Origin of the sequence: [Clostridium] citroniae WAL-17108 (assembly GCF_000233455.1) — a bacterium.
In the GTDB taxonomy this organism is placed as follows: Bacteria; Bacillota; Clostridia; order Lachnospirales; family Lachnospiraceae; genus Enterocloster; species Enterocloster citroniae.
In genome coordinates this window covers 651,007-694,452 of the sequence record NZ_JH376421.1, presented here as the reverse complement: position 1 = coordinate 694,452, position 43,446 = coordinate 651,007, and the positions used below count along the sequence as shown (strand labels likewise).

At 46.5% G+C, this 43,446-nt stretch carries 37 protein-coding genes, 1 tRNA gene, 1 rRNA gene and 1 pseudogene; 23 read left to right on the top strand and 17 right to left on the bottom strand.

Annotated features, from left to right (window positions below):
• From HMPREF9469_RS13120 to dnaA, 12 genes are all read right to left on the bottom strand, one after another.
• A 16S ribosomal RNA gene (locus tag HMPREF9469_RS13120) occupies positions 1-126 on the bottom strand; the annotation flags it as partial.
• A 415-nt stretch (positions 127-541) separates the two neighbouring features.
• Positions 542-629, bottom strand: a tRNA-Ser gene (locus HMPREF9469_RS13115).
• 77 nt (positions 630-706) lie between these two features.
• On the bottom strand, positions 707-1,438 hold the full coding sequence (locus tag HMPREF9469_RS13110) for a lysophospholipid acyltransferase family protein (protein ID WP_007862627.1): 732 nt from the start codon (positions 1,436-1,438) through the stop codon (positions 707-709).
• A 73-nt stretch (positions 1,439-1,511) separates the two neighbouring features.
• Positions 1,512-2,063: a Fe-S-containing hydro-lyase gene (locus HMPREF9469_RS13105; RefSeq protein ID WP_007862626.1), complete on the bottom strand. Its 552-nt coding sequence runs from the start codon at positions 2,061-2,063 to the stop codon at positions 1,512-1,514.
• 124 nt (positions 2,064-2,187) lie between these two features.
• Positions 2,188-3,030: a fumarate hydratase gene (locus HMPREF9469_RS13100; RefSeq protein ID WP_007862625.1), complete on the bottom strand. Its 843-nt coding sequence runs from the start codon at positions 3,028-3,030 to the stop codon at positions 2,188-2,190.
• Between the two features lie 20 nt (positions 3,031-3,050).
• Complete coding sequence (locus HMPREF9469_RS13095) at positions 3,051-4,979, bottom strand: EAL domain-containing protein (protein WP_007862624.1); 1,929 nt, start codon at positions 4,977-4,979, stop codon at positions 3,051-3,053.
• A 128-nt stretch (positions 4,980-5,107) separates the two neighbouring features.
• Positions 5,108-7,654 (bottom strand): DNA gyrase subunit A, encoded by a 2,547-nt coding sequence (gene gyrA / locus HMPREF9469_RS13090; protein WP_007862623.1) that lies wholly within the window; start codon positions 7,652-7,654, stop codon positions 5,108-5,110.
• A gap of 38 nt (positions 7,655-7,692) precedes the next feature.
• Entirely contained in the window at positions 7,693-9,606 is a 1,914-nt protein-coding gene (gene gyrB / locus HMPREF9469_RS13085) for a DNA topoisomerase (ATP-hydrolyzing) subunit B (RefSeq protein WP_007862622.1), read from the bottom strand.
• A 37-nt stretch (positions 9,607-9,643) separates the two neighbouring features.
• A complete protein-coding gene (gene recF / locus HMPREF9469_RS13080) occupies positions 9,644-10,729 on the bottom strand; it encodes a DNA replication/repair protein RecF (RefSeq protein WP_040416078.1) in 1,086 nt (361 codons plus the stop codon).
• 22 nt (positions 10,730-10,751) lie between these two features.
• Entirely contained in the window at positions 10,752-10,961 is a 210-nt protein-coding gene (locus HMPREF9469_RS13075) for an RNA-binding S4 domain-containing protein (RefSeq protein WP_007862618.1), read from the bottom strand.
• A gap of 29 nt (positions 10,962-10,990) precedes the next feature.
• The gene (dnaN, locus tag HMPREF9469_RS13070; protein WP_007862616.1) at positions 10,991-12,109 is read right to left on the bottom strand and encodes a DNA polymerase III subunit beta; all 1,119 of its coding nucleotides are present in this window, start codon (positions 12,107-12,109) and stop codon (positions 10,991-10,993) included.
• Positions 12,110-12,388: 279 nt separating this feature from the next.
• Positions 12,389-13,759 (bottom strand): chromosomal replication initiator protein DnaA, encoded by a 1,371-nt coding sequence (gene dnaA / locus HMPREF9469_RS13065; RefSeq protein WP_007862614.1) that lies wholly within the window; start codon positions 13,757-13,759, stop codon positions 12,389-12,391.
• A 465-nt stretch (positions 13,760-14,224) separates the two neighbouring features.
• Here dnaA and HMPREF9469_RS13060 point away from each other — a divergent pair, with 465 nt between their 5' ends.
• The 10 genes from HMPREF9469_RS13060 (at position 14,225) to rsmG (ending at position 23,656) form a co-directional block, all read left to right on the top strand.
• Positions 14,225-15,622 (top strand): hypothetical protein, encoded by a 1,398-nt coding sequence (locus tag HMPREF9469_RS13060; RefSeq protein ID WP_007862613.1) that lies wholly within the window; start codon positions 14,225-14,227, stop codon positions 15,620-15,622.
• Between the two features lie 95 nt (positions 15,623-15,717).
• On the top strand, positions 15,718-16,341 hold the full coding sequence (locus tag HMPREF9469_RS13055; RefSeq protein WP_007862612.1) for an ECF transporter S component: 624 nt from the start codon (positions 15,718-15,720) through the stop codon (positions 16,339-16,341).
• Between the two features lie 216 nt (positions 16,342-16,557).
• Positions 16,558-16,692: a 50S ribosomal protein L34 gene (gene rpmH, locus HMPREF9469_RS13050; RefSeq protein ID WP_007862611.1), complete on the top strand. Its 135-nt coding sequence runs from the start codon at positions 16,558-16,560 to the stop codon at positions 16,690-16,692.
• 89 nt (positions 16,693-16,781) lie between these two features.
• Positions 16,782-17,126, top strand: coding sequence for a ribonuclease P protein component (gene rnpA, locus HMPREF9469_RS13045; protein WP_007862610.1), 345 nt, complete (start codon positions 16,782-16,784; stop codon positions 17,124-17,126).
• A 7-nt stretch (positions 17,127-17,133) separates the two neighbouring features.
• Entirely contained in the window at positions 17,134-17,346 is a 213-nt protein-coding gene (gene yidD / locus HMPREF9469_RS31300) for a membrane protein insertion efficiency factor YidD (protein ID WP_082197749.1), read from the top strand.
• Between the two features lie 19 nt (positions 17,347-17,365).
• Complete coding sequence (locus HMPREF9469_RS13040; protein WP_007862608.1) at positions 17,366-18,688, top strand: YidC/Oxa1 family membrane protein insertase; 1,323 nt, start codon at positions 17,366-17,368, stop codon at positions 18,686-18,688.
• A gap of 12 nt (positions 18,689-18,700) precedes the next feature.
• A complete protein-coding gene (gene jag, locus HMPREF9469_RS13035) occupies positions 18,701-19,498 on the top strand; it encodes an RNA-binding cell elongation regulator Jag/EloR (protein ID WP_007862607.1) in 798 nt (265 codons plus the stop codon).
• Between the two features lie 98 nt (positions 19,499-19,596).
• On the top strand, positions 19,597-20,976 hold the full coding sequence (mnmE, locus tag HMPREF9469_RS13030) for a tRNA uridine-5-carboxymethylaminomethyl(34) synthesis GTPase MnmE (protein ID WP_007862606.1): 1,380 nt from the start codon (positions 19,597-19,599) through the stop codon (positions 20,974-20,976).
• A gap of 28 nt (positions 20,977-21,004) precedes the next feature.
• Positions 21,005-22,879, top strand: coding sequence for a tRNA uridine-5-carboxymethylaminomethyl(34) synthesis enzyme MnmG (gene mnmG / locus HMPREF9469_RS13025; protein ID WP_007862605.1), 1,875 nt, complete (start codon positions 21,005-21,007; stop codon positions 22,877-22,879).
• Between the two features lie 18 nt (positions 22,880-22,897).
• Positions 22,898-23,656 carry a 16S rRNA (guanine(527)-N(7))-methyltransferase RsmG gene (gene rsmG / locus HMPREF9469_RS13020; RefSeq protein ID WP_007862604.1) on the top strand — a complete coding sequence of 253 codons (759 nt, stop codon included), beginning with the start codon at positions 22,898-22,900 and terminating at the stop codon, positions 23,654-23,656.
• 83 nt (positions 23,657-23,739) lie between these two features.
• Here rsmG and HMPREF9469_RS13015 read toward each other — a convergent pair whose 3' ends face one another.
• Complete coding sequence (locus HMPREF9469_RS13015; protein WP_007862603.1) at positions 23,740-24,573, bottom strand: deoxyribonuclease IV; 834 nt, start codon at positions 24,571-24,573, stop codon at positions 23,740-23,742.
• Positions 24,574-24,663: 90 nt separating this feature from the next.
• Positions 24,664-25,614: an alpha/beta fold hydrolase gene (locus HMPREF9469_RS13010; protein ID WP_007862601.1), complete on the bottom strand. Its 951-nt coding sequence runs from the start codon at positions 25,612-25,614 to the stop codon at positions 24,664-24,666.
• Positions 25,615-25,865: 251 nt separating this feature from the next.
• Here HMPREF9469_RS13010 and HMPREF9469_RS13005 point away from each other — a divergent pair, with 251 nt between their 5' ends.
• The 3 genes from HMPREF9469_RS13005 to HMPREF9469_RS12995 are packed head-to-tail and all read left to right on the top strand — an operon-like array spanning position 25,866 to position 28,095.
• A complete protein-coding gene (locus HMPREF9469_RS13005; protein WP_007862599.1) occupies positions 25,866-26,636 on the top strand; it encodes a ParA family protein in 771 nt (256 codons plus the stop codon).
• Positions 26,636-27,559: a ParB/RepB/Spo0J family partition protein gene (locus HMPREF9469_RS13000; RefSeq protein WP_007862598.1), complete on the top strand. Its 924-nt coding sequence runs from the start codon at positions 26,636-26,638 to the stop codon at positions 27,557-27,559. Before HMPREF9469_RS13005 ends, HMPREF9469_RS13000 begins: the two co-directional genes overlap by 1 nt.
• 23 nt (positions 27,560-27,582) lie before the next feature.
• Positions 27,583-28,095 (top strand): DUF4446 family protein, encoded by a 513-nt coding sequence (locus tag HMPREF9469_RS12995; protein WP_007862596.1) that lies wholly within the window; start codon positions 27,583-27,585, stop codon positions 28,093-28,095.
• 896 nt (positions 28,096-28,991) lie between these two features.
• On the opposite strand, the gene HMPREF9469_RS32025 is transcribed toward HMPREF9469_RS12995, so the two are convergent.
• Entirely contained in the window at positions 28,992-29,258 is a 267-nt protein-coding gene (locus HMPREF9469_RS32025) for a hypothetical protein (RefSeq protein WP_157140291.1), read from the bottom strand.
• A 237-nt stretch (positions 29,259-29,495) separates the two neighbouring features.
• On the opposite strand from HMPREF9469_RS32025, the gene HMPREF9469_RS12985 reads away from it, so the two are divergent.
• The 7 genes from HMPREF9469_RS12985 to HMPREF9469_RS12955 all read left to right on the top strand — a co-directional run bounded on the left by HMPREF9469_RS12985 (position 29,496) and on the right by HMPREF9469_RS12955 (position 39,081).
• Positions 29,496-31,976 carry a cysteine peptidase family C39 domain-containing protein gene (locus HMPREF9469_RS12985; RefSeq protein WP_007862592.1) on the top strand — a complete coding sequence of 827 codons (2,481 nt, stop codon included), beginning with the start codon at positions 29,496-29,498 and terminating at the stop codon, positions 31,974-31,976.
• A 179-nt stretch (positions 31,977-32,155) separates the two neighbouring features.
• Positions 32,156-32,764, top strand: coding sequence for a hypothetical protein (locus HMPREF9469_RS12980; RefSeq protein WP_007862590.1), 609 nt, complete (start codon positions 32,156-32,158; stop codon positions 32,762-32,764).
• Positions 32,754-33,524: an ABC transporter permease gene (locus HMPREF9469_RS12975; RefSeq protein WP_007862589.1), complete on the top strand. Its 771-nt coding sequence runs from the start codon at positions 32,754-32,756 to the stop codon at positions 33,522-33,524. Before HMPREF9469_RS12980 ends, HMPREF9469_RS12975 begins: the two co-directional genes overlap by 11 nt.
• Positions 33,511-34,215, top strand: a complete 705-nt coding sequence (locus HMPREF9469_RS12970) for an ABC transporter ATP-binding protein (protein WP_007862588.1) — start codon at positions 33,511-33,513, stop codon at positions 34,213-34,215. The genes HMPREF9469_RS12975 and HMPREF9469_RS12970 overlap by 14 nt, the downstream gene beginning before the upstream one ends.
• A 184-nt stretch (positions 34,216-34,399) precedes the next feature.
• Positions 34,400-35,476, top strand: a complete 1,077-nt coding sequence (locus tag HMPREF9469_RS12965; RefSeq protein ID WP_007862587.1) for an ABC transporter substrate-binding protein — start codon at positions 34,400-34,402, stop codon at positions 35,474-35,476.
• Between the two features lie 325 nt (positions 35,477-35,801).
• Positions 35,802-37,094 (top strand): UDP-N-acetylglucosamine 1-carboxyvinyltransferase, encoded by a 1,293-nt coding sequence (locus tag HMPREF9469_RS12960; RefSeq protein ID WP_007862585.1) that lies wholly within the window; start codon positions 35,802-35,804, stop codon positions 37,092-37,094.
• Positions 37,095-37,251: 157 nt separating this feature from the next.
• Positions 37,252-39,081, top strand: a complete 1,830-nt coding sequence (locus HMPREF9469_RS12955) for a bifunctional metallophosphatase/5'-nucleotidase (RefSeq protein ID WP_007862583.1) — start codon at positions 37,252-37,254, stop codon at positions 39,079-39,081.
• 98 nt (positions 39,082-39,179) lie between these two features.
• Here the strand turns inward: HMPREF9469_RS12955 and HMPREF9469_RS12950 are convergent, their stop codons facing one another.
• Entirely contained in the window at positions 39,180-40,106 is a 927-nt protein-coding gene (locus HMPREF9469_RS12950) for a LysR family transcriptional regulator (RefSeq protein ID WP_007862573.1), read from the bottom strand.
• Positions 40,107-40,301: 195 nt separating this feature from the next.
• Between HMPREF9469_RS12950 and HMPREF9469_RS12945 the strand changes: the two genes are divergently transcribed.
• Genes HMPREF9469_RS12945 through HMPREF9469_RS12935 form a run of 3 tightly spaced genes read left to right on the top strand, consistent with a single transcriptional unit; the run spans position 40,302 to position 42,964 of the window.
• Positions 40,302-41,135: an ABC transporter permease gene (locus HMPREF9469_RS12945; protein WP_007862572.1), complete on the top strand. Its 834-nt coding sequence runs from the start codon at positions 40,302-40,304 to the stop codon at positions 41,133-41,135.
• Entirely contained in the window at positions 41,128-41,910 is a 783-nt protein-coding gene (locus HMPREF9469_RS12940) for an ABC transporter permease (RefSeq protein ID WP_007862571.1), read from the top strand. Before HMPREF9469_RS12945 ends, HMPREF9469_RS12940 begins: the two co-directional genes overlap by 8 nt.
• A 13-nt stretch (positions 41,911-41,923) precedes the next feature.
• Entirely contained in the window at positions 41,924-42,964 is a 1,041-nt protein-coding gene (locus tag HMPREF9469_RS12935) for an ABC transporter ATP-binding protein (protein ID WP_007862570.1), read from the top strand.
• Between the two features lie 159 nt (positions 42,965-43,123).
• Here HMPREF9469_RS12935 and HMPREF9469_RS12930 read toward each other — a convergent pair.
• Positions 43,124-43,446 (bottom strand): annotated as a pseudogene (locus tag HMPREF9469_RS12930) (IS110 family RNA-guided transposase); the annotation flags it as partial.

The following is a 43,446-nucleotide window of genomic DNA, read 5'->3' as shown; positions in this document are numbered from 1 at the left end:
ACCCGTCCGCCACTCAGTCAACCACGAAATCCATCCGAAAACTTCATTCTGATTGCTTCGTTCGACTTGCATGTGTTAGGCACGCCGCCAGCGTTCATCCTGAGCCAGGATCAAACTCTCAAATTAAAAGTTGATTCTTGGTCTTAGACTACTTAGCTTGGCTATAGTTATCTTTAACCTTCATTACTTGGTTTTGTTCCGAATTTTCTCAAATCCAAAGGTCTAAACCAGACCTTTTGTTTTTAGAATTTTCAGGGTTTTACATACTATTTAATCTTCAATTATCAAGGTTCGTTTGTTGTTGTCTTGTTCAGCAGCAACTTTTATATCTTATCACAGCTGCTTGCGTTTGTCAACAACTTTTTTTACTTTTTTTAATTTGTTGTTTCAGGCCGTTTGGCCCTCTGCAAAAATCATCCGCTGTATTTTCTCCAGCGGGTATTAATCATATCATAGCTGTCGTTTGTTGTCAACAACTTTTTTGATTAATTTTATGCCCCCAGGGCAAAACAGTAAAAAAATAATCATTTGGAAAATGGAGCGGAGAAAGAGGGATTTGAACCCTCGCGCCGGTTGCCCAGCCTACACCCTTAGCAGGGGCGCCTCTTCGGCCTCTTGAGTATTTCTCCGAATTGATATTTTCCATATGATTGCTTCTTTTGACATATTTGTCCTCAGACGCATTGACCATTATACTAGATAGAAATTAGGTTGTCAAGGTGTTTTTACCGACATTTTTATTTATTTCTTCCTGAATTCTGTCATGTACAAGATGTGCGATTTCTGAGGTCTTCATACCTATATATTGTTCCGGCAAAATAGGCTCCATGTAGTGCACCTCCACATATTCCCGGCTCAATGAGTTGATATCAAAGGGTCTGAAGGAGTTGATCAGGGCTACAGGCACAATGGGGCAGCCTGCTTTCAGCGCACTTTTAAAAGTGCCGCTTTTAAAATCCAGTATCTCATTTCCTTTGCGGCTTCGGTGCCCTTCTGCGAATATGACAAAGTTAGATCCTTCCCTAACCCGTTTTGTCACCTCCCCAATGATCCTTACCTGATCTTTAATATCACTCCGATCCATTGCAAGGCTTCCGGTGGCGCCGATCACCTGCTTGACCAGGATCCAGCCGGAGGCTTCTTTCTTAATAACAGCAGAAAGTGGTCTTGGGCAGGTAGAAAACAGGGCCAACATATCAAACAGCCCCTGATGGTTTGGAAAAAGCATAAACCCATCCTGATCCGGAATATGTTCGATCCCGGTGGCCGTTACCGTTACCCTTCCCCTTTTAATGATCCGTCTTGTCATTCTTGCAATATAATCATAGCATTCCTTAATGGTACGTCCATCCTCAGGCCGTCCCATGCGGGCAATGGTAAACAGCCATACCGGCGCATGGAACAGATTCATAAATACCATATATATGATCCGCTTCATAGTTTCCTCTTCCCCCGGAGCGTGCAAATGGCAAAAATCAAATCCGGATATGCTCCGGTAATTTGCTCCAGTACTATATTGTACAGTACTCCTTTACTGCTGTTTCGTACAGGTTATTACCCTGACTGTCAATGACAACCACCACTGGAAAGTCCCTGATCTCCAGTTTGCAGATTGCCTCTGTCCCCAGATCTCCATATGCAATCAGTTCTGAAGAAAGAATACATTTGGACAGGATGGCCCCTGCTCCTCCCACTGCTGCAAAATACACGGACTTGTTGCGCACAATGCCGTCAATTACAGCCTGGCTCCTTTTTCCTTTTCCTATCATTGCTCCCATTCCCATATCCAGAAGCCTGGGGGTATACTTATCCATGCGGCTGGCCGTGGTGGGTCCCGCTGAACCTATGGGTCTCCCCTCCCTTGCCGGGGACGGCCCCAGATAATAGATAATATTATCTTTAATATTAAAGGGCAGTTCTTCCCCCCGGTCCAGTGTCTCGTCCATTCTCTTATGAGCCGCATCCCTGGCAGTATAAATGGTTCCTGTCAGATATACATAGTCTCCTGCCTTTAAAGAGACCGCGTCCTCTTTTGTCATCGGTACTTTGATATGCCTATCCATCATCCGGACTCCCTTTCCGTTGTAAGTAATTGTTCTAAAGTAAATGATCGTTCTAACGTAAGTAATCGTTCTAACGTAAGTGATCTCAATGAGCCAGTAATCTGCCTAAGCAGATAACTTACCCTTAAAGTACCCTGTGTACATGCCTGTTTACATGGCAGCAGATATTGACTGCAACAGGAAGACCGGCTATATGGGTGGGATATGTCTCCACATTGACAGCCAAGGCAGTGATCCTTCCCCCCAGCCCCCCGGGTCCGATCCCCAGCTTGTTCACAGTCTGAAGCATCTCCTCTTCAAGTTCCCTTACCCAGACTGTTTCATGCTTTTCACTAATATTTCTGGTCAGGGCGTGCTTTGCCATCTCCGTACATTTTTCAAAAGTTCCGCCAATACCCACTCCGATCACCATGGGCGGACATGCATTGGGGCCCGCATCCCTGACAGCTGTCAGTATGGCGTTCTTAACACCTTCAAGCCCGTCTGCCGGTTTCAGCATAAACACACGGCTCATATTTTCACTTCCAAAGCCTTTAGGAGCCACGGTCAGATCAACCTGGTCCCCCTCCACGATCTCATAATGGATCACCGCCGGTGTATTATCCCTGGTATTGACCCGCTCAATGGGATCTCCCACCACGGATTTGCGCAGGTACCCTTCCTCATATCCCCTTCTGACACCTTCGTTCACCGCATTGGTCAGGCTTCCGCCTGTAAAATGGACCTCCTGACCGGCCTTCAGGAACACCACGGCCATTCCCGTATCCTGACAGATGGGTATCATATCCTCGTCCGCTATTCTCAGGTTTTCCTCCAGCTGTTTTAATACCTGACGTCCAAGAGGGGACTCCTCCTGGTCCACAGCCTGACAAAACACGCATTTCATGTCGGGGGCAAGCCTGTAGTTTGCCTCAATACACATTTCCCTGATCACCTGGGTAATCTGTTCGGTCTGCATTTCCCTCATTTCTTATTTTCCTTCACTTCTTAGTTTTCTTTTACTCTATGTGATATGACTGCCAGAAACTCATCCTCAGGCATAGGTTTTCCGTAATAATATCCCTGTATGCTGTCCGCTCCAAACATACGGAGCATTTCCGCCTGTTCCTTTTCCTCCACACCCTCGGCAATTACCTTAAGGCCCATGCGTTCAAAACTCTGTATCATACTCTTTACCAGAAGCTCTGCCCTGGAATCACCGGGCAGGCCATTGAGCAGGCTTTTATCCAGCTTGATATACTCAAAGGGCAGGGACAGGACGCAGGAAATGTTAGAATACCCTGTTCCAAAGTCATCCAGGTAAAAATGGATCCCATTTCCGGTCAACTGTTCCATCATCCGCTTCATGTGATCCATGTCCTGAAGCAGTACGCGCTCTGTTATCTCTATCTTCAGCCGGTCCGGAGTCAGATGATATTCATCCAGGTACTGTTTAATCCTCTCCGTCAGGCCACGGTCCTCAAACTGCTGCATGGAAAGGTTGATGGAAATGGACCTGATATGGCTGGGAACCCTCTGCAGAAATGAACACACTTCCTCCAGAACGATCCAACTCAACTCATCGATCATTCCCTTTTCTTCCGCAAGGGGAATAAATTCAGACGGAGGAACCGGATTTCCCTCATAATCCGTCAGGCGCAGCAATGCCTCTGCGGAAGAGAAATTCCCCTGTTCAAAACTGTAAACCGGCTGATACCATACCCTGAACCGTTTCTGCTCAATGGACTGCTGCATGATATCCAGGATCTGTTTGCGCCTGGCAAGGTGCTCCAGAAGAACACGGTCAATACACTGTATTCCCTGTATACTTTCCTTGGCGGCTTTTACCCCGTACTCCAGGAACTCAAACATCTGGGTCGGGCTCCAATCCTGGCCCTGGTATATGATATCTGTGAAAAAGGCCGGAATTTGACTGGAGATTTGTCCCAGTTTCCACGGTTTTTCAAATCGGGACCTGATCACAGCCAGATTCTTAAAGGCTGTTTTTTCTGAGGCATAGGGGAGCAGCACGGCAAACTCCACATTGGCAAACCGGAATGCCTTAGCCTGTGGTAGGATGGAATCCATCTCCTTTGCAATCTCATAGAGAAATTCGTCCCCTTTATTGTGGCTGAATTTCTGATTGATCACGGCAAACTGTTTCAGGGTCACAAGCACCACCTGGAAATTTTGCCGGCCGGCCATGCGCAGGGTCACTTCCTGGAAAAAGCTGTTTCTGTTTCCCACGGCGGTCAGGCTGTCCCTCTCATTCCAGCTGCTCTGAAAGCTGACAAACATAACCATGTCAGTGATCGCTGCAAACATGCCGTTGAGCAGAAGATCGGGATATGTATGCTGAAACAGGATCAATGCCAATGCAATGGGAGGCATGGTCCGTATAAGTCTGACCACGGACCGGCTCACGCTCTTCCTGTTTCGCACATAACAGACCAGCAGCATGACCATCTGGATACCCATGATCACGTACCCCAGCCCGTTAAGTGGCCCCCTCCGATAGATCTCCCCCTGTTCAAAATAAAAGAGGACCCCGCTTTTTACATTCCATGCCACCACGCACCAGAACATAAGGTTCAGAAGTACAACAGATGTAAGATATCTCCTCATGCATGTCTTATCATACACATGCTCCAGTATAAGGGAGGCCAGATAGGCTGCAACCACGGAACACAAAAGGACCACCTGGATAAAATAAGCGCTGTTAAATAAAAGATTGACCCAAACCGGAACCTTATCTGACAGGGAAATAACTGATACACATATAATATTCAGGATAATTGCAGCCGCTGACATCCACAGACACAGTCTGTACATGTTTCTCCTGTAATTAGCCGCCAGTCTTCTGTCATGGTAATGCAGCATTAAAAATATGATGATGATTAATGCCAGCAATTCAGCTGCCAATGACCATTTAATCATCCTTTTTCTCCTTTGTACCTTGGATCCAAGATTTCTTGAACCAGGTTAATTACATGAAAAGGCTGTCTGTCAGGACAGCCTTTTCAGCATATTCAATTTTATTTCCCTACACATTTCCTGTGCTGATTTTATACTGTCTCTTCCGGATCCGCATCTGATGGGCCTGCCTCGTCTGAGTCAGGATTTTCATCCTCGTAAAACTCCTCATCATACACATTGCTGTCCTTGGTAACGCTCTCACGCACCTTGGCAATGCTGGCTACCTTGATATCGGAATCCTGGTTAATGTTCATCAGCTTAACACCAGATGTATTCCTGCCGATCACAGAGATATCATCCACTGTCATACGGATAATAATCCCCTCCGTGGTAATGATCATGATCTCACGGCCGTCATTCACCAGCTTTGCTCCTACCAGGTTTCCTGTCTTATCCGTGCACTTATAGCAGATCACGCCTTTGCCGCCCCTGTTCTGGGCGCTGAACTCAGACGTGATGGTACGCTTGCCCATTCCGTTCTCCGAAACAACCAGCAGGCTTTCACCCTGACTTTCCATCTGCATACCGATGACCTCATCATCCTCTTCAAAACGCATGCCGATCACGCCCATGGATACACGGCCGGTGACCCTTACATCCGTTTCATTAAAGCGGATACACATCCCCTTGCGTGTTACAAGGAAGATATCCTGGGTATTGTCCGTATCCTTTACCTCTATAAGCTCATCATCCTCCCGCAGAACAATGGCCTGAAGGCCGTTCTTGCGCACATGCTCATACTCCACCATCGGTGTTTTCTTGACCATACCGTTTTTAGTTGCCATGAACAGGTATTTGTCCTCATTATATTCACGCATGGGAATGATGGCTGTTATCTTCTCATCAGGCTGCAGCTGCAGCAGGTTGATGATAGCGGTTCCCCTGGCAGTCCGTCCTGCCTCCGGAATCTCATATGCCTTTAACCTGTACACACGCCCCTTGTTGGTAAAGAACATCATAAAGTGATGGTTGGTGGTCATAAGAAGGTCCTCAATATAGTCCTCCTCAATGGTCTGCATTCCCTTGATGCCCTTGCCGCCGCGGTTCTGGCTTCTGAAATTATCCACGTCCATTCTCTTGATATAGCCCAAATGGGTCATGGCGATCACCGTGTCCTCATCCGGGATCAGGTCTTCCATGGACACGTCATCATCATATCCAATGGCAGTGCGCCTGTCATCCCCGTATTTATCGGAGATTACGGAGATCTCCTCCTTGATGACTGTGAGAAGCTTTTTCTCATCTGCCAGGATGGCCTTTAACTCCTCAATTTTTGCCTGAAGCTCCCTGTACTCGTTCTCCAGTTTCTCCCTCTCCAAACCGGTGAGTGCGCGCAGCCTCATATCCACAATGGCCTGGGACTGTGCATCGGATAAGCCGAAGCGCTCCATCAACTGGTTCTTGGCGTCAGCCACATTGGCGGAACCCCTGATGATGCGGATGACCTCGTCAATGTGATCCAGGGCGATCAGCAAGCCCTGTAAGATATGGGCCCGCTCCTCAGCCTTATTCAGATCATACTGGGTCCTTCTTCTTACAACCTCTTCCTGATGCTTCAGGTACTCATCCAACATCTGATGGATATTCAGCACCTTGGGCTCATTGTTGATCAGGGCCAGCATGATCACACCAAAGGTATCCTGAAGCTGGGTGTGTTTTAACAGCTGGTTTAAAATAACATTGGCATTCACATCCCTGCGCAGCTCGATGTTGATGCGCATACCCTCACGGTTGGACTCATCTCCGATATATGTGATTCCGTCAATTTTCTTATCTTTTACAAGGTCTGCGATCTTCTCAATGAGACGGGCCTTGTTTACCATGTAGGGAAGTTCAGTCACAATGATCCTGGACTTTCCGTTGGGCATGGTCTCTATGTTGGTAACGGCGCGCACCTTGATCTTGGCACGGCCTGTGCGGTATGCTTCCTCAATGCTTCTTCTGCCGAGGATGGTTGCACCCGTTGGGAAATCAGGTCCTTTTACAATTTCCATGATCTCTTCCAGGGTTGTCTCCCTGTCTTCCTCCACCCGGTTGTCGATCATCTTAACAACGGCGCCTATGATCTCACGAAGGTTATGGGGCGGGATATTGGTAGCCATTCCAACCGCAATGCCGGATGTACCATTGACAAGAAGGTTGGGATATCTGGAGGGGAGCACAACCGGTTCCTTCTCTGTCTCATCAAAGTTGGGCACAAAGTCAACCGTGTCTTTATTGATATCGGACAGCATTTCCATGGATATCTTGCTGAGACGGGCTTCCGTATATCGCATGGCAGCAGCGCCGTCTCCGTCCACGGAACCGAAGTTTCCATGTCCGTCCACCAGCGGATAACGTGTGGACCACTCCTGGGCCATGTTTACCAATGCCCCGTAAATGGAGCTGTCGCCATGGGGATGGTATTTACCCATGGTATCACCCACGATACGCGCGCATTTACGGTGCGGCTTATCCGGACCATTGTTAAGTTCTATCATGGAGTAGAGTACACGCCTTTGTACAGGTTTTAAACCGTCCCTTACATCAGGCAGGGCCCTGGCGCTGATAACACTCATGGCATAGTCAATATAGGACTGTTCCATGGTCTTTTTAAGGTCTACTTCATGAACCTTGTCAAATACATTTGGTTCCATATTCAATCTCCTTTATGTTTACAATCGAATTGTCAAAATCAGATATCCAGGTTCTGGACGCGCTTTGCATTGGCCTCAATAAATTCCCTTCTCGGCTCAACCTGGTCACCCATCAGGGTGGTAAAGGTCAGATCGATTTCGGAGGTGGTCTCCTCATCCATGGTCACCCGCAGAAGGATCCTCCTCTCAGGATCCATGGTGGTTTCCCAAAGCTGTTCCGCATCCATCTCTCCCAAACCTTTGTAACGCTGGATCTTGTTGTTGGTATCGCGGCCGATCTCCATCATGATGGAATTCAGCTCATCATCGCTGTATGCATACCACACCTTTTTGTTTTTCTCAATCTTATATAAGGGCGGCTGTGCCAGATACACGTAGCCCTGCTTGATCAGTTCAGGCATGAACCTGTAAAGGAAGGTCAAAAGCAGGGTGCTGATGTGGGCGCCGTCCACATCAGCATCCGTCATGATGATGATCTTGTGATAACGGAGCTTTGAGATATCAAAATCCTCATGAATGCCGGTTCCGAATGCCGTGATCATTGCCTTGATCTCTGCATTGCCGTAAATACGGTCCATTCTGGCCTTTTCCACGTTCAGTATCTTACCGCGCAGAGGAAGGATGGCCTGGGTGGCGCGGGAACGTGCGGTCTTGGCAGACCCGCCGGCGGAATCTCCCTCTACGATATAGATCTCGCAGTTTTCCGGGTTCTTATCAGAGCAGTCAGCCAGCTTACCCGGAAGGGCCATTCCGTCCAGGGCGGATTTACGGCGTGTCAGGTCTCTGGCCTTTCTGGCAGCTGCACGGGCCCTCTGGGCAAGGATGGATTTCTCACACATGGCCTTTGCGATCCCGGGATTCTGCTCCAGGAAATAGGTCAGCTGCTCGCTGACAATATTGTCCACAGCAGTACGGGCTTCGCTGTTACCCAGTTTCTGCTTGGTCTGTCCCTCGAACTGAGGTTCGGCCACCTTGATACTGATAATGGCGGTCAGCCCCTCACGGATATCCTCGCCGGATAAGCTGTCCTCATTTTCCTTTAACAGCTTATTTTTCCTGGCATAGTCGTTAAATGTCTTGGTAAGGGCATTCTTAAAACCGGTGAGATGGGTTCCGCCCTCAGGAGTATTGATATTGTTAACAAATGTATAAATATTCTCAGTGTAGGAATCATTGTGCTGCATGGATACTTCCACAAACACGCCTTCCTTGGTCCCCTCGCAGTAGATCACCTGCTCATACAGGGGAGTCTTTCCCTTGTTGAGATAGGTGACAAACTCCTTGATACCGCCCTCGTAGTGGAATGTTTTCTCTTTTTTTTCTTCCCTTTCATCCCTGAGGGTGATCCTTAAATTCTTGGTGAGGAAAGCGGTCTCCCTGAGACGTATCTTCAGGGTGTCGTAGTCATACTCGGTCTCCTCAAATATCTCAGTGTCAGGCAGGAAGGTTACTTTGGTCCCATGCTGTTCAGGACCGCATTTTCCCACGATCTTTAAGGGGTAGGTTACCTTCCCCCTCTGGTATCTTTGCTGGTAAATATTTCCATCTTTAAAAACCTGTACTTCCAGCCATTCAGACAGCGCATTTACAACTGATGCACCAACCCCGTGAAGGCCGCCGGAAACCTTGTATCCGCCATTGCCGAACTTTCCCCCTGCGTGAAGGATGGTAAATACCACCTCCACAGCGGGAAGGCCGGCTTTTTTCTGGATATCTACAGGGATTCCGCGTCCGTCATCCACCACTGTGATGGAATTGTCCGAATTGATGGTAACATCAATGGAATCACAATATCCCGCCAATGCTTCATCGACCGCATTATCTACAATCTCATAAACCAGATGATGGAGTCCTCTGGCTGATGTACTGCCGATATACATGCCGGGCCGCTTTCTCACTGCCTCTAGTCCCTCCAAAATCTGAATCTGATCTGCTCCGTATTGCTCTCCCATGTTTTATATCTTCCTTTCTTTTGGGTAGTATCCTGTACTAGTTCTCGTTCTGGGCGGTTCCATCGATCACCCGGAATATTTTGTCTATATGGAATCTGTTGTTGACGAAATCATCCAGCCCCGTACAGGTGATCATGGTCTGAATATTCTGTATGGCTGAAAGCAGGTGGTTCTGCCTGCCGCTGTCCAGTTCTGACAGCACATCGTCCAACAGCAGGATGGGTTCATCCCTGCTGATCCGTTTGACCAGCTCTAACTCAGACAGCTTCAGGGACAATGCAGCGGTGCGCTGCTGGCCCTGGGAGCCGAATTTTCTGATATCGATCCCATTTACAATAAAGCTGATATCATCCCTGTGAGGACCCGACAGGGTGGTCTTTTGTTTCATGTCCTGCCCCCGGTTCCTTTTCAGGACATCGGCCAGCTGGTCCTCCTGTGTATATGGCTCATAGGAAATCTCTATCTCTTCCTTGTCACCGGAAAGACTCCGGTGGATCCCCCGGATAATCTCGTTAAGCTGGTCAATAAACTCATGGCGGAACCGGATCACCTCCCGGCCGTAATTTACCAGCTGCATGTCCCACACATCCAGGGTTTCTTCATATTCAGGCTTAAAAAACAACTCTTTCAGCAGCTTGTTCCTCTGGAGCAGCACCTTATTGTACTGTACAAGGGAATGAACATACAGCTTGTTCAGCTGGCACAGTTCCAGATCAATAAATCTTCTTCTCTCCGATGGACCGTTTTTGATAATGTTCAGATCCTCCGGGGAAAAGAATACCACATTGGCAATTCCAAAAAGTTCACTTGCTTTCCTGATAGGCACTCCGTTAATGGCAATTCCCTTAGGCTTATTCTTTTTCAGATGCATGTCAATGCGGTATGGTACATTATTTTTTCTGATCTGTAATTTAATATGGGATTCATCCTGGTCAAACCGGATGATATCCCTGTCTTTTGCGCTTTTATGTGATTTAGATGTGCAGCAGACGTAAACAGCTTCCAGAATATTGGTCTTTCCCTGGGCATTGTCACCGTAGAGTATATTGGTTCCCTGATTAAATTCCATATGTAGTTCTTTGTAATTGCGGTAATTTTTAAGTTCTATGGATTCAATCATCATGGATGTTCTCTTTCTGCGGTCCCTATTTGGTGATCTTGATGGTCTGTCCATCGTAGGTCACGATGTCACCGTCCACCAGCTTCTTACCGCGCTGAAAAGCGGCCTCTCCGTTTACGGATACAAGACCGTCCTCAATTGCATATTTGGCATCTACACCAGACTGGACCAGGCCGGCCGCTTTCAGCGCCTGGCCCAGTTTGATATAGTCTTCCCTCAATTTAATTATTTCCATCATTTTCCTTTCTTAGTACAAAAACCGTACTAAACCGTTGCTGCATTGAAATTAACAGGAAGAATCAGGTAAATATAATTCTCCTCATCATCCTTGATAAAGCATGGGGACTTGGGATTCATCATATAAATGTTGATCTCTTCATCGTCTATTACGCGCAGGGCATCGATCAGGAACTTTGGATTAAAACCGATCATAATGTCCTTACCGGTTTTGTGGATCATAAGGTCTGCGTTCATGGATCCGAAACTGGAGTTGAGCTTCATCTCCATGGAATTGTCACCAATGTTGATGATCAGCGGCTTTTTGTCATTTTCCCTGATCAGGATGGTGGCACGCTCAATACAGTTTAAGAACTCCTTCTTGTTCACGGATACTTTTGTCTCATAATCATTGGACAGCATCTGGTTGATCCTGAAATATTCGCCTTCGATCAGACGTGACACCACAATGGTGCTGTCAAACTCAAACAGGATATGATTGGGGCTGAAATAGATCAGGACCTCCTTTTCATTGTCACCGCCTAAGATCTTGCTGACCTCGCTCAATGTCTTGCCCGGTACGATCACCTTGGTGTCCTCATAATGATCTTTTAAGCGGACCTTACGGATGGAGATACGGTGCCCGTCAAGGGATACCACTTTTAACTGGTTTTCATTGACCTCAAATAATTCCCCTGCCATCATCTTGTTGCTGTCATTGGGGGAGATGGAAAATATGGTCTGCTGGATCACTTCCTTCAGCGTGAACTGGGAAAGGCAGATATATTTGTCCTTTTCAATGTAGGGAAGGTAGGCAAATTCCTCTCCGTCACGTCCCTGGATATTAAAAACGGAGTTCTCACAGCTGATGGTAGTGTTGAATTTGTCATCAGATTCAATGGTAACGGATGCGTTCTCACTGGAGAGACGGCGTGTGATCTCGGAAAAAAGCTTAGCGTCCAGTGCGATCTTTCCATGTTCCAGGATCTCACCTTCTACTTTTGTCTCAATTCCCAGTTCCATATCATTGCCCGTAAGCTTGATCTCGCCTGTGCTGGCATCGATCAGGATACATTCCAGGATGGACATGGTTGTTTTGGAGGGTACTGCCTTCATTACAATATTAATGCCGTTTACAATGGCGTCTTTTTGAAATTTTAGCTTCATAATGTTGATAACTTCCTTTCAGATTATTTGGAGACCGAAGCTCCATCAGTAGTTGAAGATATAGATAATTTTCGTAGAAACCGTAGTAGGGGTTGTGGGTTTGTGTAAAACCCCTCGAATCCCTTGAGGATTAAGGACAAGTTCATGTGGAATGATCTGTGGAAATCATCCACCAATCCATGGTAAAACTTCAGGTTTATCCACATATGGTTAAAAATGATTCACAAGGTCTTAAAGTCCAGGCAGTTATCAACAACCTGTCCACATGAATTCCACGGCCTATTGTGGATTGATCTTCTTTTTTAGTATCTCGATGGTATTCTTAAGTGTATCATCCTTCTTAATGTCGCCTGCGATCTTCTCAGCGCCATGGATAATCGTGGTATGGTCCCTTCCTCCCAGGTATCTTCCAATGGTCTGGAGAGGGGTTTCCGTCATATTCCTGCAAAGGTACATGACGATCTGCCGTGGGTATACGATTTCCTTGTTCCTTTTTTGGGAGGAAATGTCAAGGGGAGTCAGCCCATAGTGGTCCGACACGATCTGAATGATCAGGTCAGGAGTCACCTCCCGCTGGGCATTGGGGGAAATGATATCCTTAAGCGCCTCCTCAGCCAGTTCCAATGTGATATCACATTTGTTCAGCCTGGAAAGGGCAACGATCTTGGTGAGGGCTCCTTCCAGTTCACGGATATTGGATTTGATGTTGGTGGCGATGTATTTGATCACCTCATTGTCTATATTATATCCTTCCATCTCTTCTTTTTTGCGCAGTATGGCCATTCTTGTCTCATAATCAGGAGACTGGATGTCCACGGTCAGGCCCCACTCAAAACGGGAGCGCAGGCGCTCCTCCAGGGTTTCAATTTCCTTTGGAGGTTTATCTGAGGAGATTATAATCTGCTTCTTGGACTCATATAGTGTATTAAAGGTATGGAAAAATTCTTCCTGGGTACTTTCCTTACCGATGATAAACTGGATATCATCAATGAGGAGCACATCGTTATTGCGGTACTTTTCTCTGAATTCCGTGGTGGTTATGTTGTTTTTGTTACGGATGGCATCGATCAGCTCATTGGTAAAGGTCTCCGATGTGACGTAAAGGATCTTGGAATTGGGGTTGTTTTTTAATATGAAATGTGCAATAGCATGCATTAAGTGGGTTTTTCCAAGTCCCACGCCTCCGTATATAAACAGGGGGTTGTAGATTTCTCCCGGGGATTCCGCTACGGCCAGGGCTGCTGCATGGGCCAGGTTGTTGTTGGAACCCACCACAAAGGTATCAAAGGTATACTTTGAGTTAAGGTTGGCACTCTGAATAACGTCCGGGCTTACTGCTACCGATGTTTTCTGGATCAGCTGCGGCCCTGACGGTTCTTCTTTTTCAATGATTTGTTCCTTAACTTTGAAATCCACCTCGCATTCCTGTTCAAGGAACTCCGAGATGGTCACCTTTAATAAAAATCCATATTTTTTATTAACGTATTGTAAAAAGGTTTGTTCAGGAACAATGATTATTACTGTGTTATCTTTAAAAGAATATGGCTTCAAGGGTTCCAGCCAGGTACTGTAGGAGATATTGGATATTTCGTGTTCTTCTTTTAAGGTAAGCAGGATTTTGTCCCAGTTTTCTTTGATTTTATCGATCATTTCTTGTCTCCTAAAACTGTATTGCAGAATTGCCCAATCTAAATCCATTGTATACTAAACCAAAAATTTTTTCAATGGAAAGTGTAAAATATTGTGGATAACTTTGTGTGCAGCTTGTGGAAGCACTGTGAAAGCCTTGTGGATGGAGGGTTTTTCCACAAAAACCATAAAAAAGTTAACCTGAGTTGTGCACAACCCGGAAATATATAGAAATTCTGGACTTTTTTATGAGCACTGGGGAAAAAAAAGATAATTACACACACTTATCCACAACTTATCAACAATTTGTGGATAAGTTTATGTAAATCCACAGACAAGGACGAAGGGGGATGTTAAAAAAAAGCTACGTTTACATGGTTTATATTGCTTAAATACCTATGATTTAGTATAATATATTAGAAACTGTTCATAAAATTTATTGTTTTTTAATAAATTTTACCAAATTCAATTAAAGGGGGATATTTTATGGAATTTATGATTGGTGTACTGCTTATCCTTACGTTCTTTGCCCTGGCCTATTATTGTGTAAAAGGCTACAACCTGATGATCGGTTTTCTGATTATTTCCGTGTTGTGGACCGTGCTGTCGCTGGCTGGTGCAGGGATATCCTCCCCGGAGTTCATTGCCGAGAATCCTGTACTCCAGTTTGGAGGGGACGGAGGCAAGGGATTGGTTGCCATTTTAAACAAGATCTATCAGGCAGCTCCTGAGGGATGGGGCACAACCCTTGTCAATGTGTGCTGGGGCGCCTGGTTTGGACGGGTTCTCATGGAGACAGGAATTGCTTCCACGCTGATCCGCAAGACAGTGGAACTTGGCGGGGATCGCCCCATCATTACCATTGTGCTTCTTAATATTGTTACGGCTTTTATATTCACTGCCATGATGGGCGCCGGACCGGTTATCGCCATCGGCGTTATCGTGCTTCCTATTCTGATGAGCCTTGGTATTCCAAAGGCCATAGCCATGTTTACATTTATGGGATCTGTTTCCGCAGGCATGTACCTAAACCCTGTGCTTCAGTTCTCACAGCTGCGCGCATTTATCCTGCCGGCTGATCAGATGCCTGAATTTTCATTTTCATGGTATGCAACCCACTGGGGATATTATGCCCTGGGGATTTCCGTGGTCACTGTTTCCCTGCTCACAGGCATTTACCTGAAGTTTGGAAAGAGGAGCCATGCATGGGCATCCCGTACCCCTAATGCACAGCCTCAGAAGGAGGCTCCCATGCTGGCCCTTCTGCTTCCCATCGTGCCCGTGGTCCTTAAGATCGCCCTGGATTTTTCAGTGATCGGCGGTTTTATCATAGCTGGTTTTGCGGCCCTGTTTTTGTGCGGAAGGATGAAAGGATCCTTTAAGGAGAACTGCCAGCTGGTTAATAAGCTGTATTATGACGGCGTGGTGGATACCGCTCCTCTGATCGGTTTCCTTTTAACCCTGCCCATGTTTAATACCTGTGCGACATATGCCTCTCCGTTCTTTAAGGAAGTCATAGGCGGAATCATGCCTACCAGTGAGTATGTGGTGTGCATCCTCTTTGCGGCATTGGCATTTTTAGGATTTTTCAGGGGTCCCTTTACCCTGTTTGGCTGCGGCGCTGCAACACTGGGAGTCCTGTCAAATGTCGGACATTTTTCAGTTCCGTTCCTGTTCTGCGTATTCTCCATTCCGGCCACGACCGTAAATGTAGGTTCCTGTATTACTCAGTCCTGGATCGCCTGGGGTCTTGCTTATACCAAGGTAGAGTCCAAGGAGTTTTTAAAGCTGTCCATTCCGTTTGCATACCTGACCTCCATCTGTCTGTACATACTGACGGCTGTCGCCATTACGGGACTGGGCGCACAGTGGTTTTTAAATTAATAATTTTACGTTGACGCCTCCTGCCAGTTGTGTTTATAATGTGGGTATGTGGCATTGTATCTTATTTATAAGAACAGTAGCAGGAGGATAAAAAATTGAATAAAAAGAAAAAAGACACTCGTTGGCTTGCAAGTGTTGCACTTATGATGGCAGTTGTCATTCTGCTGGCAAATACGCCTTTCGGAATGATACAGCTTCCGGTGATTAAGGCAACAACTGTGCATATTCCCGTTATTTTGGGAGCGATCTTGCTGGGACCTTTGGCTGGTGCGATCCTGGGAGCTGTGTTTGGCATATGCTCCATGATCAGCAATACCATGGCGCCCACTTTGCTTTCTTTTGCGTTTTCGCCGTTTATGAGCATGACCGGACTTCCCGGCGTATTAAAAGCAGTCTGGGTTTCTGTGGGATGCAGGATCATGATCGGTGTGATCGCGGGATGGCTCTGGATCCTGTTTAAAAAGGTGGGGCTTAATGGAATGGCAGCCCTTCCCATCACCGGATTCATAGGCTCCATGACCAACACGGTTTTTGTTATGGGGAGTATCTATCTTTTGTTTGCTTCCCAGTATGCCGCTGCCAAAAATGTTGCGATCGATGCCGTATGGGGACTGATCATGGTGACAGTTACCGCATCCGGTATACCGGAAGCGATCGTTGCTGCAATCCTGGTGGCAATTATAGGAAAAGTAATGCTTCGTTTTACTAAGCAGCCCTGACGTAATACTAAATATAGTAACAGAAACCGACAATGCACACATTTTATTGGGACGGCCTTAAAACCGTCCTTTTTTATAGGTTTTTTGTGGTTTTTTTATGAAAATGCACTTGACGAAGACGGATTTCTTCTATATAATTGAGTGGATGTTTAATTATACTAGTCTAAATGTGTGTTTTCACATTACCAGATAATTTTGATAGGAGGTGCCCGGATTATGAAGATGACATTTCAGCCCAAGAAGAGACAGAGAGCGAAAGTTCATGGCTTTAGAGCTAGAATGAAGACTGTAGGCGGTAGAAAAGTTATTGCTGCCAGAAGAGCAAAAGGTAGAGCCAGATTATCTGCTTAATTTTGTTTCAAGCTTAAAGCAAAAGAACGACAGGCCACAGGAACATGTGGCCTTTTCTTTTCTTAATAATTAGTTGTTAGGAGTATCGTATGAAACGATTTCCTTCCGTAAGGAAAAACGGTGAGTTCCAGAAGATTTATAAAAGTGGGACTTCTTATGCAAACAGACTTCTTGTTATGTATGTGGCGGAAAGCGGGGAAGACAGGAACCGGATCGGCATCTCGGTCAGCAAGAAAGTGGGAAACAGTGTTGTCCGCCATCACATTACCAGACTTATAAGAGAAATATTTCGTTTAAATGATCATAGATTGAAGACTGGGTTAAACATCATTGTTGTGGCCAGAGTGGCTGCAAAAACATCAGAATACAAAGATTTGGAAGGTGCTTATATGCACCTGTGCGGACTGCATCACATTTTAAGAGAATCGAAGTGAAGTGATTATGGCAAGGTTTTTTATTTTGTTGGTAAGGGGATACCAGAGATTTTTGTCTCCTCTTAAGATAAGAACTCACTGTATTTACACACCTACGTGCTCCCAATACGCCATTGAGGCACTAAAAAAGTATGGTGCGTTAAAGGGTACATGGTTGGCCTGCAAAAGGATACTGAGGTGTCATCCATTTGCAGAAGGCGGTTATGATCCAGTTCCGTAGAGATTAGGAGGTATACGTATTGAATGAGTTAGTTGGCGCAGTGGTATTGACAAAGACAGGCGGTTTTCTGGGGCCGATCGCAGATATCCTGGGGTGGATCATGGACTGGCTGTTTAAGTTTACCAGTATATTTGGTATTGAAAACATCGGTTTGTGTATTATTCTTTTTACATTGGTAACAAAGGTACTTATGATACCTCTTACCATCAAGCAGCAGCAGTCTTCCAAGCTGATGGCGGTTATGCAGCCGGAGATTTCTGCAATCCAGAAAAAGTATAAGGGCAAGGAAAATGATCAAAAGTATGCGATGATGATGCAGACGGAGATCAAGGGGGTTTATGAAAAGTACGGTACCTCCATGACCGGCGGCTGCCTTCCTCTTTTGATCCAGATGCCTATCATTTTTGCATTGTATCGTGTTATCTATAATATTCCCGCATATGTTCAGTCTGTAAGGGGATATTATGAGACTATTATCAGCAAGCTTCCAAGCGGATATCAGACCGCTCAGGCATTTACGGATCTGGCAGCAGCTCAGAAAATGCCCATTGACAAGTATGATTATACCAATGTAAACACGGTCATTGACTTATTATACAAATTTACAGGACAGCAGTGGGACACACTGGTGAATTCATTTTCGGCAGTGGGACAGGCTGTTACGGAAACCGGCGTCAGGGTGGTGGATGCCATTGAGAACATGCAGACATTTTTTGGGCTCAATATTGCATACACACCTCTTCAGGTTATCATGAACTACTTTAATAAGGTTGACGGCACCACCTTACTTACGGCCATTGCGGCTCTCTGCATTCCTCTGTTTGCGGGACTGAGCCAGTGGTACAGCACCAAGCTGATGACAGCCAACCAGCCTCAGGCCTCTGGTAAGGATGACAATCCTGCGGCAGGCATGATGAAGAGCATGAATGTAACCATGCCTCTGATGTCCGTATTCTTCTGTTTTTCATTTGCATCCGGTATCGGACTTTACTGGGTTGCACAGAGTGTATTTACTATTATTCAGCAGGTAGGGATCAATTCTTATCTTAATAAGGTGAATATTGATGACCTGGTTCAGAAGAACATTGAAAAGACCAACAAAAAGCGTGCTAAAAAAGGACTTCCTCCCACAAAGGTAGGCAATGTGGATACCATGCTTAAGAAGATGGAGGAAAAAGAGATCAAGGCTGAAAGCGCCCAGATGGCTAAAATTGCCAAGACAAAGGCAATCGTGGAGGAATCCAACAAGTATTATAATGATAATGCAAAGCCGGGCAGTCTTGCGTCAAAGGCTAATATGGTTGCCAAATACAATGAAAAGCACGATAAGGGAAAAAAATAGGAGGGGTTCTGTATGGATATGATTACAGTTACTGCTAAGACAGTAGACGATGCAGTTACAAAAGCTTTAATCGAACTTCAGACCACCAGCGATAAGCTGGAATATGAAGTGGTTGACAAAGGAAGCACCGGATTCCTGGGAATCGGTTCAAAACCAGCCATTATTCGTGCAAGGAAAAAGGAAACCATTGAGGACAGGGCCATGGATTTCCTGTCGCAGATATTTGAGGCCATGAACATGCAGGTAAATATCACGGCTGCATATAATGAGGAAGAGCAGGAACTGTCACTGAACCTGGAAGGTGATGATATGGGGATCCTGATCGGCAAGAGAGGGCAGACCCTGGATTCACTCCAGTACCTGGTAAGCCTGATCGTCAATAAGGGAACGGAAGGATATCTGAGGGTTAAACTGGATACGGAGAATTACCGTGAAAGAAGAAAGGAAACCCTGGAAACCCTGGCAAAGAATATTGCCTATAAGGTGAAGAGGACAAAACGACCGGTTTCACTGGAGCCAATGAATCCTTATGAGAGAAGGATCATTCACGCAGCGCTTCAGAATGATAAGTATGTTACTACCAGAAGTGAAGGCGAAGAGCCCTTCCGCCACGTGGTGATCGCCCTTAAGAAGGAAGCTTCTTCAGGGGACAGAAGAGGGCGTTACGACAAGAGCAAGGGTGGCCGTTACGACCGTGACCGGTCAGACAGGTCCGGCGGATATAAGGGAAATAATAACCGCCGCAGCCATTATTCTTCCAATGGTTCATCCGAAGCGTCAGATGAGACAGCTGCTGGTGATGAGGTGTAATTTGTAAGGTTTCAGATAAAAGGCTGTTGCATTAGCAATGGCCTTTTGCGCTACTTACGCGTGGGTGCCCCTTAAAGCGGTATTTGAAAGGATAGAAGATGAAGACAGATACAATTGCAGCCATAGCCACCGGAATGAGCAATTCCGGGATCGGCATTGTGAGGATCAGCGGAGATGAGGCATTTTCAGTGATCGATAAACTTTACCGGAATAAGAATGGGGACCAGGTAAAGCTGAGCAATGCCAGATCTCATACGGTTCATTACGGGTTTATTTATGATGGGGATGAGAAGGTGGATGAAGCCCTTGTACTGGTCATGAAGGGGCCTCACAGTTATACGGCCGAGGACACGGTGGAGATAGACTGCCATGGAGGGATCCTCATGGTTAAAAAGATCCTGGAGGCAGTGATCCACGCCGGGGCAAGGACCGCACAGCCGGGTGAATTTACAAAGCGGGCATTTTTAAACGGCAGGATCGACCTGTCCCAGGCCGAGGCGGTGGCGGACGTGATTAATGCTACCAATGAATATGCATTAAAAAGTTCGGTCGGCCAGCTGAGCGGTTCGGTATCAAAACGGATCAGGGATCTAAGGGCTGGGATCTTATATCAGATTGCATTTATTGAGTCTGCTCTGGATGACCCTGAACACATTTCCCTGGACGGATACAGCGCAGGGCTTAAGGGAGAACTGGAGGTCATGATCTCGCAGGTGAGAGAGCTGGTGGAGTCCGCTGATGACGGCAGGGTTATGACAGAAGGGGTGAAAACGGTGATCCTGGGAAAACCCAATGCGGGAAAGTCTTCCCTTATGAATGTGCTCCTGGGAGAGGAGAGGGCCATTGTAACTGAGATTGCCGGAACTACCAGGGACACCTTGGAAGAACATATCTATCTACAGGGTATCAGCCTGAATGTGGTGGATACGGCAGGTATACGGGACACAGAAGACGTGGTGGAAAAGATTGGGGTGGACAGGGCGCGCAGGGCTGCCAGGGATGCGGACCTGATCATATTTGTGGTGGACGGTTCCAGGCCGTTGGATGAGAGCGACAGGGAAATCCTGGAGTTTATCCGTGGCAGGAAATCCATTATACTGCTGAATAAATCAGACCTTCAGATTGTGGTGGAAAAGGATGACCTGGAGAAAATGTGCGGGCAGAAGGTGATTCCCGTGTCCGCAAAGGAAGAACAGGGGATCGGGGAGTTGGAGCTGGAGATCAGACATCTGTTTTATCACGGCGAGCTTAAGTTTAATGATCAGGTTTATATAACAAATGTGCGCCATAAGGAAGCTTTGGAGGAGGCCCTTAAAAGCCTTGAGATGGTGAGGGGAAGCATTGAGGACCAGATGCCGGAGGATTTTTATTCCATTGATCTTATGGATGCCTATGAACAGCTGGGCTTGATCATTGGTGAGGCAGTGGATGATGATCTGGTGAATGAGATATTTGCCAGGTTCTGTATGGGGAAATAGTTTTTAAATGAAAGAGGATCATGGAATTATGCCATATTTGGAAGAAACATATGATATTGTAGTTGTGGGAGCCGGACATGCCGGCTGTGAAGCATCGCTGGCCTGTGCGCGTCTGGGGCTTGAAACTATCATGTTTACGGTGAGTGTGGACAGCATTGCGCTGATGCCGTGTAACCCCAATGTGGGTGGCAGTTCCAAGGGACATCTGGTACGGGAACTGGACGCTTTGGGCGGAGAGATGGGAAAGAATATTGACAAGTCTTTTATCCAGTCGAAAATGCTCAATGAATCCAAGGGACCGGCTGTCCATTCCCTGCGGGCTCAAGCCGATAAACAGGATTACAGCAGACAGATGAGAAAGACCCTGGAACAGACGGATCATCTTACCATACGTCAGGCTGAGGTGTCTGAAATAGTGGTGGAGGATGGAAAGATACAGGGAGTACGTACATTTTCCGGCGCTCTGTACAGGGCGAAATGCGTGATCCTCTGTACGGGAACCTATCTGAAGGCAAGATGTATCTATGGGGATGTGAGCAATCCTACAGGTCCCAATGGGCTGCAGGCAGCTAACCATCTTACAGATTCCCTGAAGGCTAATGGTATTGAGATGTTCCGGTTTAAGACAGGGACTCCTGCCAGGGTAGATAAAAAGAGCATTGACTTCTCAAAGATGGAGGAGCAGTTTGGGGATGAGAGAGTGGTGCCGTTTTCATTTTCCACGGATCCGGAAAGTGTCCAAAAGGAGCAGGTATCCTGCTGGCTGACTTATACAAATCAAGAGACTCACAGGATCATCAGAGATAATCTGGACCGTTCCCCCCTGTTTTCAGGAGCCATTGAGGGAACCGGACCAAGGTACTGTCCTTCCATTGAGGATAAGGTGGTAAAGTTTCCGGACAAGGACCGCCATCAGGTGTTTGTGGAGCCGGAAGGCCTTTATACCAGTGAAATGTACCTGGGTGGAATGAGCAGTTCCCTGCCTGAAGATGTACAGTATGCAATGTACAGAACTGTGCCGGGACTGGAGCATGTTCAGATTGTAAGGAATGCCTATGCCATTGAATATGACTGTATTAATGCCCTTCAGCTTAAACCAACACTGGAGTTTAAGAAGATATCCGGCCTTTACGCAGGCGGGCAGTTTAATGGATCCTCCGGTTATGAGGAGGCGGCTGTTCAGGGATTTATGGCTGGTGTAAATGCCGCCATGAAGATAACGGGAAGGGACCAGGTTGTTCTCAGCCGTTCCCAGGCGTATATAGGCGTGCTGATCGATGATCTGGTAACCAAGGAAAACCATGAGCCTTATAGGATGATGACATCCAGAGCTGAATACAGGCTTCTTCTCAGACAGGATAATGCTGATATAAGGCTTAGAAAAATAGGACATGACATAGGACTTGTAAGTGATAAGGAGTATGAACAGCTGATCCATAAGATGGAGGCCATTGATCTTGAAATTAAAAGGCTTGGCCGCACGGTGGTTGGATTAAATCCAAAAACCCGGGTATGTATGGAAAAATATGGAAGTACTCAGCTGAAGTCAGGAATCACACTGGCAGAGCTGATCAAAAGGCCTGAGCTTGATTATGATAAGCTGGAGGAACTGGATGAGGAAAGACCTGAACTTGCTGCTGACGTAAGGGAGCAGGTGAATATTGAGATTAAATATGAGGGTTATATTAAACGCCAGCTTCAACAGGTAGAACAGTTCGGAAAGTTGGAAAATAAGAAACTGCCTGAGAATTTTGATTATTCTGAGGTAAACAGCCTGCGCAGGGAGGCGGTCCAGAAGCTGAATAAGGTGCAGCCCGCCACCATTGGACAGGCCTCCCGGATATCCGGTGTTTCACCGGCAGATATTTCCGTATTGCTGGTGCATTTCACGAGAAAACAGTGAGAAACAGTGAGGAGCTATATGACAGAAACATTTTTAGATCAGATGAAAAGGGAATTGGATCAGCTGGGCATCAGACTAAGTGAACATCAGATGGATCAGTTTTTCACCTATTATGAAATGCTGGTGGAGAAGAACAAGGTAATGAACCTCACTGCCATTACTGAGGAACATGAGGTTGTGACAAAACATTTTAGTGACAGCTTGTCACTTTTTGCTATAATTCAGGAAATGGAAAAAACAGGAAAACAGGGGGTGGGCTGGTTTGAGAACAGCCGGATCATTGATGTTGGTACAGGGGCCGGTTTCCCGGGTATTCCATTAAAAATTGTTTTTCCAGGAATTCGTGTAACTCTTCTGGATTCCTTGAATAAACGAATAAAATTTCTTGAAGAAGTATGTGATGCTCTTAATTTGGAGAATGTCACATTTGTTCATGGCAGAGCCGAGGATGCGGGACGGTTGGCGGAACACCGGGAGACCTATGATCTATGTGTGTCCAGGGCAGTTGCCAATTTGGCATCTCTTTCTGAGTATTGTATGCCATTTGTTAAGGTTGGCGGATATTTTGTACCTTATAAGTCCGGGGAGATTGACGAGGAGTTGGTTCAGGCGCAAAGAGCGATTGGACTGCTGGGAGGAGAGCAAAAGATGGTTAAAAAGTTTTTGCTTCCAGGCACAGATGCTGCCAGATCCCTTGTGGTAATTGAGAAAATTAAGGCAATCTCAAAAAAGTATCCACGTAAGGCGGGAATGCCTACCAGAGAACCGTTAAAATAATTGATATAAGAAAAGAGGAAATGTTTCACGTGAAACATTTCCTCTTTTCTTATTTGTAGTAAAAACCTATTTCTAATATTTAATTATAAATCAGCAGCTTCCCGCATCATGTGAATTTCTCTCCTATAGCCATCTAAATCATTCGGAGTTTCTAAATAGAATGGAAGCTTGCTTAAAATGGGATGAGTCACAATTTTATAAAAAGTATCAATTCCTATGTGACCTTCGCCAAGTCTGGCGTGTCTGTCCTTATGTGCGCCCAATGGGTTTTGGCTGTCATTTAAGTGAATTGCTTTTAGACGATTTAGCCCAATCACCTGATCAAACTCGTCCAGTACTTCTTCTAAATGATTGGCGATATCATATCCTCCGTCCCACACATGACAGGTATCCAGACATACTCCCATATGGTCTGATAAATCTACTAAATCAAGAATTTGTTTTAACTCTTGAAATGTCGCACCGATCTCACTGCCTTTGCCCGCCATGGTTTCCAGCAGGACAGTAGTGGTCTGATCGGAAGTGAGAATTTCATTGAGCATTTCAGCTATATATGAAACACCAACATCCACCCCCTGTTTGACATGGCATCCCGGATGAAAGTTATACATATTCCCCGGTGTATACTCCATTCTTACAAGATCGTCTGCCATGGTACGTTTGGCGAAATCCCGTAACTTTGGATCTGCGGAACAAGCATTTAAAGTGTAAGGGGCGTGCGCCAGGATAGGAGAGATGTCTTCCTCCTCTGTTTTAAGTAAAAAAGCTTTTACATCTTTTTCGTCAATTGCTTTAGCATTTCCACCTCTTGGATTCCGAGTAAAGAACTGGAAAGTATTGGCATCAATTTTGACTGCATCTTTTGCCATTGCTTGGTACCCTTTTGATGAGGATAAATGGCATCCTATTCGTATCATATGAATTATTTCCTTTCCTTGAGATAATAAATAAAACGGTTCGGATCAATGGTATCCGAACCGGATGTTTCACGTGAAACATATTTAAAGCTATGATAGGAAGGTTTGAATTAACTGGTAAACCTCAGAGGGCTTTTCTAAATGAGGAGTGAGCTTTGTGTTGGGAATAGAAGCTGTCTCCACGGCCGGATTATAGTCCTTATATTCCGACATCAGTTCTTCCATTTCATCAAGAGCAGCGCCACCTATCAAATAAATGCTGTTATCTATCTTTTTTAAAGCATTTACAATATTACATTTCACATAATTGCACTCGAGACTGGCATATATAGATTTTGGTGATTCTCCCAAATGTGCTGCTTCATGATATGCATCTATCATGCCCGCCCTTACAGAATAAGGATTATAGTAATAGTTTGTCATAAATTCTTTGGTAAGTGCCTGTTTACTGCATGATATGTGATAGATTAAAGTTCCTACAATTGGAAGATCCAACATAAATTTGTATAGTTTTACATTCTTTCCGGGCAATTGGCTGGAAGATAAAATGCTTTCAGGGTTGATAAACATAAGCTGGTCAAACAGTTCCGGGGAATTGGAACATGCCATAATTCCCAGAGTGGACGAGGAACCGGAAGAAAGCATATCAGTCCGGTGACCGATCTCAGACTTGATGAAGTCGCAGAGCAGCTGTACATACAGATAATTGGTATAAGTCAAATTAGGCTTTTCTGAACGTCCAAAACCTAACAGATCAATGGTATAGACGGTATGATTTTCTGCAAGCTTACCAACCAGATTCTTCCACTCGTATCCGCTGGAAGCAGGTGTAAGGTCATGGACCAGGAGAAGTGGTTTTCCACTGCCGGTCCTGGTGTAATAAATATTACCCAGCCGCCACTTGTAACAGAGAGCTTCCGGCTCACCTAATACATTACGGGATGTAGCTGATAGTTTGATTGCTTTATTAATAAGAGCAGTGGTAGTGGCTGCTCCAGCTGACAGTATGAGTAATGTTAATAATTTACTTCTTGTTTTCATTCAATTATACTCTCCTGGTTTTGGTTGTTTTATCTATTATAATACAAGCTGGGGGCTATTACAACGGGTAGAGGATTAAATTATTCTTAAGAGTTTTATGACATAAAAATGTTTCACGTGAAACATTTTTTGTATAAAACGGTAAAATTATGAGTTTCTAAGAATTATGCATAGGAAAAGAATTAGAGTTGTGATATAATCGTAAAAGTAATCGAAGAAGGCTTATTTTTTCGAGAAAGGAATCAATACAAATGGGACGAATAATAACTATAACCAATCAGAAGGGCGGGGTTGGGAAAACGACCACGGCTATTAATCTTGCCGCCTGTCTGGCTGAGGCCGGTCAAAAGGTAATGCTGGTGGATTTTGATCCCCAAGGAAATGCCAGCAGTGGTCTGGGATTGGAACGGGAGGATTTTGATAAAACAGTATATGACATGCTGATCGAAGAGGAACCTGTTGAGGAGTGTATTATAAATGAGATACAGCCGAATCTTGATATTTTGCCCTCGGACATGAACCTGGCAGGTGCGGAAATCGAGTTTCAGGAAGTGGAAGATAAAGAAAAACTTCTCAGTAATTGTCTGAATCAGGTACGTGATACATATGATTTTATTCTGATTGACTGTCCCCCATCTTTAAATATATTGACAATCAATGCACTGACAGCAGCGGATACGGTGCTGGTTCCCATACAATGTGAGTATTATGCTCTGGAGGGACTGAATCAGGTACTAAAAACAGTAGATCTTGTGAAGCGGAAGCTGAACCCGGGTTTGGAACTGGAGGGTGTGGTATTCACCATGTATGATGCAAGGACTAACCTTTCCTTGGAGGTTGTGGAAAGTGTTAAAAGCAGTTTAAACCGAACAATTTATAAAACCATTATTCCAAGAAATGTCCGTTTGGCCGAAGCTCCCAGCCATGGTATGTCAATTAATTTCTATGATTCCAGATCAACGGGGGCTGAAAGCTATAGAATGCTTGCGGCAGAAGTAATGAGCAGAGGAGAAGAGTTGTAATGGCAAAGAAGGGTTTAGGAAAAGGATTGGGTGCCATTTTTGGTGAGGATGTTATAAAAGAAAGCGAAGAAGATATTGCGAAAGCCAAGGCGGCGGCAACTGATAAAGGGGAAGAAAAGGGCAGCGAGTTGATGATCAAGCTGGCTTTGATTGAACCAAACAAAGAGCAGCCGAGAAAGGATTTCAACGAGGAACAGCTTTGTGAACTGGCTGAATCCATTAAACGGTACGGTGTTCTTCAGCCGCTTTTAGTACAGAAAAAAGGGACCTTTTATGAGATCATAGCCGGAGAACGCAGATGGCGGGCCGCGAAAATCGCGGGCTTAAAGGAAATTCCAGTTGTACTAAGAGAGTATAGCAAACAGGAAAGTATGGAGATCGCACTGATAGAGAATGTGCAGAGGGCTGACTTAAATCCAATTGAGGAAGCCTTGGCTTACCAGCAGCTGGTAAAAGAATTCCATTTAACTCAGGAAGAGATTGCAGTCAGGGTTGCAAAAAATAGGGCCACCATAACAAACTCCATGAGACTTTTGAAACTGGATGAACAAATACAGGAAATGCTCATACAGAACCTTATATCCAGTGGACATGCCCGGGCATTACTGTCATTAGATGACAAAGTGCTTCAGTTAAAAGCAGCAAGGCTTATTTTAGATGGAGCTTTGAGTGTCAGGGAGACAGAGCGTCTGGTAAAACGTTTAGCTAAGGATGCGGCTGATGGTCATGAGGAAAAGAAGGAAAAGTCCAAGGATGAAACCCTTGCTATCATATACCAGAATCTGGAAGATAGAATGAAAACCATTATGGGTACAAAGGTAAGTATCCATAATAAGGACAAGAATAAGGGCCGGATAGAGATTGAATATTATTCGGAAGCAGAATTAGAGCGGATTGTGGAAATGATTGAATCTATTCGTTAGACACAAAGGAGAGAAGATATACAATGGAGAACAGCATTTTAAATCAATGTCCATTTGATCCCGCATATATTATTTTGGGACTTATGATAATAGTGGTCTTGCTGCTGATACTGGTCATTGTGACAATGGCAAAGCTGAGAAAACTGGACCGCAAATACGATTATTTCATGCGGGGCAAGGATGCGGAAACTCTGGAAGACATGATTATGGACGAGTTGGATGAACTTCGTGATTTGAGGGCAGAAGACAGGTCAAATAAGGATTCCATCCGGACTCTGAACCGCAACTTCAGGGCTTCTTTCCAAAAGTATGGTATTGTAAAATATAATGCGTTTAAAGGCATGGGAGGAAATCTCAGTTTTGCATTATCTGTGCTGGACTATACCAACAGTGGGTTTGTTATGAATTGTGTCCATAGCAGGGAAGGCTGTTATCTCTATATTAAGGAAGTAGATATGGGCCAGACAGACATTGTTCTTGGAAATGAAGAACAGGAAGCTCTGGAACAGGCATTGGGATATGTGAAAAAGAATTGATCAAGGATTCTACAAGAATTTACATAAATTTACAGAAACCGGAGTTTCCGCCGTAGATATGGAAACTCCGGTTTTATATTATTTTTGAAGAAAAAACAAAAGAAAGGGGCAGAGTGAGAAGAACGTGCATATGATATTGGTAAGAGAAACTTGGTAAAGGAAGAGTAAATGCAGGATATAGAGTATCTGAAAAGTATGTATCCGTCAGGAATTAAAATACTTCAGGGATATGTATCAGAAGCATGTGACAGACTGGATTATAAAAACAGTCCCATGTATGATGAGTATCCGGATCATCTGATGATAAACCGGCTATGTGATTCCATCTATAATACAGTCATTTCATCCGAAGGGCCGGAGCGCGTGCAAAGCATGTGGAACATAACGGAAGCAGATAAAAGCGCTTTGGAGATGGCGGAACTGAAAAAGGATATGCAGCGTCTGGACATAATCCCGGATTATTCAGATCAGGGACCAGATAACAACATGGTAAAGGCACAGGATCATAATTCAGAACATATAGCGGAGTCAACTTCCATACGTGCGGTTAACACGGGTGGGAATGGAAGTCGTTCTAGCCTTTTAAAAAATAGTAATGAATTTGATAATGGGTTTAATGTACATTCCCTGGAAGAAAAAATGGAAATCCAGGAGATGAGAGGAAAGGAAATGGCTAGGACGCAAGGCGGAAGACCGCCCATGGGACCAGGCCAGGGTCAGGAAAGACCGCCCATGGGACCGGGCCAGGGTCAGGAAAGACCGCCCATGGGACCAGGGCCGGAGAGACCGCCTATGGGACCAGGCCAGGGCCAGGGAAGACCGCCTATGGGACCGGGTCAAGGCCAGGGAAGACCGCCCATGGGACCAGGGCCGGAGAGACCGCCCATGGGACCAGGTCAAGGCCAGGGAAGACCGCCCATGGGACCGGGACCAGGAAGACCACCCATGGGTCCAGGTCCTGTAAGGCCGCCGCAGCCGCCGAGACCGCCGCAGCCGCCGAGGCCGGTACCCCCGCCGCCCAGACCGCCGCAGCCGCCGAGGCCGGTACCCCCGCCGCCCAGACCACCGCAGCCGCCCAGACCACCGCAGCCGCCGAGGCCGGTACCCCCGCCCCCCAGACCAAAGCCGGATCCAAGGCAGTCATGGCTTAGGGATATGATCAAGGTGCTGCTTCTCAATGAGATGTTTAACAGGCGGTGTTCAAGGGGATTTTGTATCTTTTAGAAAAGGAACGATCGTTTGAATGATCACACCATATATACCCGGTTATTTAATAAAGGCTGTACCAGGGGTTTAGCATTAATAAAATTTAGAAAAGATTAAGTTGTAGTTTTCATGGTTATTATATAAAATAATAGAAAGATACAAAACAAACCTGTTTATGAGGAAACGATTCACATATGAAAAGAACATTACAAAAAGTAGGGATTTTATTCCTGATATTTATAACGGCCATTATCGTTTATTTTGTAAGTGCCAGAAATACCATGGAGAAGGAGTATACTGTATACACCTCTATGGATGAACCGGAACTGCCGGTCATATATACTGAGTTAAATGGAAAAGAGATCAATTGCCTGCATGGTTATATGCAGGAGATGGGGAATCAGGCAGCCAGGGAGAGTATCTCTGTGCTGCCTGAAAACCGTGGAATGAATATACGGATTGCGGAATATGGAAATACCATTACAGGTATCAGCTATGAGGTGAGAAACCTGTCCATGGACCGGCTGATCGAACGGACCGAGCTTTCTCAATGGGAAAGCAGTGGTGGAAGTACGGAAGCCACGCTGCCGATCCAGAATCTTTTGATCAGGAACGAGCCGTATTTCCTTACGTTGACGGTCAATACCAGCGAAAAGACGATCCATTATTATACCAGGATCATGTGGCCTGATAACACGTATGCGGATGATATGGTGACATTGGCTGAAGAGTTTACCAGGAAGAGCCTGGATTACAATCAGGCCAGGGACCTTGTGTCATATCTGGAGACCAGTGATACGGAGGATAACAGTTCTCTTGGACATGTTACCATCAGGGCCAGCTTTAATCACCTGACCTGGGACGGAATGGATGTGGAAATGGTGGGAGAACCACAGATAACACTTCAGGAGTTTGACGGGATCATGGGTCAGGTCCGGGTCAGGTATACGGTATCCCTGGAGGAAAGCGGCCATACGCCCGTTCTGATCGATACCGAGGACAATTTTACCATGAAATGGAATGAACAGCGTATCTATCTCATGAATTATGAGCGGAATGCAAATGAGATATTTGAGGGAAGCGCGGAAGCATTTTCAGGTAAGAAAATACTCCTTGGTATTACAAATGATACCATGGTGAGAGCTGCCAAAAGTACAAATTCCCAATATCTGGCCTTTAAAACAGGGGGAGATCTGTGGTGCTACGACCAGAAGGAAAACCAGATGGTGCGTGTATTTACATTTGACAGCAGTCAGGATGACGGTGTCAGAAGTAATTACAATAAGCATGATGTGAAAATATTATCTGTTCAGGACAATGGAACCGTGGATTTTCTTGTCTATGGATATATGAACAGGGGTAAATATGAAGGACGAATGGGAATCGTGTTTTACAGCTATGATTGGGCACAGGATACGGTCAATGAAAAATTTTATCTGCCGGCCACGGAATCCTTTGAAAAGATCCGGGAGGATGTAAACAACCTTTCCTACCTCAGTGCCAATAATATGATGTACCTGATGGTGGAGGGAAGTGTGTATGGGATCGATCTAAAGAGCAATGAGTCTTTGGTGGTTGCCCAGGGCCTTACAGAGGGAAGTTTTGCAGTAAGCGGGGACGGAAGCCGCGTTGCCTGGCAGGAAGGTTCCAAGCTCTATGAGTCGGATAAGGTGCATGTGATGGACTTTAACACAGCCCAGAAACAGGAAATCGTAGGAGCTCAGGGAGATTATGTGAGAGTGCTGGGATTTGTCGGGAATGACCTGATCTACGGTCTTAGCAATTCCAGGGACAGCTGGATCGTCAATGGGCGGAGAAAGGGAAGCCCCATGTACGCTATGTATATTGTGGACAACCAGATGCAGGTGGAAAGCGAGTACAGGAAAGACGGAATTTACATTGCCGATGTGGTGGCTGAGGAAGGCAGGATCCATCTGAAGCGCCTGGTGCGTTTGGGGGAAAACCAGTACATGTACCAGGACCAGGACACCATTGTCTGCAATCAGAAGGTGGATCAGGATGTCATGGCAGGTATCGGGTATTTTGCTTCCAAGGAAAAGGGAAGGGTATATTTTGTACAGGCGGACCATGATACAAATGCGGACAAGGTGAAGACATCAGCGCCAAAAGCATTTTCCTATGAATATACAAGCACCCTGGATGTGAGTACGGCCAGCGCCGTGCAGGCGGATTCCGATATGGTATTTTATGCGTATGGGGGCGGCCATTATATAGGAGCATCCAGAAACTTCAGCACCGCGGTGTCAATGGCATATGGACAGATGGGATTTGTAACGGACGGAAACCAGCACATTGTGTGGGATAGGATTAACCGGAGAAATATCAGAACCATTAAATCGCCGGTGGATGAAGCCAGGAAGGTGACAAAGTACCTGGATTCCTTTACGGGAAGCAATATGTATGAGGACGGACTGATCCTTATTGATGCGGACGGTTGCAGTCTGAGCCAGGTGCTGTATTATATTGATAAGGGAATTCCCGTGATCGCCTATGTTGAGACAGGACAGTATGTACTGCTTTCAGGATACGATCAGTACAATGTGACCATCTATGATCCCCAGACACAGGAGACCAGGAAAATGGGACTGGGGGATGCCACGGAGTATTTTAATAATCTGCAGAATGATTTTCTGTGCGCCCTGTCCGTGAATTAGAGAATAGAAAGTCAAAAGCATAAAAGTTAAAAGTAAAAAGTCAAAAGTAAAAAGTCAATTTCTTCCAGTGCTCAGAGACAGGATATGGGCTGGGAGGGAGTTGACTTTTTTCTTGTTATTTGATATGCTGTATAAGCTGGTTAGGGTAATCTAACCTTGAAGGTGAGGAGAAATGAGGATTGACATATATATGGATTAATCCGGTAACGGAAAGTATGTATGAAAGCGGTATACTGGATGCATTTTTAAAAGCCCATGATCTGGACCAGGTGCGGTGTGAGACGGACTGGGGCCGGATCGTAAAGGACAAGTATAAAAAGCTTACTGAGGAAAGCGGGGAAACAGTGGCGGATGCACGATGTCCCATGGCCAGCGGACTGGTAAAGGATGTGATGAAGGTGGCAAAGATCGAGCCTATTCTGATCCACTGTGCAAGGGAGATCAGCGGACGGGAAGACTTGAGGGATGGAAAGAAGATCATTACAACCCCATGCCGTTCCCTGGCGGATATGGGCAATGCACTGAAGTTAAAGGATACCCGGTTTGTCACGTGGAATGGGCTGCTTAAGGAGCTGGGACAGAGCCCCAAGGGAAAGGTGATCGAGTCCAGCCCCATACCGCCTGGATTTTTTAAAGAGCTGGGATTTAAAACGGAGAGCCTCACAGGCAGGGAAGATATTGAGCAATATGTAAAAGGCGGGGAGTGGAAAACGGTCCGTCTGGTGGAAATGCTGTATTGCCACAGGGGCTGTCACAATGGAGATGGGGTGGTAAAGGATGAAGCATAGGTGGAAAAATGCGGCGGCGCCCCTCATTGGAATCGGGGCCGTATTGCTGGTGTGGTACATGGTAAGCCGGTCCGGTATCCTCAGCGCCTATGTGCTGCCTCCGCCGTCCAAGGTGCTGCAGAGTTTTATAAAAATGCTGGTCACAGGGGAGCTGTGGAAGGATATATATATAAGCTTTATCCGCGTCATGAAGGGATTTGCAATTGCCTTTGTGTTGGCCTTTGTCCTTGGAATGGCGCGGGCCCTGCTGCCTGCGTCCGGCAAATATTATGAGTATATGGTCCAGTTTTTCCGCAATGTCCCGCCACTTAGCATGATACCGCTTTTGATCTTATGGTGTGGGATCGGGGAGACAACGAAGACCGTGATCATTGTGCTGGCATCCTTTTTCCCCATGTACTTAAATATAGTAAAAGGGTTTACAGGATGCGACAGGAAGCTTCTGGAAGTGGGGGACATGTTTGGATACTCCAGAGGGCGTAAGTTCCTGCGGATCATCCTGCCCTATGCATCAGCGGATATTCTGGTGGGTATGCGCATTGGCCTGGGATACAGCTGGAGGGCGATCATTGGGGCTGAGATGGTGGCGGCATCCACCGGACTGGGCCACATGATCCTGTTTGCCCAGCAGATGTCCAGAACAGACAAGGTGATCGTGGGAATCCTGGTCATCGGTATGGTGGGATATGTGACGGATCGTATCTTTGCCCTGGCAATCAGTAAATTATTGAAAGGATCCTGTGATAATGGCTGGGATTGAGCTTATAAATGTACACAAACAGTACTTAGTGGAAGACAGGGCGGTCCAGGTCCTGAACGGCATCAGCCTGCAGGTCCCGTCCAACCGGATCACCGTGATCCTGGGACGCAGCGGATGCGGCAAAACAACCCTTCTGCGCCTGACAGGCGGTCTGGAGAAAGTGGACCAAGGGGAAATACGATACGGGGAATCCCACAGGACCGCCTTTGTATTCCAGGAGCCAAGGCTGATGCCATGGCTTACGGTGTGGAACAACATAAGGTTTGGGCTTGGCAAAAAGGAGCAGGACAGTAGAAAAATAGCTGACATTGTTGCTACCGTTGGACTGGATGGATTTGAGAAAGCTTATCCCTCCCAGCTTTCCGGGGGGATGCAGCAGAGGACAGCCATTGCAAGAGCACTGGCATATGAGCCGTCCTTTATTATGATGGACGAGCCCTTCGCGGCACTGGACTATTTTACCAGGGAGCAGATGCAAAAGGAGCTTATGCGGGTCCAGAAAAAACAGGGGAGCAGTATCCTGTTTGTGACCCACAGCATTGATGAGGCCCTGATCCTTGGGCATAAGATCGTAGTGATCGAAAAAGGGCTGGTAAAGGCCCAGTATCAGGTTCCTGAGACCACAGGGGAACGGAATCTGCTGGATGACATGTTTATTTCCCTGAAAAGGGATATTATAAAAAATTTGTAACAGTTCAGCACGGCGGGAAAATGGGTGCAAAAGCGGGCGTTAAGCTCGCTTATAAGTCCGTTTTTGCACCCATTTTCACATCGGATGGACATCCGATGCTTCTTGACCGAATTTTCCGGTCAAGAAGATGGGCCGTACTGAAAAGTTATAAAAATTCAAAGTAAGAATCAGGAGGATATGGATTATGAGACGATTAATGGCATTAGGAATGGCAATCTGCATGGGGGTGACAGCACTTACCGGGTGTGGCGGATCTTCCACGGGAGCAGCGACCGGGGCCCAGACAGAACAGCAGTCACAGACAGAGAAGGAATCACCAGAGGAGAGCAATTCCTCTGAGAGCGGCAAGGATGCAGGAAATACAGAGGAGAATACGGATACACAGAAAGCAGCGTCAGGTATTGACAAGCTGGTATTTACCTATGTGGTTTCACCTCTTAACGTACCTTCCATCATTGAAAAGAACCAGGAAATCTTTGCAAAGAGCTTTGAGGATATGGGGATTTCCGTGGAGTATGCGGAGATCAATTCAGGGGCGGACCAGACCCAGGCCCTGGCATCAGGGGATGTGCAGATCCTCTATGCAGTAGGCGCAACCTCCGTGATCCTGTCAGCTGCCAATGGAGCTGATATCAAGGTGCTTAACATGTACAGCCGGTCCCCCAAGGCATTCTGCATGTATTCCACGGATGACAGCCTGACCACACCGGAGAGCCTGAAGGGAAAGACTATCGCCGGACCGGCGGGCACAAATCTTCATGAGCTGCTGGTCGCCTATCTTGCAGAGGGCGGTATGACTATTGAGGATGTTAACTATGTGAATATGGGAATCCCTGATGCAAAAGCGGGCCTGGATGGCGGCAGCGTGGATGTGGCGCTGATCGCAGGAGCCACGGCTTATCAGGCAAAACAGCAGGGATACCACATGGTGGCTGACGGGGAAGGTCTGATCAAAGCCATCATTGCAGTGGCGGTAAGACAGGATTTTTATGATGCAAACCAGGATGTGATTGAGCGTTTCATGAAAGCCCAGGAAGAAATTTCCGGATTTATGCAGGATAACCAGGAGGAGGCATTAAAAATTGTGGCTCAGGAACTGGATTTGGAGGAAGAGGCAGTAAAGGAAATGTATGGATATTATGATTTCTCCATGGAAATCAGCGATGAGGACAGAGACGGCTTCCAGAAAACAGCTGATTTTATGCTGGAGTCAGATATGATCGAAGAAGCACTGGATGTAAATACACTGTTTTTTCAGTAAAAACCAATAAGCTCCGGTAAATGGTACGGCCTGAGATCATGTCTGTGGAATCTTTCCACGGACCTGGATCCGGGCCGTGTCCTTTTGTCTTTTTTCCGGCAGTCTGCATGGATGTAAACAGACGGCGGAATATTTAAAGAGCCGTTGGATCAGCCCGCGGATGGAAGGGGCCGGGGCCTGTACGGCGCGTTTTACTTTACAAATCTGATTCTTATGGTATAATCTAAGAAAGATGTAAATAAATTATGAACAAATTTTTACGTAATTATTTAGGACTATTATCCATAGAAATGAGATTTGTTTAAATAAATATCAGAGGTGTGGAATGGAACAATATATAATCAAAGGCGGTAACCCGTTAGTGGGTGATGTGACCGTAAGCGGAGCGAAAAACGCTGCACTGGGTATCCTGGCCGCTTCGATCATGACAGATGAAGATGTTTTAATTGATAATCTGCCGGATGTGAGAGATATCAATGTACTGTTAGAGGCAATTCAGGAGATCGGCGCAAGGGTTGAACGGATTGACAGACACACTGTTAAGATTAACGCAGGCAATATAAAAGAAGTATCCGTTGACGATGAATATATCCGTAAGATCCGCGCCTCCTATTATTTTATAGGCGCTCTTTTGGGTAAGTATAAGAGTGCCCAGGTTCCCCTTCCCGGAGGCTGCAATATCGGCAGCAGGCCCATTGACCAGCATATCAAGGGCTTCAGGGCATTGGGAGCAGAGGTAGTCATTGAGCGCGGGGCAGTGATCGCCCATGCCATTGACCTGGTAGCAAGCCATATTTATCTGGATGTTGTTTCCGTGGGAGCGACCATTAACATTATGATGGCAGCCGCCCTGGCAGAGGGGCAGACCATTCTGGAGAATGCGGCAAAGGAACCCCATATTGTTGATGTGGCAAACTTCTTAAACAGCATGGGAGCCAATATTAAGGGAGCCGGAACCGACACCATCCGTATCAGAGGCGTAGACAGGCTCCATGGAACTGAATATTCCATTATCCCTGACCAGATCGAGGCAGGTACGTTTATGTGCGCTGCCGCGGCTACCAGAGGGGATATTATGATCAAAAATGTAATACCTAAGCATTTGGAAGCCATTTCCGCTAAGCTCATAGAGATCGGATGTGAGGTGATTGAATTTGATGACGCGGTCCGCGTGGTGGGTAAACCGTCACAGCGCCACACAGATATAAAGACCCTGCCGTATCCTGGATTTCCAACGGACATGCAGCCTCAGATGTCGGTTGCCCTTGTGCTGGCCAGTGGTACAAGTATGGTGACGGAAAGCATTTTTGAGAACCGTTTTAAGTACGTGGATGAGCTCGCCCGAATGGGCAGCAACATAAAGGTAGAGGGAAATGTGGCTGTGATTGATGGAGTGAAGCGCCTTACGGGAGCGCAGGTAAACGCGCCGGACTTACGGGCAGGGGCGGCCCTTGTGATCGCAGGTCTTGCAGCAGAGGGATATACGGTGGTGGATGAGATCGGTTATATCCAGAGAGGGTATGAGTGCTTTGAGGATAAGCTCCAGGGACTTGGGGCAATGATCGAGAAAGTGGATTCTGACAGGGATCTTCAGAAGTTTAAGCTGAGGGTTGGATAATAGAGGTTGAAGAGCAGTCAGGCTGTACATGGTGATGGTATCCTATGTACGGCCTGATTTTTTTGGCTGTTAATGACTGGAAAAATGTTCCGCCATTGCCCTTTATGTGCTATAGTTAAATTAACCCTAAAAGTTCAAGTATGAGAGGAGGAAGTTCATGAAAGAAAGAATGAAACAAAGGCTGCTGTCACTGCTTTTGGCCGTGGGAATGATCTGTTCCCTTACAGCCGGTATGCCTGTCACTGCATTTGGCGCGGATCAGGATATTGTGGTGCTTTACACAAACGATGTCCACTGCGGAGTGGATGACAACATCGGCTACGCAGGGCTTTCGCTGTACAAAAAGCAGATGCAGCAGCAGACACCCTATGTTACCCTTGTGGACGCAGGGGATGCCATTCAGGGAGCGCCGATCGGCACGCTGTCCGAGGGCGGATATCTCATTGATATCATGAACCAGGTGGGATATGATGTGGCTGTTCCGGGCAACCATGAATTTGACTATGGCATGGCAAGGTTTTTGGACCTGGCGGGAAAATTAAACTGCGGTTATTATTCCTGTAATTTTATCAGCACGGCAACAGGCGCAGCCGTGTTTGCACCTTATAAGATGATCACATACGGGGATACCAGGGTAGCATATGTGGGCGTGTCCACACCGGAGAGCTTTACCAAGTCCACTCCCGCTTATTTCCAGGACGGGGCCGGTAATTACATCTATTCCTTTTGTGAGGATGAAAGCGGACAGAGTCTGTACAGCCAAGTCCAGGCAAGTGTGGACGCTGCCAGGAATGAAGGCGCCGATTATGTGATCATGGTGGGGCATCTGGGAGAGACAGGGGTTACGGACCGGTGGAGTGCTGTTAATATAATCAGGAACACTACGGGAATCAATGTGTGTATTGACGGCCATTCCCATGAGACTACCCCAAGCATGACAGCAAAAAACAGGGACGGACAGGACGTAATCATTACCCAGACAGGTACAAAGCTGAACAACATTGGGAAGCTGACCATTGGCACGGACGGTACCATACGCACAGAGCTGGTGTCAGAGGTTTTGGCAATGGATCTGGCCAGGGACTATGTGGTCCGGAAGAACGACACCCTTAGCAGGATCGCAAAAAGGGAGCTGGGTTCCTATGACAGATGGATCGATATCTACAACCACAATCTGGACAAGCTTAAGAATGCGGACCTGCTGCCGGTGGGACTCCATCTGCTGATCCCCGGGGGAAGCATTGTCAATGAAAACGGAAAAGCAGTGGATTACACCACGGACCGCTTTATTAAGGGGATACAGAGCCAGTACAATGAGACATTAAAAACAGTGCTTGGGACCACTCCCTACCTGCTTACAGTAAACGATCCCGCAGACGGAAACCGCCGGGTAAGAAGCGGTGAGACAAATCTGGGAGATCTGACAGCGGATGCTTACCGCACACAACTGGGCGCTGATATCGGCCTTAGCAACGGCGGAGGCATCAGGGCTGATATTAAGCCGGGAAATATCACCTACAATGATACATTGGCAGTATTCCCTTATGGAAATATGGGGTGCGTGGTTGAGGCAACAGGACAGGTCATCAAGTATGCCCTGGAGATGGCGTCCAGGGATTATCCCCAGGAGTGCGGCGGATTCCTGCAGGTGTCTGGTTTGACCTACACCATTGATTCATCCGTGAACTCCAGTGTGAAACTGGATGAGAAGGGGAATTTCATCAGTGTAAACGGCCCTTACAGGGTGAAGGACATTATGGTAAACGGGGAACCCATTGATTTAAGCCGTACTTACACAGTGGCCTCCCACAATTATATGTTAAAGTCCGGAGGCGATGGTATGACCATGTTTAACGGATGCAATGTGATCAAGGATGAGGTGATGGTGGACGTGGATGTGCTGTCCTCCTATATCAGAAGCCTGGGCGGGGCTGTGACCGCAGAGTATGCGGATCCCCTGGGTCAGGGAAGGATACGGATTCAGTAGTATTGGAAAAGAAGAGCAGGTTCATTATGTCACATAAGGACCCGCGGAGAGCTGCCGCTCTCCGGGGGTCTTTTTCTTTTGGAATAGAATAACCCGGTTTACCGCTTCCCCGCGCAATATTTCCGTATGATCTCCATGTAATCCCTTGCATGCTGAGGCAGATACCGTCCCTTTGGATAAGCCGCGATGGTGGTTGTGACAATGGGGCTTTTTCCAATGGACAGGCAGAGGGACGGATGGCTGCCATGGGAAGCGGCCATGTGATAGTAGCTTTCCGGCGCAAATGCAATCCCAAGTCCTTCCATGGCCAGTTTGATGGACATCTCGCTGTTGCGTGTGTGCAAAAGTACGGGAGGATCCATATTGTAATCCTCAAACAGTTTAAGGGCAATGCCGCCCGTGTTCTGGTCCGGATAAAGGAGGATAAAATTTTCCCCGGAAAACAGGTTTAAATCGATCCAGGGATGCTTAAAGCCAGGTTTATCCACTGCTCTGGACACAAGTGGATGTCCCGCTGATAAAATTAATACAATTTCTTCCCTTTGCATGACCTCATAGTCCAATAATTTGGGGAATACATGGACATTATAAAAGGTGAGGTCAATGGAATGGTCTTTTAAGCTTGTCTCGGCTATGAAGTTAACCGCTTCCATCACATTGATGGTCACATGGGGGTAGAGGTTGTGGAATTCCATTAGGGTGGGCTGGATGAGGGTGCTTCCCATCATGATTGGGATGGCAATATTGAGGCGGCCGTATTTCCTGTGGCTGATATCCTCGTATTCCCGGTTCCACTGCTCCCCGTAAGCAGCAATCTGCTCCGCGTAGTGGAGATAGCGTTCGCCCATATAGGTTGGGGTATAGCAGTTATCCATGCGGTAAAAGAGCGGCCCGCCCAGCTGGTTTTCCAGGTTTTTAAGATACTTGCTTAAGGAGGGCTGGGAAATGAACAGGGATTCGGCGGCCTTGCCGATGCTCCTCTGTCTGGCAATGGCCAGGATGTAGCGTGCTTCTTTTAAATCCATAAAATTCCTCCTGACAGGGCATTACTTTTATGATACGGAAATGATTTGTAAAAAAACAGGTGAATATAGCTTTACTGCATAAAAAATATAGAATTTATATATTTGACGTATATTATATTACTTTTTATAATAAACGTAAAGCCTAAAATAAGCAACCTTAATAAATCTTTTGATTCAGCATGGAGTGTGAAAATCATGAAAAAGAGCAGTTCATTAATCATGCTGGTACCTGGCCTTGTGATCCTGCTGGTGTGCCTTGCCATCCCCTTACTGCGGGTTTTGGCGCCAAGTATTTTTTCGGGAGATTATCCCTTCAGCTTTTACGTGGACTTTTTTAAGGACGGGTATTATCTGAAAATATTCCTGCGCACGGTTAAGATCGCCGTGATCACAACCGCTGTCTGTATGCTGGGAGGGATTCCCACCGCTTACTTTATCAGCCGGTGTCAGAAAAAGTACAGGGGACTTCTTTTGGCAGCTTCCATTTTTCCAATGATGACCAACTCCGTTATCAGGAGTTTTGCGTGGATCAATATCCTTGGAAGCAATGGAATTGTGAATAAGTTTCTTTTAGCCGCGGGTTTTGTGGATAAACCTGCCAAGCTGCTGTACACGGACTTTGCCATTATCATTGGATCCATTTACCTGTTTCTGCCCTTGATGATCGTCACGGTCACAGGCGTGATGGAGAATATTGATGACGATATGATGGAGGCGGCCCAGAGCCTGGGCGCCGCCAGGATGGAAGCGTTTATGAAGGTGATCTTCCCCATGAGCCTTCCGGGGATCATTGTGGGCGGAATCCTGGTGTTTACAGGTACTTTGACCGCTTATACCACGCCTCAGCTTCTTGGAGGCAACAGCAACATGGTGATGGCCACACTGATCTACCAGAGGGCCATGTCCGTGGGTGACTGGACCGGGGCATCGGTGATTGCATTTATCATGATCGTGATCACGCTGGCTGTGATCAAGGGATTTAATGCCCTGGCCGCCAGACTGGACAGGAGGGGAGAGAATTATGCATAAGAATAAGCTGCTAACCGCATATGCGGTCCTGGTGTTTGCCTTTTTGGGACTGCCGCTGCTCATTATCACGGTCACGGCATTTGGAGGCGGCAGCGCCATTACATTTCCCATTGAATCATTTTCCTTAAAATGGTTTACCAATGTGTTTGCACTGAAATCCTTTCGCAGATCCTTTCTCACCAGCCTGGAGGTGGCCCTGCTGGCAACCCTGATCGCTCTGCTGGTAGGGATACCGGCGGCCTATGCCCTGGCGCGCTCCCAGGTGAAGGGAAAGCAGATGCTGAAATCCATCTTCCTGTCCCCCACCATTGTACCCGGCATTGTCATTGGCTTTATTTTGTACCAGTTTTTGATTCTTACACTGAGGATCCCGGTGTTTGTAAGCCTTTTGGCCGGCCATTTTATGGTAACCCTTCCCTATGTGATCCGTGTGGTGGGATCCTCCATGGAACAATTTGATTTTTCCATTGAGGAGGCGGCCTGGAGTCTGGGATGCCCCAAACGTTCCGCATTTTTTAAGGTGGTGCTTCCCAATGTGACATCCGGGATATCCTCCGCCTTTATGCTGGCATTTATCAATTCCTTTAACAATATTCCTGTATCCATGTTCCTGTCAGGGCCGGGAGTCAGCACCTTTCCCTCCACCCTTATGAACTACATTGAGTACAATTATGATCCCACTGTTTCAGCTGTTTCCGTGCTTCTCATGGCAGCGACCGTGATCATAATGGTGATCGTTGACAGAACCCTGGGCATTGCTGCCCTGGCTAAATAGGAGGAGGATAACAATGGCATTTATGACCCTGAACCAGATTGATGTTAGTTATGATAAAAAGAGACAGATTTTAAAGGGACTTGATCTAAAGGTGGAAAAGGGAGAACTGGTTTCCCTGTTGGGGCCCAGCGGCTGCGGTAAGTCCACCACGCTGAGAGTGGTGGCGGGATTCATCGATCCCCAGGGCGGTACATTCAGCCTGGATGGGGAGGATATGACAAAGGTTCCCGTGCACAGGAGGAATTTTGGCCTGGTATTCCAAAGCTATGCCCTGTTTCCCCACCTGAGCGTGTATGACAATGTGGCATTCGGGCTGCGCACCAGGAAAATGGACAAGGCAGTGATCGATACAAAGGTTAAGGATATACTGGAGGTCTGCGGGCTTACTGAATTTGCCCAGAGGTTTCCAAAGCAGATGTCAGGCGGACAGCGCCAGAGGGTAGCTCTGGCAAGGGCGCTTGTAATCGAGCCGAAGCTGCTGCTTTTAGATGAGCCTTTAAGCAATCTGGACGCCAAGCTAAGGATCAGCATGAGGGTGGAGATCAAGCGCCTTCAGAAAAAGCTGGGCATCACCACCCTGTTTGTGACTCATGACCAGGAGGAGTGTTTTTCCATCTCTGACAAGGTGGCTGTGATGAACAACGGTATGATTGAGCAGTACGATTCTCCCGAGAATATCTATACAAGGCCTGCAACGGAATTTGTGGCAAGGTTTATCGGCTTTGAGAATTTCCTTGAACTGGAGCGCAGCGGGGACCATGAGTACCGGGCAAGGGACAACAGCAGGTTCCAGGTGGACATGGAGTGGGATGGACCGGACTTTGCCGGAACCATCAGGCCGGATGATATACGTCTGGCAGAACCTGGACAGCAGGAGAATGTGCTGACCGGCACAGTGGGTGTCAGGACCTTTTTGGGCAAGAGTTATCAGTATGAGGTAAATACGGCCTCAGGAGTACTAAAGGTGAATATGGATACCTCCCATGTGTTCAGGGAGGGGGAAGAGCTGAGGCTGTATCTTCCAAAGGACAAGCTGGTATTGGTTGGCCGGTAAATGACCGGCGGTTTTAAAGCAAATCTATGAATAAACCTCCCACAGGGGGAAGAAAGAGGAGATTAGTGTGAAAGAAAGTAGAGGTCAGCCAATAAATGGCGCACTTAATCAAGCTGTCATAAATGACAACTTTCGAAAAAGTAGATTATTAAATGATAATTAGGAAGCTGCTGTTTTTTGTGGTGGAGGATATAAACCTTCACGTACAAGTAATTTCATAGCTTGTTTGATAGCCTTAGCTTTTTGTTTTTCTACAAGGGTTTCTGGCATATCGATTTTGTATAAGTCGCTCGGATTCCATACTTCTCCAGTAGATAGCATCTGGAAGATAGCAGTAAGAATCATGCGCGCGATAGCAACAATGGCTCTTTTCTTGCCACGGCGTTTTGTAAGAGATTCATATTTCTTTTTGTAGTAAGGAGACTTTTCGGATTTAACGGCCGCATGAGCACATTGCACTAATGCAGGTTTGAGGTAAACTC

What these genes read in the sequence shown, in the direction of transcription:
- HMPREF9469_RS13110 (WP_007862627.1), bottom strand. Translation starts at nt 1,438, where the DNA reads ATGAAGCGGATCATATATATGGTATTTATGAATCTGTTCCATGCGCCG.
- HMPREF9469_RS13105 (WP_007862626.1), bottom strand. Translation starts at nt 2,063, where the DNA reads ATGGATAGGCATATCAAAGTACCGATGACAAAAGAGGACGCGGTCTCT.
- HMPREF9469_RS13100 (WP_007862625.1), bottom strand. Translation starts at nt 3,030, where the DNA reads ATGAGGGAAATGCAGACCGAACAGATTACCCAGGTGATCAGGGAAATG.
- HMPREF9469_RS13095 (WP_007862624.1), bottom strand. Translation starts at nt 4,979, where the DNA reads ATGATTAAATGGTCATTGGCAGCTGAATTGCTGGCATTAATCATCATC.
- gyrA (WP_007862623.1), bottom strand. Translation starts at nt 7,654, where the DNA reads ATGGAACCAAATGTATTTGACAAGGTTCATGAAGTAGACCTTAAAAAG.
- gyrB (WP_007862622.1), bottom strand. Translation starts at nt 9,606, where the DNA reads ATGGGAGAGCAATACGGAGCAGATCAGATTCAGATTTTGGAGGGACTA.
- recF (WP_040416078.1), bottom strand. Translation starts at nt 10,729, where the DNA reads ATGATGATTGAATCCATAGAACTTAAAAATTACCGCAATTACAAAGAA.
- HMPREF9469_RS13075 (WP_007862618.1), bottom strand. Translation starts at nt 10,961, where the DNA reads ATGGAAATAATTAAATTGAGGGAAGACTATATCAAACTGGGCCAGGCG.
- dnaN (WP_007862616.1), bottom strand. Translation starts at nt 12,109, where the DNA reads ATGAAGCTAAAATTTCAAAAAGACGCCATTGTAAACGGCATTAATATT.
- dnaA (WP_007862614.1), bottom strand. Translation starts at nt 13,759, where the DNA reads ATGATCGATAAAATCAAAGAAAACTGGGACAAAATCCTGCTTACCTTA.
- HMPREF9469_RS13060 (WP_007862613.1), top strand. Translation starts at nt 14,225, where the DNA reads ATGGAATTTATGATTGGTGTACTGCTTATCCTTACGTTCTTTGCCCTG.
- rpmH (WP_007862611.1), top strand. Translation starts at nt 16,558, where the DNA reads ATGAAGATGACATTTCAGCCCAAGAAGAGACAGAGAGCGAAAGTTCAT.
- rnpA (WP_007862610.1), top strand. Translation starts at nt 16,782, where the DNA reads ATGAAACGATTTCCTTCCGTAAGGAAAAACGGTGAGTTCCAGAAGATT.
- yidD (WP_082197749.1), top strand. Translation starts at nt 17,134, where the DNA reads ATGGCAAGGTTTTTTATTTTGTTGGTAAGGGGATACCAGAGATTTTTG.
- jag (WP_007862607.1), top strand. Translation starts at nt 18,701, where the DNA reads ATGGATATGATTACAGTTACTGCTAAGACAGTAGACGATGCAGTTACA.
- mnmE (WP_007862606.1), top strand. Translation starts at nt 19,597, where the DNA reads ATGAAGACAGATACAATTGCAGCCATAGCCACCGGAATGAGCAATTCC.
- mnmG (WP_007862605.1), top strand. Translation starts at nt 21,005, where the DNA reads ATGCCATATTTGGAAGAAACATATGATATTGTAGTTGTGGGAGCCGGA.
- rsmG (WP_007862604.1), top strand. Translation starts at nt 22,898, where the DNA reads ATGACAGAAACATTTTTAGATCAGATGAAAAGGGAATTGGATCAGCTG.
- HMPREF9469_RS13015 (WP_007862603.1), bottom strand. Translation starts at nt 24,573, where the DNA reads ATGATACGAATAGGATGCCATTTATCCTCATCAAAAGGGTACCAAGCA.
- HMPREF9469_RS13010 (WP_007862601.1), bottom strand. Translation starts at nt 25,614, where the DNA reads ATGAAAACAAGAAGTAAATTATTAACATTACTCATACTGTCAGCTGGA.
- HMPREF9469_RS13005 (WP_007862599.1), top strand. Translation starts at nt 25,866, where the DNA reads ATGGGACGAATAATAACTATAACCAATCAGAAGGGCGGGGTTGGGAAA.
- HMPREF9469_RS13000 (WP_007862598.1), top strand. Translation starts at nt 26,636, where the DNA reads ATGGCAAAGAAGGGTTTAGGAAAAGGATTGGGTGCCATTTTTGGTGAG.
- HMPREF9469_RS12995 (WP_007862596.1), top strand. Translation starts at nt 27,583, where the DNA reads ATGGAGAACAGCATTTTAAATCAATGTCCATTTGATCCCGCATATATT.
- HMPREF9469_RS12985 (WP_007862592.1), top strand. Translation starts at nt 29,496, where the DNA reads ATGAAAAGAACATTACAAAAAGTAGGGATTTTATTCCTGATATTTATA.
- HMPREF9469_RS12975 (WP_007862589.1), top strand. Translation starts at nt 32,754, where the DNA reads ATGAAGCATAGGTGGAAAAATGCGGCGGCGCCCCTCATTGGAATCGGG.
- HMPREF9469_RS12970 (WP_007862588.1), top strand. Translation starts at nt 33,511, where the DNA reads ATGGCTGGGATTGAGCTTATAAATGTACACAAACAGTACTTAGTGGAA.
- HMPREF9469_RS12965 (WP_007862587.1), top strand. Translation starts at nt 34,400, where the DNA reads ATGAGACGATTAATGGCATTAGGAATGGCAATCTGCATGGGGGTGACA.
- HMPREF9469_RS12960 (WP_007862585.1), top strand. Translation starts at nt 35,802, where the DNA reads ATGGAACAATATATAATCAAAGGCGGTAACCCGTTAGTGGGTGATGTG.
- HMPREF9469_RS12955 (WP_007862583.1), top strand. Translation starts at nt 37,252, where the DNA reads ATGAAAGAAAGAATGAAACAAAGGCTGCTGTCACTGCTTTTGGCCGTG.
- HMPREF9469_RS12950 (WP_007862573.1), bottom strand. Translation starts at nt 40,106, where the DNA reads ATGGATTTAAAAGAAGCACGCTACATCCTGGCCATTGCCAGACAGAGG.
- HMPREF9469_RS12945 (WP_007862572.1), top strand. Translation starts at nt 40,302, where the DNA reads ATGAAAAAGAGCAGTTCATTAATCATGCTGGTACCTGGCCTTGTGATC.
- HMPREF9469_RS12940 (WP_007862571.1), top strand. Translation starts at nt 41,128, where the DNA reads ATGCATAAGAATAAGCTGCTAACCGCATATGCGGTCCTGGTGTTTGCC.
- HMPREF9469_RS12935 (WP_007862570.1), top strand. Translation starts at nt 41,924, where the DNA reads ATGGCATTTATGACCCTGAACCAGATTGATGTTAGTTATGATAAAAAG.